At 65.8% G+C, this 48,552-nt stretch carries 36 protein-coding genes and 1 pseudogene; 21 read left to right on the top strand and 16 right to left on the bottom strand.

Annotation, left to right across the window (positions count from 1 at the left end; translation table 11 throughout):
• The coding region (locus tag FV220_RS06625; protein WP_147830297.1) for a cadherin-like domain-containing protein at nt 1–6,291 on the top strand (6,291 nt) is incomplete at its 5' end.
• A 1,094-nt stretch (nt 6,292–7,385) separates the two neighbouring features.
• Here the strand turns inward: FV220_RS06625 and FV220_RS06615 are convergent.
• The 4 genes from FV220_RS06615 to FV220_RS06600 form a co-directional block, all read right to left on the bottom strand.
• The gene (locus tag FV220_RS06615; protein WP_246689392.1) at nt 7,386–9,956 is read right to left on the bottom strand and encodes a TonB-dependent siderophore receptor; all 2,571 of its coding nucleotides are present in this window, start codon (nt 9,954–9,956) and stop codon (nt 7,386–7,388) included.
• 83 nt (nt 9,957–10,039) lie between these two features.
• Nucleotides 10,040–11,047: a DUF4880 domain-containing protein gene (locus FV220_RS06610; protein ID WP_147830295.1), complete on the bottom strand. Its 1,008-nt coding sequence runs from the start codon at nt 11,045–11,047 to the stop codon at nt 10,040–10,042.
• Between the two features lie 207 nt (nt 11,048–11,254).
• Entirely contained in the window at nt 11,255–11,800 is a 546-nt protein-coding gene (locus FV220_RS06605) for an RNA polymerase sigma factor (protein WP_056147142.1), read from the bottom strand.
• Nucleotides 11,801–12,395: 595 nt separating this feature from the next.
• Nucleotides 12,396–13,334, bottom strand: coding sequence for a LysR family transcriptional regulator (locus FV220_RS06600; protein ID WP_147830293.1), 939 nt, complete (start codon nt 13,332–13,334; stop codon nt 12,396–12,398).
• 119 nt (nt 13,335–13,453) lie between these two features.
• On the opposite strand from FV220_RS06600, the gene FV220_RS06595 reads away from it, so the two are divergent.
• The 8 genes and pseudogenes from FV220_RS06595 to FV220_RS06565 form a co-directional block, all read left to right on the top strand.
• On the top strand, nt 13,454–14,065 hold the full coding sequence (locus FV220_RS06595; RefSeq protein ID WP_147830291.1) for a YceI family protein: 612 nt from the start codon (nt 13,454–13,456) through the stop codon (nt 14,063–14,065).
• A 21-nt stretch (nt 14,066–14,086) separates the two neighbouring features.
• Complete coding sequence (locus tag FV220_RS06590) at nt 14,087–14,695, top strand: cytochrome b (protein ID WP_147830289.1); 609 nt, start codon at nt 14,087–14,089, stop codon at nt 14,693–14,695.
• Complete coding sequence (locus FV220_RS06585) at nt 14,692–15,258, top strand: YceI family protein (protein WP_056147133.1); 567 nt, start codon at nt 14,692–14,694, stop codon at nt 15,256–15,258. The genes FV220_RS06590 and FV220_RS06585 overlap by 4 nt, the downstream gene beginning before the upstream one ends.
• A 206-nt stretch (nt 15,259–15,464) precedes the next feature.
• Nucleotides 15,465–16,067 carry a TetR/AcrR family transcriptional regulator gene (locus FV220_RS06580; protein WP_147830287.1) on the top strand — a complete coding sequence of 201 codons (603 nt, stop codon included), beginning with the start codon at nt 15,465–15,467 and terminating at the stop codon, nt 16,065–16,067.
• Nucleotides 16,068–16,253: 186 nt separating this feature from the next.
• Nucleotides 16,254–16,430, top strand: coding sequence for a hypothetical protein (locus FV220_RS25410; RefSeq protein WP_162238968.1), 177 nt, complete (start codon nt 16,254–16,256; stop codon nt 16,428–16,430).
• Between the two features lie 102 nt (nt 16,431–16,532).
• Nucleotides 16,533–17,216, top strand: coding sequence for a type 1 glutamine amidotransferase domain-containing protein (locus FV220_RS06575; protein ID WP_056147127.1), 684 nt, complete (start codon nt 16,533–16,535; stop codon nt 17,214–17,216).
• A gap of 116 nt (nt 17,217–17,332) precedes the next feature.
• Complete coding sequence (locus FV220_RS06570) at nt 17,333–18,739, top strand: amidase (protein ID WP_147830285.1); 1,407 nt, start codon at nt 17,333–17,335, stop codon at nt 18,737–18,739.
• Between the two features lie 180 nt (nt 18,740–18,919).
• Nucleotides 18,920–19,272, top strand: a pseudogene (locus FV220_RS06565) (IS630 family transposase); the annotation flags it as partial.
• A gap of 434 nt (nt 19,273–19,706) precedes the next feature.
• On the opposite strand, the gene xoxF5 reads toward FV220_RS06565, so the two are convergent.
• From xoxF5 to FV220_RS06520, 9 genes are all read right to left on the bottom strand, one after another.
• On the bottom strand, nt 19,707–21,518 hold the full coding sequence (gene xoxF5, locus FV220_RS06560) for a lanthanide-dependent methanol dehydrogenase XoxF5 (RefSeq protein WP_147830283.1): 1,812 nt from the start codon (nt 21,516–21,518) through the stop codon (nt 19,707–19,709).
• 146 nt (nt 21,519–21,664) lie between these two features.
• Nucleotides 21,665–22,369, bottom strand: coding sequence for a response regulator transcription factor (locus FV220_RS06555; protein ID WP_056147119.1), 705 nt, complete (start codon nt 22,367–22,369; stop codon nt 21,665–21,667).
• Nucleotides 22,366–23,667, bottom strand: coding sequence for a histidine kinase (locus FV220_RS06550; RefSeq protein WP_238253673.1), 1,302 nt, complete (start codon nt 23,665–23,667; stop codon nt 22,366–22,368). The genes FV220_RS06555 and FV220_RS06550 overlap by 4 nt, the downstream gene beginning before the upstream one ends.
• Before the next feature lie 596 nt (nt 23,668–24,263).
• Nucleotides 24,264–25,070 (bottom strand): IS5 family transposase, encoded by an 807-nt coding sequence (locus FV220_RS06545; RefSeq protein ID WP_147830281.1) that lies wholly within the window; start codon nt 25,068–25,070, stop codon nt 24,264–24,266.
• A gap of 67 nt (nt 25,071–25,137) precedes the next feature.
• Entirely contained in the window at nt 25,138–26,394 is a 1,257-nt protein-coding gene (locus tag FV220_RS06540; protein ID WP_147830279.1) for an amidase, read from the bottom strand.
• A gap of 34 nt (nt 26,395–26,428) precedes the next feature.
• Nucleotides 26,429–27,733 (bottom strand): amidase, encoded by a 1,305-nt coding sequence (locus tag FV220_RS06535; RefSeq protein WP_147830277.1) that lies wholly within the window; start codon nt 27,731–27,733, stop codon nt 26,429–26,431.
• Between the two features lie 69 nt (nt 27,734–27,802).
• Complete coding sequence (locus FV220_RS06530; RefSeq protein ID WP_056147106.1) at nt 27,803–28,780, bottom strand: ABC transporter substrate-binding protein; 978 nt, start codon at nt 28,778–28,780, stop codon at nt 27,803–27,805.
• 113 nt (nt 28,781–28,893) lie between these two features.
• Complete coding sequence (locus FV220_RS06525; RefSeq protein WP_238253674.1) at nt 28,894–29,628, bottom strand: ABC transporter permease; 735 nt, start codon at nt 29,626–29,628, stop codon at nt 28,894–28,896.
• Between the two features lie 185 nt (nt 29,629–29,813).
• Entirely contained in the window at nt 29,814–30,599 is a 786-nt protein-coding gene (locus tag FV220_RS06520) for an ABC transporter ATP-binding protein (RefSeq protein ID WP_056147103.1), read from the bottom strand.
• Nucleotides 30,600–31,573: 974 nt separating this feature from the next.
• Between FV220_RS06520 and FV220_RS06515 the strand changes: the two genes are divergently transcribed.
• Entirely contained in the window at nt 31,574–32,200 is a 627-nt protein-coding gene (locus tag FV220_RS06515; RefSeq protein WP_147830275.1) for a hypothetical protein, read from the top strand.
• 718 nt (nt 32,201–32,918) lie between these two features.
• Here the strand turns inward: FV220_RS06515 and FV220_RS06505 are convergent.
• A complete protein-coding gene (locus tag FV220_RS06505) occupies nt 32,919–33,893 on the bottom strand; it encodes a GlxA family transcriptional regulator (RefSeq protein ID WP_147830303.1) in 975 nt (324 codons plus the stop codon).
• Nucleotides 33,894–34,012: 119 nt separating this feature from the next.
• Here FV220_RS06505 and FV220_RS06500 point away from each other — a divergent pair, with 119 nt between their 5' ends.
• The 7 genes from FV220_RS06500 to FV220_RS06470 all read left to right on the top strand — a co-directional run bounded on the left by FV220_RS06500 (nt 34,013) and on the right by FV220_RS06470 (nt 42,454).
• A complete protein-coding gene (locus FV220_RS06500) occupies nt 34,013–34,807 on the top strand; it encodes an SDR family oxidoreductase (RefSeq protein WP_056147099.1) in 795 nt (264 codons plus the stop codon).
• A gap of 190 nt (nt 34,808–34,997) precedes the next feature.
• The gene (locus tag FV220_RS06495) at nt 34,998–35,945 is read left to right on the top strand and encodes a helix-turn-helix domain-containing protein (protein WP_308444972.1); all 948 of its coding nucleotides are present in this window, start codon (nt 34,998–35,000) and stop codon (nt 35,943–35,945) included.
• Between the two features lie 104 nt (nt 35,946–36,049).
• Nucleotides 36,050–36,496, top strand: coding sequence for a (2Fe-2S)-binding protein (locus FV220_RS06490; protein ID WP_147830273.1), 447 nt, complete (start codon nt 36,050–36,052; stop codon nt 36,494–36,496).
• A gap of 15 nt (nt 36,497–36,511) precedes the next feature.
• Nucleotides 36,512–38,761, top strand: a complete 2,250-nt coding sequence (locus FV220_RS06485; protein WP_147830270.1) for a xanthine dehydrogenase family protein molybdopterin-binding subunit — start codon at nt 36,512–36,514, stop codon at nt 38,759–38,761.
• Between the two features lie 63 nt (nt 38,762–38,824).
• Complete coding sequence (locus FV220_RS06480) at nt 38,825–39,829, top strand: SLAC1 anion channel family protein (protein WP_147830299.1); 1,005 nt, start codon at nt 38,825–38,827, stop codon at nt 39,827–39,829.
• Between the two features lie 151 nt (nt 39,830–39,980).
• Nucleotides 39,981–41,597 carry an FAD-dependent oxidoreductase gene (locus FV220_RS06475; RefSeq protein WP_147830269.1) on the top strand — a complete coding sequence of 539 codons (1,617 nt, stop codon included), beginning with the start codon at nt 39,981–39,983 and terminating at the stop codon, nt 41,595–41,597.
• A gap of 500 nt (nt 41,598–42,097) precedes the next feature.
• On the top strand, nt 42,098–42,454 hold the full coding sequence (locus tag FV220_RS06470; protein ID WP_147830267.1) for a hypothetical protein: 357 nt from the start codon (nt 42,098–42,100) through the stop codon (nt 42,452–42,454).
• Nucleotides 42,455–42,657: 203 nt separating this feature from the next.
• Here the strand turns inward: FV220_RS06470 and FV220_RS06465 are convergent, their stop codons facing one another.
• Nucleotides 42,658–42,867: a hypothetical protein gene (locus FV220_RS06465; protein WP_018046052.1), complete on the bottom strand. Its 210-nt coding sequence runs from the start codon at nt 42,865–42,867 to the stop codon at nt 42,658–42,660.
• 281 nt (nt 42,868–43,148) lie between these two features.
• Here FV220_RS06465 and FV220_RS06460 point away from each other — a divergent pair, with 281 nt between their 5' ends.
• The 4 genes from FV220_RS06460 to FV220_RS06445 all read left to right on the top strand — a co-directional run bounded on the left by FV220_RS06460 (nt 43,149) and on the right by FV220_RS06445 (nt 47,562).
• The gene (locus tag FV220_RS06460; RefSeq protein WP_147830265.1) at nt 43,149–43,814 is read left to right on the top strand and encodes an HAD family hydrolase; all 666 of its coding nucleotides are present in this window, start codon (nt 43,149–43,151) and stop codon (nt 43,812–43,814) included.
• 142 nt (nt 43,815–43,956) lie between these two features.
• A complete protein-coding gene (locus FV220_RS06455; RefSeq protein WP_147830263.1) occupies nt 43,957–44,409 on the top strand; it encodes an anaerobic typically selenocysteine-containing protein in 453 nt (150 codons plus the stop codon).
• A 280-nt stretch (nt 44,410–44,689) separates the two neighbouring features.
• On the top strand, nt 44,690–46,501 hold the full coding sequence (locus tag FV220_RS06450; RefSeq protein ID WP_147830261.1) for a M10 family metallopeptidase: 1,812 nt from the start codon (nt 44,690–44,692) through the stop codon (nt 46,499–46,501).
• 320 nt (nt 46,502–46,821) lie between these two features.
• The gene (locus FV220_RS06445) at nt 46,822–47,562 is read left to right on the top strand and encodes an SDR family oxidoreductase (protein WP_147830259.1); all 741 of its coding nucleotides are present in this window, start codon (nt 46,822–46,824) and stop codon (nt 47,560–47,562) included.
• Between the two features lie 179 nt (nt 47,563–47,741).
• Here FV220_RS06445 and FV220_RS06440 read toward each other — a convergent pair.
• Nucleotides 47,742–48,552, bottom strand: an 811-nt coding sequence (locus FV220_RS06440; RefSeq protein ID WP_281406076.1) for an SbcC/MukB-like Walker B domain-containing protein, incomplete at its 5' end; no start/stop codon positions are given.

Raw genomic sequence — 48,552 nt, 5'->3', positions numbered from 1 at the left:
GACGTCACCCTCTCCGATGTCGACCTCGACGCGCTGAACGGCGGTCTGGGCGACTATGCCGGCGCCACGCTGACGCTGGCCCGCCAAGGCGGGGCGGACGCGCAGGACGCGTTCGGCTTCGACGCCTCGGGCTTCACGGTCTCGGGCAACAGCCTGCGCGACGCGAACGGGGCGACCTTCGCCACCTTCACCGACACGGCCGGCACGCTCACGATCACCTTCACCGGCACGAACGTCGCCACCTCGGCGCTCGCCGACGCGGTGGCACGCGCCGTCACCTACGCCAACACCTCCGACACGCCTCCGACCTCCGCCACGCTGGTCTGGACGTTCTCGGATGGCAATGCCGGCGCCCAGGGCTCGGGAGGCGTCGGGACTACCACCGGCACCACCACCGTCACGATCACGGCGGTGAACGACGCGCCGATTCTCAGCGGCACCCAGGCGACGCTCCTGGCCGGCACGGAGGACACCGCCTTCACCGTGACGACGGTCGAGCTGCTCAAGGGCTTCGCCGATCCCGAGGGCAGCGCCCTCGTCCTCTCCGGCCTCAGCGTCGACCACGGCACGATCGTGAGCAACGGGGCGGGCGGCTACACCGTCACCCCGACGGCAGACCATAACGGCCCGCTCACGATCAGCTACAGCGTCGGCGACGGCACGGCGTCGACCCCCGCCACCCTGAGCACGACCCTCGAGGCGGTGAACGACGCCCCGCGTCTCACCGGCACCCAGGCGACCCTGGCCGGCACGGAGGACACCGCCTTCACGGTGACGGAGGTCCAACTGCTGCAGGGCTTCGCCGATCCGGAGGGCACTCCCCTCGTCCTCTCCGGCCTCAGCGTCGATCACGGCACGATCGTGAGCAACGGGGCGGGCGGCTACACCGTCACGCCGGCCGCCGACTACAACGGTCCGCTCGTCATCAGCTACGACGTTGGAGACGGCACGACGTCGATCCCCGCCACCCTGAGCACCACCCTCGCGGCGGTGAACGACGCCCCGCGACTCACCGGCACCCAGGCGACCCTGGCAGCCGGCACGGAGGACACCGCCTTCACGGTCACGGCGGCCGAGCTGCTCCAGGGCTTCGCCGATCCCGAGGGCACGGCCCTCGTCCTTTCCGGCCTCAGCGTCGATCACGGCACCATCGTCAGCGACGGGGAGGGCGGCTACACCGTCACGCCGGCCGCCGACTACAACGGCCCGCTCGTCATCAGCTACAGCGTCGGAGACGGCGCGACCTCCATCCCCGCCACCCTCAGCACGACTCTCGAGGCGGTGAACGACGCCCCGCGCCTCACCGGCACCCAGGCGACCCTGGCGGCCGGTACGGAGGACACCGCCTTCACGGTCTCGGCGGCCGAGCTGCTCCAGGGCTTCGCCGATCCCGAGGGCACCGCCCTCGTCCTCTCCGGCCTCAGCGTCGATCACGGCACGATCGTGAGCGACGGGGCGGGCGGCTACACCGTCACCCCGACGGCAGACTACAACGGCCCGCTCGTCATCAGCTACAGCGTCGGTGACGGCGCGCTGACGATCCCCGCCACCCTGACCACGGCGATCACGGCGGTGAACGACGCACCGCGCCTCACCGGCACCCAGGCGACCCTGGCGGCCGGTACGGAGGACACCGCCTTCACGGTCTCGGCGGCCGAGCTGCTGCAGGGCTTCGCCGATCCGGAGGGCACTCCCCTCGTCCTCTCCGGCCTCAGCGTCGATCACGGCACGATCGTGAGCGACGGGGCGGGCGGCTACACCGTCACCCCGGCCGCCGACTACAACGGTCCGCTCGTCATCAGCTACAGTGTCGGCGACGGCACGACGTCGATCCCCGCCACCCTGAGCACCACCCTCACGGCCGTGAACGACGCGCCGTCGTTCTTCGGCGCCGGGACCGGCAAGGTGCTCACCCCGGTCGGCGCCGACGGATCGTCAGACACCGGCCGAAGCGTCACGGTTCAGCCGGACGGCAAGATCCTCGTCGCGGGCTATGGCGACGGGACCGGCGGCACCGACTTCGCGCTGGTGCGCTACAACGCGGACGGTAGCCTCGACACCGGCTTCGGCCCGGACGGGACCGGCAAGATCCTCACCCCCGCCGCCCCCGGCACGGCGTCAGACTATGGCCAGAGCGTCGCGCTCCAGACAGACGGCAAGATCGTCGTCGCGGGGTATGGCGTAGGTGCCGGCAACCGTTACGACTTCGCGCTGGTGCGCTACGACGCGGACGGCAGCCTCGACACCACCTTCGGCACGGGCGGAAAGGTCCTCACCCCGGTCGGCACCGGCCTGTCGAGCGACCAGGGCAACAGCGTCACGGTCCAGGCGGACGGCAAGATCCTCGTCGCGGGTTACGGCGAGGGCAGCGAAGGCCAAGACTTCGCGCTGCTGCGCTACAACGCGGACGGTAGTCTCGACACCGGCTTCGGCCCGGACGGAACCGGCAAGATCCTCACTCCGATCAGCGCGGGCACGGCGTCAGACCAGGGCAACAGCGTCACGCTCCAGGCGGACGGTAAGATCGTCGTCGTGGGTTCCGGCTGGGGCAACGGCCAAGACTTTGCTGCGGTGCGCTACAACACGGATGGCAGCCTCGACACCGGCTTCGGCCCGGACGGCACCGGCAAGATCCTCACCCCGGTCGGCGCCGGCATGTCGAACGACGCCGGCTACAGCGTCACTGTGCAGGCGGACGGCAAGATCGTCGTCGCGGGCTACGGCCAGGGCAGCGGGACCGGCTACGACTTCGCACTGGTGCGCTACAACGCGGACGGTAGCCTCGATACTGGCTTCGGCCCGGACGGGACCGGCAAGATCCTCACCCCGGTCGGCACCGGCACGGCATCGGACTTTGCCTACAGCGTCACGGTCCAGGCGGACGGCAAGATCCTCGTCGCGGGTGAAGGCAATGGCAGCGGCGGCACCGACTTCACGTTGGTGCGCTACAACGCGGACGGTAGCCTCGACACCGGCTTCGGCCCGGACGGGACCGGCAAGATCCTCACCCCGGTCAGCGACCGCACGGCGGAGGACGTTGCCAAAAGCATCACGGTCCAGGCGGACGGAAAGATCGTCGTCGCGGGCTACGGCATCGGGAGCGGCACCGGTTACGACGTCGCTGTGGTACGCTACAACGCGGACGGCAGCCTCGACACCACGTTCAACGCCCCGAACTCGCTCGGCGGCACGGTGGCGTTCACCGAGAACGGCAACAGCGTTCGCCTCGACGCCGACGTCACCCTCTCCGATGTCGACCTCGACGCGCTGAACGGCGGTCTGGGCGACTATGCCGGCGCCACGCTGACGCTGGCCCGCCAAGGCGGGGCGGACGCGCAGGACGCGTTCGGCTTCGACGCCTCGGGCTTCACGGTCTCGGGCAACAGCCTGCGCGACGCGAATGGGGCGACCTTCGCCACCTTCACCGACACGGCCGGCACGCTCACGATCACCTTCACCGGCACGAACGTCGCCACCTCGGCGCTCGCCGACGCGGTGGCACGCGCCGTCACCTACGCCAACACCTCCGACACGCCTCCGACCTCCGCCACGCTGGTCTGGACGTTCTCGGACGGCAATGCCGGCGCCCAGGGCTCGGGTGGCGTCGGGACTACCACCGGCACCACCACCGTCACGATCACGGCGGTGAACGACGCGCCGATTCTCAGCGGCACCCAGGCGACCCTGGCGGCCGGTACGGAGGACACCGCCTTCAAGGTGACGACGGCCGAGCTGCTCCAGGGCTTCGCCGATCCCGAGGGCACGACCCTCGTCCTCTCCGGCCTCAGCGTCGATCACGGCACCATCGTCAGCGACGGGGAGGGCGGCTACACCGTCACCCCGACGGCCGACTATAACGGCCCGATCACGATCAGCTACAGTGTCGGCGACGGCACGGCTTCGACCCCCGCCACCTTGACCACCACCCTTGAGGCGGTGAACGACGCACCGCGCCTCACCGGCACCCGGGCGACTCTGGCGGCCGGTACGGAGGACACCGTCTTCACGGTCTCGGCGGCCGATCTGCTGCAGGGCTTCGCCGATCCGGAGGGCACTCCCCTCGTCCTCTCCGGCCTCAGCGTCGATCACGGCACGATCGTGAGCAACGGGGCGGGCGGCTACACCGTCACCCCGGCCGCCGACTATAACGGCCCGCTCGTCATCAGCTACAACGTCGGAGACGGCACGACGTCCATCCCCGCCACCCTGAGCATGACCCTCGAGGCGGTGAACGACGCCCCGCGACTCACCGGTACCCAGGCGACCCTGGCGGCCGGCAGAGAGGACGCTGCCTATACGGGTCGGCTCTCCGACCTACTGAAGGGCTTCACCGACATCGACAGCGCAACGCTCGCGGTCACGAACCTGAGGGCCGATCATGGCACGGTGACGATCACGGGCGGGACCTTCACGCTTACGCCGGACGCCGACTATAACGGTTTGGTCACGCTCAGCTACGATGTCGGCGACGGCACGGCCGTCACGGCAGCGACCCGGGCGCTGACTCTCGCCTCAGTCAACGACGCCCCCGTCGTGACCGATGACGTGATCGAGGTTGTTCAGCGAAGTTCCGTGGCGAGTGGCGTGCTCGGCAACGACATCGACTCCGATGGCGGCATCCTGACGATCACCGCGATCAGGGCGGTAACCGCCGGTACGGCCAAGACGGCCGTCGACGGTACCACTGTGATCGCCGGCCGCTACGGCACGCTGACCCTGCAGGGGGACGGCAGCTACACGTACGAAGCCAATACCGAGGGCCGGGTCGCGGTGGGAGCAAGCGTCGTCGACGACTTCCTCTACACGCTCTCCGACGGTCAGGGTGCCACCGGTTCCGCGCATTTGCGTGTGACTGTCACTGGCTCCAACCAGGGTGATGCGGGCGACAATATCTTCCTGCTGACCGGCCCGGGGACGAGGGCCTCCGGGTATGACGGCGACGACACCTACATCGTCGACAATGCCGGTGATCGTGTCTTCGAGGCGGCAAGCGGCGGCAGCGATACGGTGATGACGAGCGTGAGCTACACGCTGGCAGCCGGTCAGGAGATCGAGACGCTGAGGACCACGAGTGGCGTCGGCACGACCGCCATCAAGCTCACGGGCAACGAGTTCGCCAACAAACTGGTGGGCAATGACGGCGACAACGTCCTCAACGGCGGCAAGGGAGCCGACCTGCTCTACGGCAAGGCCGGTAACGACACCTACATTGTCGACGATGCCGGTGATCGTGTCTTCGAGGCGGTAAGCGGCGGCAGCGATACGGTGATGACGAGCGTAAGCTACACGCTGGCAGCCGGTCAGGAGATCGAGACGCTGAGGATGACGAGCGATGCCGGCACGGTCGCCATCCAGCTCACCGGCAACGAGTTCGCCAACAAGCTCGTGGGCAATGACGGCGACAACGTCCTCAACGGCGGCAAGGGAGCCGACCAGCTCTACGGCAGCGCTGGCGACGACACTTACATCGTCGACGATACCGGCGACCGTGTGGTCGAGGCCGCTGACGGTGGCACCGACACGGTGAGGACCAGCGTGAGCTACACCCTGTTGGCCGGCCAGGAGATCGAGACGCTGAGGACGACGAGCGACGCCGGTACGACCGCCATCCAGCTTACCGGCAACGAGTTCGCCAACAAGCTCGTGGGTAATGACGGCGACAACGTCCTCAACGGCGGCGGGGGAGCCGACCAACTCTACGGCGGCGCCGGTAACGACACCTACATCGTCGACGATGCCGGTGATCGCGTCCTCGAGGCGGCTGACGGGGGCATCGACACGGTCAAGACCAGCGTGACCTATACGCTGTTGGCCGGCCAGGAGGTCGAGACGCTGAGGACCACGAGCGACACCGGCACGGCCGCCATCGACCTCACCGGCAACGCGTCCGCCAACAAGCTGGTGGGCAATGACGGCGCCAACGTGCTGAACGGTGGCGCCGGTGCCGACGTGCTCAACGGCAGGGACGGCAGCGATACGTTCGTGTTCTCGTCGAACCTCGGCTCCGCCAATGTCGACCGCCTCGCCGACTTCTCGGTGCCGGAGGACACGATCCAACTGGCTCGGGCAGTGTTCAGCGCTCTCGCCACAGGCCAGCTTGCGGAGGCCGCGTTCAAGGATCTCGGCAATGCCGGTGCCGTGGTGGATGCGACCGACCGCATTCTCTACAACCACAAGACCGGCGCGCTTTCCTACGACGCCGACGGCAACGGCACGGCCAGCACCGCCGTCCAGTTTGCCGTCATCGGCACGAAGGAAACACTGACCCACCTCGACTTCCTGGTGGCGTAAGCGGCGCGACACCCCCTGGCCGATCCATTCTGTTCGGCCAGGGCTTTATGGGCTGTCGAGCCTTCGGCTCCATGCAAGGCATACCGGCCTGGCAGGCATCTTGAGACTGTTAAGGACCGTATGTGAACCGCCTCGGGTTTTTCGGAGGCTCCAACTCTTGAGAGGATGGAGCCTCCGAAAAACCCGGGGCGGTTCAATGCCCGAAAAACCTGCGCTCAGCGCGGACCATTTTGCTGGGTCAGGATAACGCTGTCGCGACGGCCCTGCGCATGGTGCCCATGGCCGATAGTGGCGACATTGCCGGCTGCTGGAACGGTATCTTCGGGTTCCGGCCATCCATGGGCAGGGGGCCCGTCGCTGCCGGGTCCGGAGGGCTATATCCAGCAACTTGCCACGGATGGTCCCATGGCGCGGAACGTCACCGATCTCGCGCTCCTCTTATCGGTGATGAGTGGGCCCGATCCCCGTGCACCCCTTATCCCTTTGCTCAGGCCAAGCCCTGGCCCACGGTCATCGCCGGCACGTCCATGGATACGTATCATCGCTGGATCGAAGTGGTGGTACCAGCGACCTTGTCCGGATGCCCCACGATCTGCCTGCCGTTGGCTCCATGGGCACAGGACGGACGATCATCGGGGCTGCAACTCATCGGAAGGCCGAGACAGGGCGCTGCTCTGCATAGCCCGTGCATTCGAGGAAGTGAGTTACGATCACAGCGACTTCCTTCATGAAGAGATGGGCATAAACAGCAGCGCTGTTTGCCGCCTTCAACGTTCTGTACGGCACCTTGCTCGGCCGCGGCACGCAGCATCATCGCCACGGCAAGGTCAAGCGCCTCCTTGACACAATTCAGGGCTTCTTCTCCGGCCTGACCCGTCGGCGCTTGCCGCAACATACCTTCACTGGCGTCGGCGACCCGACGATGTGATCGAGCGCGGCAACGCAGGTTACCGGGAATTGCTAAACTGATAGCGCAAAGCAGATAAGCTTTGCGCTTTTGCCTAAATATTAAAATTCAATCAACAAGCACAATCAATGGGGCCCAAGCGAAGTATCAGTATCGATGCGCTTGGGCCTAATTTCTCTTCAGCGATTCACCAGCGGTAGCGTAGCGTCGCCAGCACGGTTTGACGATTGCCGTAGAAGCAGCCGGTCGCGGCGATGCAGGTCGATACGTAGGTCTTATCGAACAGGTTCGTCGCATTGACCGCGAGATCCACGCCTTTGAGCGCTGGGTAGCGGTAGCCGAAATCATACCGAACGGCCGCGTCGACCAAGGTGACGACCGGGATATGGTAGAGGTTGGCGTTGTCCCCGACCGAGGCACCGATGTAGCGCACGCCCGCCCCGAGACCGAGCCCGGCCCAATCGCCCGTTCGGACCGTGTAGTCGAGCCAGGCCGACGCCTGGTGTTGGGGCACGAAGGGAAGTTCGTTCCCGATGATGCTTGCCCCGGCCGCGTTTGCATTGGCCTTGGTGATCTCGCTGTTCATGGCGGCGTAGGAGGCGATCAGGTCGAGGCTTTCGGTCAGGCTGGCCTTGACCTCCAGTTCCACGCCGCGGACGCGAGCCTCGCCGGTCTGCGTATTGAACCGGAAATCCACCGAGTCCGGTGTCAGAACGTTTTTCTGCGTCAGATCGAACACCGTTCCCGTCATGAGGAGGTTCGTGCCGGGGGGCTGAAACTTGATGCCGCCTTCGATCTGCTCACCCTCCGTCGGTGCGAAGGGCTGGAGGGCTCGGTCCGTGCCGGCCGTGGGCTGGAACGAGGTGGCGTAGCTGATGTAAGGGGCCAAGCCGCCATCCAGCAGATAGCTCAGCCCGACGCGGCCCGTGAAAGCGGCGTCATCCTGTTTTACCTGGGAAAGCACACCGTTCGCGGCATTCGTCGTGCGGGTCACCGCGTCGGCCCAGTCCTGACGCCCGCTGACGGTCAGGCGGAAGCCGCCGAAGCGGATCTCGTCCTGCGCGTAGAGTCCGGTCTGGTTTCGTCCCTGGGTGATCCGCGTGCCGAGCGGGGGACGCGTGACCGTGCCGGCATAGACCGGGGCGAACACGTCGAGGGAGGGCACGGACCGTAGCTGGGACTCGTCGTACCGGGCGTCTTCGCGCAGATAATCCGCACCGAGGAGAAGCGTATGCGCGAAGGGGCCGGTGGAGAAGCGGGCTTCGGCCTGGTTGTCGATGTTGAACAGGTCCGACCGCTCCGGGAAGGCCCAGGCGTAGCGGGAGAGCGTGCTGTTATCGGCGCCGAGGCCGATTGCCTGCACACGCTGGGTATTGGCGTCGACATGCGAGTAACGCAGGTTCTGCCGGACGGTCCAGACGTCGTTGAAGCGATGCTCGAACGCGTATCCGATGAAGCCCTGCTGCAGCTTGAACCGGTCGTAATTCGGCTCTCCGATGAAACGGTTCGTGGGGATGCGCCCCTTAGGGTTCGCGTAGAGCGTGCCCAGGGCGGGCAGGCCCTGCGGCGCTCCCCCGCCGGGCGAGTCGATGTTGAGATACTGCGACAGGATCGTCAGGGACGTATCGGTATCCGGCCGCAGGGTGAGGCTCGGCGCGATGAAGACGCGGTCTTCCTCGAGATAGTCGAGTTGCGTCCCCGTGGTGCGGGCCAGACCGGTCAGTCGATAGAGGATCTTGCCATCCGGATCGATCGGCCCGGACAGGTCGAAAGCGGCCTGCGCACGCCCGAAACTGCCGGTCTGGAGTTGGATTTCACGCAGCGGCGTCGCCGTCGGGCGCTTGCTCACGAGGTTGAGCAGGCCCCCTGGGGAATTCTGACCATACAGTCCCGATGACGGCCCCTTCAGCAATTCGACACGCTCGAGACCATAGGATTCGACACGCGGTTGCGAGTAGCCTCGAGCACCAAAGGGTAGCCGCAATCCATCGAGGTAGCGGCCCGGCACGAAGCCTCGGACGTAGAGCCAATCATAGCGCACATCCGTGCCGTACTGGTTCATCACGCCGGGCGTGTAGAGCAGGGCCTGACTGACGCTCTGGGCCTGACGGTCCTCGATCTCCTTGCGCCCGACCACGTTGATGGCCTGTGAGGTCTCCAGGATCGGCGTTCCGGTCTTGGTCGCGGTGGCGCTGCGGCGGGCGACATAGCCGTGGACGGGACCTATGGCGTTCTCACCCGTCACCTCCAGCACGTCGAGGGCTACGGCCCCGGCCTGATCCGGGGCGACGACATCGGCCTGTGCCACCACGCGCAGGAGGGTGGCGGAGCGCTCGGCGGTGAACTGGGGCGTCAGTCCCGTGCCGGCCAGGAGCCGCCGCAACCCTTCCGCACGGTCGTAGCGTCCGACGACCGCGACCGAGCGCAGATGTCGGGTGGCGCTGCTGTCATAGATCAGCTGGACGCCGCTGGCCGTGCCATAGGCCGCGAGGGCTTCGTCGAGGGGCATGGCAGGAAGGGCGAAGTCGATCTCCGTGTCCTGGGCCGGCATGAGCGCCGATGCCTGGACGAGGTGTGGTCGACCCATCGCTGCAGCCGTGCCGGCATGCTCGATCGCTGCCGAAGCCGGAGCCGGCAGGGCGGCGACCAATGTCGCGAGACCGCTCAATCCAATGGCCATCCGGTACTGGTCCCGTCCCCGGTCTTGTCTGCTACGCCGCACCGTCATCAGCCCCATCGTCTCAAGGCGGCTTGCCACCGCTGCGCGACGGGTCGTGATCGCCCGTCTGACTCTTGAGACGCTGCGGAGCCCGTCACCCCGCAAGAAAAGTCCGTGACGGGTCAGCGCAGGATGACGAGCCGGTCGCTGAGTCTGAATTCGGAGAGTGCGAGGGCGGTGCGGATGTTCGTGAGTGCCTCTTCCGGACGGGACAGGTGGAAGATGCCGGTCACCCGCCGGATTGAAGCCGCCGAACTGCCCAGCACGATCCGACCGGGGCGATAGCGGTTGAGATCGTCGACCACCTGGGACAACGGCGTATCGCGGAAGACGAGAAGGCCGCGCCGCCACGCCGCTGTCGTCGCCGTGTCGATGGAATGAACGCCCCCTGCCCCGCGCGTCGTGTCGACCCCCTGGCCGGCGGCCAGCACCGTCGGCGGCGCGCCCGGTTCCGCGATCACCTCGACGGAGCCCGAGAGGCAGGAAAGCTCGGCGTCCGTCCCGCCGGTCCAACCGGTGAGCCCCTTGGCCGGACGGCAGCGAACGACGAACTCCGTCGCCATCCCGGGACGCGTGGCCACATGCGCCGGACCGACCGTCAGGAAGATCGGACGCGCATCGGCGGGGACCGTGACGGCGACGGCCCCCGCATGCAGGACGAGAGTGCCGGCTTCGGCTGTTCGGGCATCGAGGGCGGTTTCGGCATCGAGCTCGATCCGCACCCCTCCCGGCAGATCGACCGTCCGCACCTCTCCGGTGCCTGTTCGGAAATCCGCGCTCAGTTCGGGCCAGTTCACAAGGAAGGCAGCCCCGCTCGCGGCGATGGAGGCCGAGGCGATGCCCAGACCCGCACCCCGGAGAATCCGGCGGCGGGAGATGCCACGCGGTGCCACCCGGATAAGGGTGGGGGCGACCTGCTTCGGGAGCGCGATGCCGGCCTGGCGCCACAGCTTCGACGCGGCAAGGAAGGCGGCATCGTGCTCGGGCCGCGCGCGCCATGCGGTGAGGGCCTCGGCATCGGCGTGCGTTGCTGTCCCGGACGTCAATCTGACGATCCAGGCACGAGCCTCCCTTTCGACGGCCGCTAGGTCGCCGGACCCATCTTCACGATCGTGATCCCCGGCGGTCATAGCTTTCGCGCCTTCTCCTCGTGGGCACGCCGCAAGAGCATTCCGAGACTGCGGCGTGCAAGGGCCACTTTCCCGCAGCGACGGCGTGGACAGCCGATCCGACCGGATCCTCGGAGCCTTCGCTGGTCATTGGTATGACTCTGCAACACAGCCCCTCGGTTGCGGGCCGTTACGATGGTAGACGCCTCCGCCCGTGCCGCCCCGCAATCAGCGTCCATGGTGATCGATCCGTAAGCGCTCGGCGCAATGGTCCAGTGCCATCCGAACCTCCGATTCGACGGTGCGGAGCGAAACACCGAGATGCGTGGCTATGGCCGCATGGCTCATGCCCTCGATCCGGCTGAGACGGAATGCAGTCGCCCGGCGAGGCGGCAACTCGGACAGCGCCTGCGTCAGACAGCGGAGATCGGCTCGTGCCTTGGCATCCCGGTCAGGTCCCGGTGCGTCATCCGGCACCGAAAGATGGGCGGCAATGTCATCCGCGCTGAGCAGGCATGCCCGACGTGCCTCGGCTCGCCGATGATCTATCGCCAAGTTCGCCGCGACCTTGAATAGGAATGCGCGTTCGTTCTGCAGCGGGGGATCGTCCAGGGCGACATGGGCCACCCGAAGAAACGTCTCGTGCGCGAGATCGGAGGCTTCGTGAACACCCACTTTCCGACCGAGAAACCGCAAAAGTGCCTCGCGATGGGTGCGATAAAGTATGCTGAGCCGGGACTCCTGTTCGGACTGCGTTCGGGAAACGCGGAGCATTTCGAGTGCCGAGTTAAAGCATCCTGGAACAGATGCGCGTAAATGATCGGATTGCAAAAATCCGTTACACACACAAGAGGCAATTCACGCAGAGTCGTGATGCTATCAATATTAGAATTAGTACAATGAAATAATCAATTCAGTTTCGGACGGCGTATGCGCGGCCATGCCTCGGATGCTTTCCTGAATCGTCTCATTGGGAGCTATATTTGTATGTATTATAGACTAACTCATGAATTTTTAACTGTGTATCATATTTTAAAAACTGTTGTGAGTCGCAGAATACCTATGAACTTTTCATTCGGCAATCGGGAGCGGCCGACTTTCTGTACTAAATTCCCATCGAGGCAATCTGTATCGCCGCAAAGCAAGGAATTACTTATTCGTAAGCTTTAGATTTAGGAAGATGCTGCCGATAAAATTTAGTAACGGCTCGTCGCTAGCCGACGTCATTCATCGCCGCATCATCTTACCTTCTACCTTGAATGTTTGAGGCAGATCCTCTGTCCCTGCCCTTCCCCAAAGAGGAGTCGGAGGCTCGTTCACACGCGGGAGCGCCGAGAGTCTCCCGTAGGAAACTCGCCGCCCTAATCCTCTATCGCTGCATGGAATTCACGGAAAACCGCTTCGAGATCTCGGTGCGCACATGCTCGCGGAACAGGCGTACGCGTGCCGGCAACTCCCGTCCCGCCAGGCTCACCGCCCTCAATGCCCCGCCCGTGGTGGCCCAGGGCTCGAGAACCCGAACGAGCAGGCCCGCTTCGAAGCCACGGGCAGCGATCAAGCTCGGGAGGTGCCCGATGCCCGCCCCGGCCAGGGTCAGTCTGAGTGTCGTCGCGAAGTCGCTTGCCCGGATGGCGGGACGGATGCCGACCTGTTCCGTGCGCCCTCTGCCGTCGTTGAGAAGGATGCCCATCACGCCGGGCCGTTCGCGCGCAAGGATCACGTCGTGTTCTGCCAAGGCCGCAGGCGCTGTGGGAGCCGGCTTCGAGGCGAGGTAGGCGGGCGTCGCATATAACGCCATCCAGACGTCCAGGATCCGGGTGGACCGGTAGCCCGTCTCCTCCACGTCCCCCAGTCGCAGGGCGAGGTCGATCCGATTGGCCGCCAGGTCGAGGCGCGTATCGGTGTTCAGCATCTCGACCGTGACCTGCGGGTAGGCCTCTCTGAAGCTGGCGACGATGTCGGGCATCACCTCGATGCCAAAGTCGACGGAGGTGGTGATCCGCAGGTGTCCTGCCGGCACCGTCCGTGCGTCGCGGGCCGTCTCCGCCGCTTCATCGAGGAGAGCCAGGCATTCCTGGACCTTGGCGTGGAAGGCGAGGCCTTCCGCCGTCGGCGATACCGCCCGAGGATGGCGCGCCATCAAAGTAGCACCCAGGGCGGTCTCGAGCCGTGAGAGTCTTCGGCTGACGCTGCCCTTGGTCTCGCGCAGGCTCTCTGCCGCCGCCGTGACGGTGCCGAGATCGACGACGGCGCAGAACGCCCGCAGGTCGTCGAGATTGCCGCCGAAGGTTTCCGTTCTCGCAACCATGTGGTGCGAGATAGCAGGCTCTACGCGGCCTGCCAACGGGACTATTCGGATCGTCGTCAGGTTGCGGTTCCTTCCCGACCTCCCGTTCACAGCAGTTCGATTCCGTCTCGGAGACGACCATGAAACTCCTTCTCGCTTCAAGTCTCGCCCTTGCCACCGTCCTCGGCGGTGGTGCGTCGGCCCAGACGCCGCCGACCCGCGACCCTGCCCAGATCCAGGCCGGCACCTACGCCGTCGATCCCGGCCATACCCAGGTCGGCTGGCGCGTATCCCACATGGGCTTCTCGAACTATGCCGGCGGCTTCTCGGACGTCTCCGGCACCCTCGACCTGCAGCCGAAGACCCCGGCCACCTCGAAGCTCTCGATCAAGATCCCCGTCGCCTCGGTGACGACGACCAGCGACAAGCTCACCGGCGAACTCAAGGGCGACCAGTGGCTCGACGCGGGCAAGTTCCCCGAGATGACCTTCGTCTCGACCAAGGTGACGCCCGAGGGGAAGGACAAGGCCAAGGTCGCGGGCAACCTCACCCTGCATGGCGTGACCAAGCCGGTGACGCTGGACGTGACCCTGGTCGGTGCGGGCGTGAACCCGCTCAACAAGAAGGTCACGGTCGGCTTCGAGGCGACCGGGACGCTCAAGCGTTCTGAGTTCGGCGTGAAGACCTACGTCCCGCTGATCGGCGACGACCTGCACCTCACCATCGCGGGCGCCTTCGAGCGTCAGGACTGACACCAAGCGAGGAGAGCGGCCATGGTGTCCGGCCTGTCCGCGCGGCGCTACACCGTCGTGGCCATCCTTCTGCACTGGACGAGCGCGCTCTGCGTGCTCGCCCTCATCGGCATGGGCCTGGTCATGACACATGCAGGGCTGGCGCCGATGCGCCAGTTCCAGCTCTACCAGTGGCACAAGTCGGTCGGGATCACCGTCCTGGTCCTGACGGCCCTGCGCCTCGCCTGGCGCGTCGTGCATCGGCCGCCCCCGCATCCGGCCGGGATGCCGGCCCATGAGCGTCGGGCGGCCGGCGCGGCGCACGGCCTGCTCTACCTTCTGCTCATCGGCCTGCCCCTCACCGGGTGGGCGGTCGTCTCGCTGTCGCCCTTCAACATCCCCACGGTGCTGTACGGCCTCGTGCCGTGGCCCCACCTGCCCCTGGCCCCGCTCCTTCCGGATGCGGCCGCGGTCGAGAGAGTCCTCAAGCTCGTCCACGCCTACGGGGCGTGGTTCCTGACCGCGCTCCTCGTGCTGCACGTGGCGGCCGCGCTGCGCCACCACCTCATCCTCCGCGACGACGTCCTGCGCCGCATGCTGCCCGGACGCGGACCCGCGACATCGTCCGAACCCATGGAAGCGATCCGATGAACCCGCGAGCCTTATGCCTCCTGATCGCCCTGCAAGCGGTCGCCTCGCCGGTCGCAGCTGCGGAATGGGCGGTCGATCCGGCCAAGAGCGCGATCCGGTTCTCGGGCGTGCAGGTCGGCGCCCCGTTCTCCGGGCGCTTCGAGCGCTTCGAGGCGAAGGTGGATTTCGACCCCGCCAAGCCGGAGGCCGGGCATGCCACGGTGCTAATCGACATGGCGAGCGCCCGCACCGGGGACGTCCAGCGCGACGAGGCGCTGCCGCAGAAGGACTGGTTCGACGTGAAGTCGGCCAGCCAGGCCCGCTTCGAGGCTACGCGGTTCATCGACAAGGGCCATGGCGACTACGAGGCGGTGGGCACCCTGACGATCAGGGGCACGAGCCGACCGCTCACGCTCCCGTTCCACTTCTCGCTTGGCGAGGGCCAGGCCCGCGCAACCGGACATGTCGGCCTCGTCCGCACGGAGTTCGGCGTCGGACAGGGTGCCTGGGCTTCCGGGCAGTGGGTGGCGCTCGAGGTCGGGGTCGACGTGGACCTCGTCGCTATGTCCAAGCCCGGGACCTGATCCCGGGGCGGCGAGGAAGGACAGTGTCCTTGCGCTTCCTGCTCGTAGCTGCGGTGTAGTTCCCCACTATGGGATCCTGCCCCGCCCAAGAGAATCGCGGCGGGATCGTTTCGCTGGCCCGACGGCACGCACCACAAAAAGTCCTTCCAGCAAAAAATGTAGCGCGCCTTCTAGACGACCGGTCTAATTTCAATTAATTGAGGGCTATGGCACGCGTCACTGCACACACCGACACACGACAGGGCATCCTCGATACCGCCTACGGCCTCGTGGGCGCGAAAGGGTTCTCCGGGGTCGGACTCAACGAGATCCTGACCTCGGCGGGTGTCCCCAAGGGGTCATTCTACCACTACTTCGGCTCCAAGGAGGCTTTTGGGGAGGCTCTCCTGGCGGACTACTTCGAAACCTATCTCGCCGGCCTCGACGCGACGCTTGCAGAGCCGGGGCTGAGTCATGCCGAACGCTTGATGAACTACTGGCGAAAATGGCAGGCCACGCAGGGGAGCGTCGACTACCAGCGCAAATGTCTCGCGGTGAAACTCGCGGCGGAAGTCTCGGACCTGTCCGAGGCGATGCGCATCGCCCTCAAGGGCGGCACCGCCGCGATTATCGAAAGGCTCTCGCGGTCCATCGCGGCAGGCGTGGCAGAGGGTTCGCTCGGGATCGAGAGCGAGCCGTCGACGACCGCAGAGGACCTGTACCACGTCTGGCTCGGTGCGAGCCTGATGGCCAAGATCGTCCGGACCGACGCACCGTTCGAGGCGGCCATGGGAACGACCCGGCGCATCCTCGGCCTCGCGTCACCCTGATCCATGCCGTTCTGACGGCACGGAGTGCCGTCTTCTATACGTCTGAATTCAAGACGACTGGTCTACTTCCGTCTGGACGAGCCATCGTCCCCGGCCCGGCGGGTGAACCGACCACTCAGAGGGAGAAAACCGATGCCCCACCGCACGACAACACTTACCGCCTCGACCTTCGCCACCGCCGGACTGATGGCAGTCCTGACTCTGCGGGAAGCTGCGGCGCAGGAGCGGATAACGCTGGAGACCATTGGCGCGGTCCGCATGGCCCGGTTCGAGGAGGTCCGCGCGGCGAACCCCGAGCTCCGCCCCGCGCGGGCGGCCCCGGCGCGCGAACCCGTCGCGGAACGCACCGCGACGACACGGTAGCTCCGGCCCACCATCCCCGGGCCGGTGCCGTTCGCAGAACCGGCGGACGGCCCGACACACAAGACTTTTCTCGCACCCAAGCGAAAGACACGGAGAACGACAATGAAGATCCTCATGGTGCTGACCTCGCACGACCGCCTCGGCGACACCGGCCGCAAGACCGGCTTCTGGCTGGAGGAACTCGCGGCCCCCTACTACGTGTTCAAGGATGCCGGGGCGGAGGTGGTCCTGGTGTCGCCCGAGGGCGGCCGCCCACCCCTCGATCCGAAGAGCGCCGAGGCGAGCTTCCAGACCGACACGACACGCCGCTTCGAAGCCGACGCGGCGGCCATGGCGGTGCTCGCCGAGACGGGTAGGCTCGATGCCGTCGGCCACGAGGGCTTCGACGCGGTCTTCTATCCCGGCGGTCACGGGCCCCTCTGGGACCTCGCAGAGGATCCGGCCTCGATCAGGCTCATCGAGACGACGCTCGGAGCCGGCAAGCCCGTAGCCCTGGTCTGTCACGCCCCCGGCGTCCTGCGCCATGTCAAGGCAGCCGGCGGGAAGCCCCTCGTCGAAGGCCGGAAGGTCACCGGCTTCACGAACACCGAGGAGGAGGCCGTCGGCCTCACCCAGGTGGTGCCGTTCCTGGTCGAGGACGAGCTCAAGCGGAACGGGGGCCTCTACACCAAGGGAGCCGACTGGGGACCCTTCGTCGTGACCGACGGCCTGCTCATCACCGGCCAGAACCCGGCCTCGTCCGGCCCGGCCGCCGAGCGTCTCTTTGCCCACCTCGCGCGGAGCTGAGGAGGCGGGCGCCCTCGCCGGCGCCCGCGCCCGACCGATCCCGCCCCACCCATGATCGTCGCCCGGCCAGGCCAGGGCGATCCGCCTGCATCTGCGCCCTCGAAGGACCCCAGCCCATGTCAGCCGACATCGTCTTCTCGGACGCGACCCGTCTCGCCGAATTGATCCGCACGCGCCAGGTCTCGCCAGTCGAGGTCGTGCAGGCACATCTCGACCGCATCGCGGCGGTTGACCCCAAGGTCAACGCCATCGTCACCATCGCAGAGGGGGCGCTTTCCGCCGCGAAGGAGGCCGAGGCGGCGATCATGGCCGGCAGGGAACTCGGCCCCTTGCACGGCGTGCCGTTCACCGCGAAGGACTCCATCGACACGGCCGGCGTGATGACCCAGCGCGGCTCGCCCATCTTCAAGGGCCGCGTCCCCGACACCGACGCGACCAGCGTCGCGCGCATGAAGAAGGCCGGCGGCATCCTGCTCGCCAAGACCAACCTTCCCGAGTTCTCCTATTGGATCGAGAGCGACAACCTGCTCTCCGGCCGCTCGAACAATCCCTGGGACCTCGACCGCACGCCCGGTGGCTCAAGCGGCGGCGAGTCGGCTGCCATCGCGGCGGGCATGTCACCCCTCGGTCTCGGCACCGATCTCGCCATCTCGATCCGGGGTCCCGCCGCTCAGACCGGCATCGTCTCGCTGAAGGCGACGCACGGACGTGTGCCGATGACTGGCATCTGGCCGCGGGCGCCCCGCCGCTTCTGGCACGTCGGCCCGATGGCGCGCAGCATTCGTGATCTCGCGCTCGCCTTCTCGCAGCTGGCAGGCCCCGACGGACTGGACGCCTTCGCGACCAGCGCCGTTCCGTTCGATGCCGGCGTTGGTACCGTGCCGGATCGCAAGCTCAAGGTTGGCTGGATGGTCGGGCCGGGCTTCGGTCCCATCGACACGGAGGTGGCGGCGACCGTCAAGGCGGCGGCCGAGGCGCTCAAGGACGAGGGTCACCACGTAGAGGAGGTCCATATCCCGGCGCTGGAGCGGGATTTCGCCCTCGACGTGTTCAACAAGCTCCACGTCATGGAGATGAAGCCGGCTTTCCGGGAGGCGACCGCCGGGCACGAGGACCAGATGTACACGATGGCCAAGACCATGCTGTCGCTGCCCGACACCTCGATGGAGGATTACATCGCGGCCGAACAGGCGGCGGAGCGTCTCCGGGACGGCTATGCGACCTACTTCCGAGATTACGACGTCCTTCTCACCCCGGTGCTGCCGGTGCCGGCGCACAAACACGGCATCACCGAACTCGTCGTCAACGGCGAGACCGTCGACCTGACCTACCTGCAAGGCGCGACCGTGCCCCTCAACGTGACCGGCCTGCCGGGCCTGTCTATGCGCTTCGGGACCAGCCGGGAGGGTATGCCCATCAACGTGCAGTTGGTGGGGCGCTGGCAGGCAGAGACAACGATTCTGCATGCCGCCGCGGTACTGGAGGGCGTCAGCACAGTCCGCGGCCGGCACCCAAGCATCTGACAGGCGGGAGCCTGCCAGTGAGCGCTTCGGGGTCCCCGGCCATGACCGGAGTCGAATGGCGCAAATGTGGGTCGCGGCCAAACCCCGCTTCCCGAGCGAACGTCTGCTTCCTGTGATTTGCTATCCGAGACCGGACAGGAAGGAGATTACCCCCGCCCGGTATTTGGGCCAGATACAAAGCACAGGACCGAGACCTTCAAGCTCTCGACCGATCCCGCCTTCGTCGACAAGGTCCGGGACGTCGTCGGCCTCTATATGGCTTCGCCGCATCGGGCCGTGGTTCTGTGCGTCGACGAGAAGTCGCAGATCCAAGAACTGACCGGCACCGCGCCCGTACTGCCGATGCGACCTGGCCAGCCGGAGCGTCGAACCCATGACTATCGCCGCCAGGGCACGACCGACCTGTTCGCCGCCCTCGACATCCAAGCCGGGACTTTGATCAGCCGCTGCACACGCCGACATCCGCTTGGTGGCTCAACCTCGTCGAGGGCTGGTTCGCCCTCCTGACCCGACAGCGTCTGCAACGCGGCGTCTTCGAACAAACAAATGATCTTGAAGCTACGATCCACGCCTACTACTAGGTGAACATCCCTGGTTTGGCAGATCTGCGGGCCATCAACCCGGAAAGAACCCTCATTTAGGTTTCGCTTCAACCGGCGTGTCTTAAAAAGAAACGGCGAGCTCCGTCGAGGAGCTCGCCGGTCCGGTCTGTCTGGCGGTGGAGGGGCGGAGGTTTTTTGCAAGACAGAAGACGATTCCGGACGAGTCCGTCGCAAATATCCCCTCGCGTTTCAAAGATCTCTTTCGAGACCCAGTGGGATCCGGTGTTGAGACGAAACCCTGGACTTGGAGATACCGGCCTAGTCATGCCGATATCAAGGACACCATTCCTTGGGGAATGGATCTCGCAGCGCCTCGTGAAACGCCCGCCAGCCGCTCCGGTCGGCGGGAGCTTGGTGTGAGACACTCAGTTCGGCAGCGCGAACACGGTCAGCTGGCCACCGAGATTGGTATACTGGGACAGGGCGGTGTAGCCACCCACCGCGCCGAGACCGGCATTCGGGTCGGTCAGACCGGCCGCGAGGCCGATGCCGGCCCAGCCACCGACACCCGACAGGATGCCGATGAATTGCTTGCCCTTGTGCTGGTAGGTCATCACGTTGCCGACGATGCCCGACGGGGTCTTGAACTTGTAGAGCTCCTTACCGGTCTTCGAGTCGACAGCCTTCAGGTAGCCTTCGAGCGTGCCGTAGAACACCACGTCACCGGCAGTGGCGAGAGCGCCCGACCACACCGAGAATTGCTCGGGGTTGGACCAGACGATCTTCCCCTTGATGTTGTCCCAGGCGATGAAGTTGCCCATGCCGCCGTGACCGTTGGGAGCCGGGTACATGGCCAGCGTCGCGCCGACATAGGGCTGGCCCGCCGTGTAGGAGACCCGGAACGGCTCGTAGTCCATGCAGACGTGGTTGGTGGGCACGTAGAACAGGCTGGTCTTCGGCGAGAACGCAGTAGGCTGCTGGTCCTTGGTGCCCAACGAAGCGGGGCAGATGCCCTTGGAGTTTGTGTCCTCGCCGTTCTGCTCCGTCGAATACCGATCGACGACCAGCGGCCGGCCGTAGGTCTTGGAGCCCTTATCCATGTCGACCTTGGAGGCCCAGTTCACCACCGGATCGAATTTTTCCGCCACCAGCAATTCACCCGTGCTTCGGTCCATCGTGTAGGCGAAGCCGTTGCGATCGAAGTGGGTGAGGAGCGGCCGCTCTTTGCCGCCGATGGTCTGATCCGTGAGGATCATCTCGTTGATGCCGTCGTAGTCCCACTCGTCGTGCGGGGTCATCTGGTAGACCCACTTGGCCATGCCGGTGTCGGGGTTGCGTGCCCAGATGGTCATGGACCACTTGTTGTCGCCCGGACGCTGGACGGGGTTCCAGGTCGAGGGGTTGCCGGACCCGTAATACATCAGGTCGAGCTTGGGATCGTAGGAGAACCAGCCCCAGGTGCAACCGCCGCCCGTCTTCCACTGATCGCCTTCCCAGGTCTTCAGCGAGGAATCCTTGCCGATGGGTTTGCCGAGCGACGTGGTCTTCTCAGGATCGACGATGAGATCGCTGTCCGGCCCCATAGAATAGCCGCGCCATACCTTCTTGCCCGTCCTGGAATCGTAGGCGGTGATGTGGCAGCGCACACCGTACTCGCCGCCCGCGATGCCGACGATGATCTTGTCCTTGACCGGCAGAACTGTCGCGGTGTTGGTCTCGCCCTTCCTGGGGTCGCCGTTGACGACGGACCAGTTCACCTTGCCGGACTTGGCATCGAGCGAGACGACGGTGGTGTCGGCCTGGTGCAGGATGATCGCGCCGTCGGCATAGGCGAGACCACGGTTGACCGTGTCACAGCACATCACCGGGATGACCGCCGGATCCTGCTTGGGCTCGTACTTCCAGACGATGACGCCGTCCTTGTCGAGGTCGAGGGCGTAGACGATGTTCGGGAAGGGGGTGTGGACGTACATCATGTTGCCGACGACGAGCGGCGAGCCCTCGTGGCCGCGCAGGACGCCCGTCGAGAACGTCCAGGCCACCTGCAGTTGCTTCACGTTGCCGGCGTTGATCTGGTCGAGCTTCGAATAGCGCGTGTTGGCATAGTCGACCGTCTGCAGAACCTGCTCGGCCGGATCGGCTGTGCGCTTCAGGACGTCTTCGTTGGCCACGGCCAGCGACGCGCCGGACAGAGCCAGGGCGCTCAGAACGGAGCCATGCAACCAAACCGACTTCATCGATTCTCTCTACAATGATCAAGGGCTTCGAGCGGCGCTACTCGCCGGCTCGATTGAAGGCCGCCTCGGACACGCTCATTAAGCTCTTAAGAGACGCGGTTTGCGTAGGGAGGCCGTCCCGATCGGAGCTGGGATATTTTCCCGATCTATCCGCGCGTGCGCTCGTTCGCCTCGGAGGCCTCGCTCGAAGCTGCCTCGGCTTCGAGCGGTTGGCGGGTCTTCAGCAGCCCCGCACCGATGGCGAACCAGACGAGTTCGGCATCGGTCTGGAGACCGAGCTTCGCCTTGATGCCCGAATTGTAGTTCTGGATCGTCTTCTGGCTGAGGGAGAGCGCATTCGCGACGGCCTCCGTGGTGAGGCCCGAGGCGACGAGGCCCAGAACCTCGATTTCGCGCGGCCCGAGATCCTTGAGCGGCGAGGTCCGGCCCGACAGGCGCTCGGCGGCGATCTCCCGGGCGATATCGACGCTCACCGCCTGCTCGCCCTTGGCCACCGCCTCCATGACGGTGATCAGCTCCATGGGGGGACTGCTCTTCGTCACGTAGCCCATGGCGCCGGCCTCGAAGGCCTTGAGGGCGAAGGGAGCGCCCTGGTGCATGGTGAAGACGAGGATGCGGGCCGTCCGGTCGAACCCGCGAATGAGCCGGATCGCCTCGAAGCCGCTGGCCCCCGGCAGGCTGATGTCCATGACCACCACGTCGGGGCCCTTGGTCCGATAGAGACGGTAGGCGTCCATGGCGTTCTCGGCCTCCGCCGTCACGCTGTAGCTGCCCTGGCGCTCGAGGAACTTGCGGTAGCCGGCGCGCACCACGGGATGATCGTCGACGAGCATGATCGAGAGGCCGCTCACGCCGGGTGATCCAGATGGGATGCGACAGAGCCGGCCGCGCAGGGAATCGTGGCTTCGATCCGGATCCCCATTGGCGCCGCCCCGATGGAAAGGACGCCGCCGAGGGCCACCACCCGCTCCCGGATGCCAAGGATCCCATGACCGCCGCCCACGGTCAGGTCGGCCGGATCCCCGCCGCCATCATCCTCGACGATGAGCGACACGGCCCGCGCCGGCTCCGATGCGCAAACGATCCTCACCTTGACCTCGCTCGGCCGCCCATGCCGGACAGCGTTGGTAAGGCACTCCTGCGCGATGCGATAGAGCGCCAGGGCCACGGGTTCGGGCACGATTCCGGGATCACCCACGATGTCGAGGCGGAAGACCGGACGGGCGCTCCCGCTCGACGGTGCGGTGGAGGCGGCCTGGGGGGAGAAACTGCGCGCGTTCCAGGTGGCGACGAGATGATCGAGGCAACGCACCAACCCCATTTCGGTGAGTTCGGGAGGCCTCAGGCGAGCGAGCGCGTTGCGGAGCGTCTGCATCATGCGCTCGGTCAGGACGCCGATCTCCCCGGCATCCTCGGCAATGTCCGGACGGTCGCCGCGGGTCCCGGCGGCGATGGCCCCCGCGAGAGCGGAGGTCGCGGTGAGGCATTGACCGAACTCATCGTGCAAGTCCCGGCCCAGCGAACGGCGCTCTTCTTCCTGCACGATGAAGAGTCGCTTGGTCAGCGTCGCGCGCTGCTGCGTCGTGAGGGCCAGGCGTCCCGTCAGGTCATTGAAGGCCCGCGCGATATGCTGGAACTCGCGTGTCCGGAACGCCGGCAAACGCACGGTGAGGTCGCCGGTCTCGAGCCGTCGCAATCCGCCGGTGATGATCTCCGCGGGCATCAGGGCGTGTCCGACCACCAGTACGACGAGGAGGCAGATACCGCCCGACATCGTGGCCGCGATCAGGAACTCGACGCTCACCTGACGCCAGGCCTTGCGCAGAACGGCGGCATGATCCGCGACCGCCGAGACGGTCCCGACGCTGCGCCGATTGACGAGAAGATGCCGCTCGACGGGTCGGCTTTCGCCGAAGATCATGGTGTAGAGCCGGACGAAGATTTCCGGCGGCTCGGGGCTCACTTCCGTTTCGTTCCCGCACAGGCGCCGCGGCGTCTCGTCGAGCCATGTAATCGTGACGCAATAACCCGGACTGATGACGCGCAGAACATCGGAGCTGCGCCAGTCCGGAAACGCGTATTTGGCGTTGCGCCCCGCGCTTCCGCGCCACGTCAGCTCGCGCCAGCCAAACTCTTGCACCTCGCGCACGACCCGATCGGCCGAGGAAGTCGCATCGGCTTCGATGGTCCGGTTTACGTCGAGAACGACCCACACGACCGCACAGGCTAGACAGAGGAGCGCGATGGCAATCACTTGCAGGACAACGCTCGTGACGATCCGCATAACCTATTGTTCCTGCGCGCAGCGACACTACGCAGCTGCGTGCACGCTGGCGAAGGGGGGCTTTGCCAAGCGAGGCGCACTCTAATCAAGTCTTTTGTCGAATGATCGCAGGCGTTCCGGCCGTGTGGCAAGGCGGAATGACGCCGGCGTTGCTACTCGACGGTACGCCCCAGATGTCGATCAGCCCCCACAATGCCCAGGTTCATTTCCGTTTGGCATGGGCCGCTTCGCCGAGGCGCGCCACCGGTCGCTCGCTCGTCGCGATGCCCGAAGCGTCGAGCTAGCACTACTTTGGCATTCTTGCCTGAAGAGCCATGATGGAACTTCGTGGAGGTTCAAACCGCGTCAAAATCCTCTGGTTCGAGGCACCTGAGATTGCAGAATGCTCAGGCTATTTTTCTGCCTGTGGCGCAAATATAGGTCAAAATACTTTTTTTCCAAAGTAGTGCTGAAGGTTGTCATCAACCGCTTGTCAGTCGAGCGACCTGTTTGAGCATGAGGCAGACGAAGGCGACCATGTGGAGATCGGCGAGTGTGCTGGGATAGCGCTCGTAATCCTTGACGAGGCGGCGGAAGCGCGTCGCCCGGGCGAAGGAACGCTCCACGACCCAGCGGCGCGGCAGCAGCACGAACCTACGCTTGGCCTCAGGGAATTTGACGACCTCCAGTTCGATGCCGTGTTCTCGGGCGGCCTTGGCTGGCTTTTCTCCTGTACAGCCCTGGTCGACATAGCCGAGATCGACGCTGTCCCCGGTGGTGGCCTGCACGGCTTGCGCCAGATGCCCGACCTGGACCCGGTCGTCGGCATCGGCGGGGGTGACGTGAAGGGCCAGAAGATTGCCCAATGTGTCGACGGCCAGATGGACCTTCGAGCCCTTCTTGCGCTTGGCCCCATCGTAGCCGGCCCGCTCGCCGCTTTCGGGCGTCGAGCGCAAGGTTCGGCTGTCGAGGATGGCCGCGCTCGGCTCAGGAGAACGCCCGGAGGCCAGGCGCAGGAGCGCACGCAGATCGTCGGCGAGTTGCTCGAAGCAGCCTGCCGTCAGCCAGCGCTGGGCCTGCTGGTAGACGGCTTCCCAGGGCGGGAGGTCGTGGGGCATCCATCGCCAGGGTGCCCCCGTCTTCACCACGTAGCGCAATCCGTTGAACGCCTCGCGAAGCGAAGACTCACGCTGCCCCGCATCCTCGCGCAGCAGCGTCAGGTACGGTGCGCCGCGCACCCATTCATCATCGGAAACATCGGACGGGTAGGCTTGGCGCGAAGAGGTCATGCCTCCTCATCTGTATTCCAGACCGCTCAGGTCCACGACAGCCTCTAGCTTGCCGCGATAGCTCGCATCAGTGATTCTGCTCACGCATCAACGTCTGAACGAAGTGTGCGGCCTTGAGGGCTCGGGCATCGTCGCCATGGCGGGCGATCACCTGCACACCGAGCGGCAACCCGGTCGGGGTGCTTCCCACCGGCACGGTTACGCAAGGAACACCCATCAGCGTCCAGAGCCGGTTGAAGCGGGAATCGCCCGTGCTGGCATATCCTTCCGGCGCCGGGCCGGGCGCTGAGAGCGTCAGGATCACGTCCAGGTCATGCTCGGCGAACTGATCGGGCAATTGCCGCCGGGCGCGATTCGCCACCTTCAAGGACGCATCGTATGCCTTCGGCGACACGCCCTGCGCCTCATCGAGATGGGCTCTTAGAAGGGGGCCGAGGTTCGCGCGATGCGTGGCGTATTCCCAATTGAGCGCTTGGGCCGCTTCGAAATCCTGGATCGTACCATGAAACCCGAAGGCTTCGGCGAACACCGCCGGCAGGACCACGTCACACACGCGGGATCCTATGGCCTCGGCGGCGGCACGCACGCGTTCGAGGGCATCCAGCGCTTCGGGCTCCGCATCAGCACAGAAATCTTGCAGGACGACACCAATCCGCGGTGTACCCGGATTGGTTGTGGGAAGGTCGATGCCGGGACGCCCTGTCATCTGCGCGAGGGCGAGGGCGGCATCCGCGACGCCCGCCGTGAACAGGCCCAGCGTGTCGAGCGTCCAGGAAAAGCACTTCATGCCCACCGTGGGTAGGAGCCCGAAGGACGGTTTCATCCCCACCACGCCGCAATAGGCAGCCGGCCTGATGACGGAGCCTCCGGTCTGCGTACCGAGGGCCAGCGGCAGCATCCCCGCCGACACGGCGGCGGCCGAACCCGCCGATGAACCGCCCGGCGTATGGCCGGGATGGCGCGGATTGCGGGTTTGGGTCGGGTCAAGGAAGGCGAAGGCCGTCGTGGTGGTCTTGGCCAAAGGCACAGCGCCGAGCCGCCTCAGGCGCGCCACCGCGGCTGCATCGGCGCGCGGGCGCCAGCCTTCATAGATCGGCGATCCCATCTGCGTCGGCAGGTCGGCCGTGTCGAGGATGTCCTTCACTCCCACCGCAATGCCCGCGAGGGGCCCCTGCTCCGCCACGAACGGAACGGGATTACGGCTCACCAGCGCCTGGATCTCAGGCTCGTGCTCGGCGATCGCAGCTGTGGAGAGGGCGATGGCCTCACGTGGTGTGAGCGAGCCGGCATCGATCTGCTTGCGCAGCGACAGTAGGGAAAGCATGGGGCAGCGTCCCGATGATGGCGGCGTGCGGCTTTCAGGAGGCAGGAAAGGTGATCGGACGTGCGAGAACCGTCTCGCACCAGCGCGCCGTGCGGAGCAACGCCAGATCGTTGCGGTATGTGCCGACGAGCTGGATCCCGAGCGGAAGCCCTCGGCTCTCCCCAGCCGGAAGAGCGACCGCCGGCACGCCGAGGCAGGTCCAGGGGACGCAGAAGGCGGGGTCACCGGTCGAGGCCAGCCCTTCCGGGGCGGGACCGGCGGCGGGCAGGGTCAGGACTGCATCGTAGCCTGCCAGCACCCTATCGAGGTCCGCCCGCAGATCGGCCTGCCGCCGACGCGCTTCCACGTAGGCCACGGCCGGGATCCGCGCCCCCTCCGCCACGAGATCCTTGAGCGGCTGGCTCGTCCGGTCTGGAAAGCGCTCCACCAGCGATCCGAAGCAGACGCTCGCCTCGACGGCGAGGAGAGTGCGCGCGCAGTCCCACAGGACTTCGAACGCGGCGGGGAGCACGAGGTTGGACACATGGGCTCCGGCCGTTCGGAAAGCTGTCGTCGCGGAGTCGAGCAGCGCGCGCTGCTCCGGTTCGGCCCTGTCCCAGATCGTGGTCTGAACCAGCGCCAGGCGCGGCGCCTCGCGGGGGGGCAATCCCGTGTCGAGGTCGATGGAAAAGCCCGGCAATGGGCGGCCGTGCAGGTCCGCCTCGTCTCGGCCGATCAGACGCGCCAGGGCGAAGGCGGCATCCGTGACCGAGCGGGTGAACAGGCCGACATGGTCGAGGGAGGAGGCCAGCGGGTGAACGCCGACCCTCGGAATTGCGCCGTAGCTCGGCTTGAGGCCGACGACCCCGCAATAGGCGGCCGGCCGGATCACCGATCCGAAGGTCTGGGTACCGAGCGCCAGGGGAACGATCCCGGCCGCTACGGCAGCGGCCGAGCCGCTCGACGAGCCGCCCGGCGTGTGCCCGCGCCTCCATGGATTGTGCGTCGGCCCCGGGTGACGCCAAGCGAATTCTGTCGAGACCGTCTTGCCCAGTACGGAGGCCCCGAGGGACTTCAGGCGAGCGACGATCCAGGCATCCGCGGCGGGCACGTGGTCGGCATAGACGGGCGAGCCGTTCGTGGTTGGCATGTCGGCGGTGGCGATGATGTCCTTCACCCCGACGGGGATGCCCTCCCAGGCACCGTCTCCCGGCGCGGGATCCGCCGCGAGGACGGTGAAGGCGGAAAGATCCGAGCGCGCCCGGGCTGCATCATGGCAGGCCACGAGGTAATCGCCGGGGGACACGTGTCCATCGCGAAACGCCCGCAGGGCGTCGACGAGACCGAGGTGGTTGAGCATCAACGAGTCCGTTGTCTTGCGGAACCGAACGCCGCGCCGATGCGGCGTAGCGTTCGGACGTTTCCGGCCTCAGTTCGCCGCGAGGCTCTTCTCGATGAAGTCGCGGCGCACGAAGGTGGCGTAGTCGGGCAGGGCCGAGAGGTTGCCCAGTGCCACCTGGGTCTCCATGCCGGTTTTCAGGGCCTCGGCGGAGATGTCGACGCTGTCGGGATAGACCTTCTCCCGCATCATGCGTTTGACCGCGGCTTCGACGACGGCGGGGTCGAGGTTGGGGAACTGCTTCTTGGCGATGGCGATGGTCTTCTCGGGCTCGGCATGCATGAAGCGGATCGCCTTCTGCATCCCGGTGACGACTTTCTGGGTGATGGCCGGATCGACGTCCTTGCGGGCGCTCACGGAGGAGAAGGCGTAGGGACCGTAGCGCTCTGGAAAGCCCAGCACGACCTTCATGCCCTTGGCCACCACCTGGTCGAGGCCGGGCTCGTACATGACCGCGATCTTGGCTTGGCCGGCGAGGAGCGGCCCCGGCTCGGAGCCGAGCTGGACCTGGGTCATCTCGACGTCCTCGGGTTTCAGTCCGTTCTCCTTCAGGAGCTTCAGGAACAGCGATGTGCTGGTGGTCGGCATCAGCCCGGTGACGATCTTCTGACCCTTCAGGTCCTTCACATCGTTGAAGGTCACGTCGGGAGCGGTCGCGATCCAGACTGCGGCTCCGTTGACCACGTTCGCCACCACGTTGACCGGCGCGCCCTTCGAGGCGGCGATGGCGGTCCATTCGGGGCCGTGGATCGAGTACTGCGCGCTCTTTGAGATCACGGCCGAGAGCGCCACGGCAGGCGCCCCCGCCGTCTCCTTCGTTACTTCGACGCCTTCGCCCGCGAAGAAGCCGCCATCCATGGCGACGTAGAAGGGCAGGTAGAGCATCGACTGGAAGGCTTGCGAGATCGTGACCTTGTCCGCCGCACGGGCAGGCAATGACACGAGACTGGCAAACCCCAGGGTCGCTGCCAGGGAGGCCGAGAAACGCAGATGCTTGGAACGGATCATCCGTGGGAGCCCTCTTCGGGAATGTCTAGGTATGGGTGAGTTTGGAGAGCCTTAGCCCCAGGGTGCGCCGACAGTTACACCTGATGCCGGCGCCCCTATCGACGGGGGGAAGATCAAACCTGAACCTGGCCGGCGGTGTTGATCTGCCGCCAAGGCAGGATGCGACGCTCGGCGAAATCGATGACGTGGTAGAGGAGGAAGCCCACGAACATCAGCACGAACAATCCGACCCAGACAGTATTGAGGTCGTAGAGGCTCGATGCCGAATAGATCAGGTGCCCGAGGCCGCGCTGTGACGAGATGAACTCGCCGACCACCGCCCCTACGAGAGCAAAGCCGATGTTGATGCGGAACATCCCGATGATGGCCGGCAGGGTCGAGGGCACGATCACGCTCTTGAAAATGCGGTTCTTCGAGGCGCCCATCGAGGCGAGCAGGGCCTGCAGGTCGGGGTCGGCGTCCCGCGCGGCCTGATAGGCGGCGATGAGGGCGACGAGAGCGGTCAGAGAAACCGCGAGCGCCACCTTCGAGACGAAGCCGGTGCCGAACCACAGGATGACGATCGGGGCCAACGCGATCTTCGGCACCGAGTTGATCGCCACGATAAAGGGCTCGACGAGCCGCGCCACGAAGGCCGAGTACCACAGGCCGAGGCCGGCCAGCGACCCCAGAAGCGTTCCGATGAGGAACCCGATGATCGCTTCGATCACGGTGTACCAGGTGTCGACCGGCAGCGATCCGTCCAGCATGGAGGCGAGAAAGACCCGCCAGATGCCTGATGGCGCGCCCACCAGGAATTCCGTGAGCCAGCCGGCTCGGACCGCGATCTCCCACGCAAGAAAGAACACGGCGACCGCCAGCAGTTGGATGACGCCTCGGCCGAGTGTCGTATCGGCTGCCCGGGCAAAGGCGCCCGGCTTGGCGCGGCGCCGGGCAACAGGTTTCTTGGCGGGTCGGACTGAGGCTGCGGAGGAAGACTTCGGATTTTGGGAGGTCTGCAAGACTTCCGACGTTTTTAATGTCTGCGTCGCCATCAGGCTGCCCTTTGTCGGGTCTGGATCTCGAGTTCGCCACACAGGGTTTGGAAATAGTCGGAGAAGCGCGGATCGCTGCGCGCGCCGATCGGCGAACGGGCATCGAGCCCGATCTCGTGAACGGACTTCACCTTGGTAGGGCGATTGCCAAGGACGACGACGCGCTTCGACAGAGCGACGGCCTCGTCGATGTCGTGCGTCACCAGGACGACGGTCTTGTGGAAGGTCTCCACGGCGTCGAGGAGAACGCCTTCGAGGTAGAGCCGCGTCTGGTAGTCGAGAGCGGAGAAGGGCTCATCCAAGAGCAGGATGTCGGGATCCATGATCAGGGTCCGGATCAGGGCGGTCCGCTGCCGCATGCCTCCGGACAACATCTTGGGGTAGGCATTCTCGAACCCCGACAGGCCGAAGGTCGAGAGGTACTCGCGGGCCGTATCGAGGGCCTGGGCGCGGTCGACGCCCTTCATCTCCAGGCCGAGCATCACGTTCTGCAAGACCGTCCGCCAGGGAAACAGGAGGTCTTTCTGCATCATGTAGCCGACCCGGCCCTGCAGCCCCGGCACCACCTCGCCGCGAAACGTCATTGTGCCGCTATCGGGCTCGAGAAGTCCGGCGATGACGTTGAACACTGTCGTCTTGCCACAGCCGCTCGGGCCGATGATGCTGACGAAGTCGCGCTCGTAAATATCGAAGCTGAGCCCATCAAGCACCGGCACTGGCCCGCCCTTGCCGGGAAAGGATTTGCGGATACCGTCCAGGCGGAGTTGAACCCCAGGAGCCGTCATGAACCCTCCGTGTGTGCAGGGCGACCCCAGCAAACTTCAGGCCAGCATAATTATGGATACAGATGACTGACTGGGTCACCGCCTATGGAGAGATCAGCAAGGCGCCGCCAAATTGACGCTCCTCCGCCGCGACGTGGGCCTCCACGACGTTGGCCAGCTTGAAGCGGCCTCCGATGTCGAGGCTGACTTCCCCTTGGCGATGGCCTCGAACAAGTCGGCCGCATTGGCACGGAAGGTTGCCGGGTCGGCATGTGGGGAAAGACGGAGGGGCGCGTCAGGAGGAGGCATCCCTCCTTGTTGAGTCGCTCCGGGTCGACCGCCGGGGCCTTCCAGGCTGTCTTCGGGCTGGTCCGCCGATCCCTCGTGAAGCCCCGTCGCAGCCGTCGGAGGCTGCGGTGGAGCATTTCCCTGTCCAGAGGGAGGCAGAGGGCTGGCGAATCATCGTCACGAAGGAGGCTCGCACGAGATCCGAATGCCCGTTCCAGGTCCCCACCTGTCCCGACCATCCGGCGGCGTCGTTCCCGTCCAGGGCACCGGCGCTGCTGGTGCGTGTCGAGGCTCGTGCCGACGATAGAAGGACGTGTATGCCCGGGCATGACCGCAATAATAGAATGATAAATTTTTATTCGAAGATCGTTTTTTTCTTGTAATTACTGATGATATCGGATGTTCGTTGAAATATGTCGCCACATATCACCTGATATAGTGTGACTATGGCGCGCTATAAATGCCGGCGATGAGCGCGCTTGGGGGCGATGCGACGCCGGGGCAGGGTTGCCGGTTGGCCGACAGCAGGCAACCGGAGAGCCATGGAAGCCTCGACGCGTTAGTACCTCGCCCGACGAACGGATGTGCCGAGAAGTGCATTGCCATCGTGCGCATGCTGATGAGCGCTACCATCCGGGAATGCCAACCCATGGACAAGCTTGGCTGATCGGGCCAGTTTCCGCGCCTTCGAAGCAGAAAGGAACCTCATGATTCGTCTTCTAACCGCAATGGCCTCCCTTGCGCTTGTCGCGCAGCCCGCCCTCGCCCAACCGGCGAATCTGCAACCAACGCGCGACGTCACGGTCACCTACCGCATGAACGCCCCGGGCATGGCCGGCGTACCAGGGACGGCAGCACCGCCGCAGGGGATGCAGATGGCGTTCTCGGCCAGCGACGGCAAGCAGCGGATCGACCCGCCCGGCGGGATGGGATGGATGCTGGTAGACCGGAAGGCGAACACAGCCGTGATGGTGATGGACGCACAGCGGGCAACGATGGCGATGCCACCGGCGACGGTGGCGGCTATGACGCAAGGCGTGCCACCGGGGGCGACTTTCACGCGCAAAGGGACGGCCACGGTAGCCGGCACAGCGTGCACGGAGTGGGAGGTGGCCGCCGGGCCGGGGCGGGGGACGTCTTGCATCACGGAGGATGGGGTTCTGCTGCGGACGACGACCACGCCACCGGGCGGTACACCGACAACGGTCATGGAAGCGACACAGGTAGCCTACGGCCCGGTAGAGGCGGCGCGGCTGAAGGTTCCTTCGGGCTACACCGCCATGGCGACACCGGGCGGAGCCCCCGGAGCACCTGGTACGGCGCCGGGTCGCTGAGGTCTTAGGCTACTAGCGTCTAACAGAATGGGCATGAAGCGCGTCGGCCGGGATGGCTGGCCAAGCGAACCCGCCGTCTCACGCATCGCTGCCGCCTATTCTGCCGGTGAGCCAAGTTGCGTACCGGCTCACACGTGAAATGGACGACCCACCCCGCCGGCCTCGTGATCAGATTGGGGCGGCGGGGCTAAGCTCGCCTTCCCACTTCACAATCGGCCTAGACCGCGAACAGTGCCGTCCAGGGCTCACTCAGGCAGCGACAGCCTTGCGCGAACGACCAGCGCGCTTCTTTTCGGGACCGGGGGCCTCGGACCGCTCATTCGTGAAGCGTTTGCGAGGCATGGTATCCCCCCTCCTTCAGGGTTCAGGATACCCGAAAAACTGGCGCTCAGAGTGGACCAGTTTGCGGCTCTTTGCCGAGTTTGGTCAATTAGGCTGCGAGGAGGAACCGTCGTCGTAGGAGATCGAGATTGGCGCGGCCGTACATTGCGCGCTTCAAGAGCTTGAGACGCGTAATCTGGCCTTCGGCTTGCCCAATGCTCCATGGCAGTGTCAAGCCACGGCAACGCAGCGAAGTGGGAGGGCTATTGGCACACTCCCAGCCCGAGCAAAGCCTTTTTGTGGTTCCTCTCGCCGTTTCAAATTCGACCACCATCCGAGCCTGAGACTGCAGTCGAATGATCGAAGCCAAATTCAAAACAAGACACCACTTGGCCGCTCATTCCGTTATCTTGGTTGCCTGTAAGTTTGTATAGGACGGCTCTATGACGCGCGTGCCGCGACGCAAGCTCTGCGGTGTTTGACCGAACATGCGCAGGAAAGCCCGCCGCATCCGATTGCGATCGGCAAAGCCTGTGTCGCGGGCAACGACATCCATCGCATGGCGTCCGTCTTCGAGCATGCGTTGCGCAGCCTCCAGGCGGAGACGCTCTACGGCCTTGGCCGGGGACTGTCCGGTCTCCTCGCGAAAGATCCTGCTGAATTGTCGGGGACTTAAGCTCGCGGCGTCAGCGAGCTCCTCGACGGTCAGCGGATTGGCCAGATGCTCTCGGGCGTAAACGAGCGCGCGGCGGACGCGGCCGGAGCGGGGCTCCAATTCGAGGAGCGCCGAGAACTGGGACTGGCCGCCCGGGCGGCGGTGGTAGACGACGAGCTTGCGCGCCACCATCCGCGACAGGTCCGCGCCGTGATCGTCTTCGATCAGGGCGAGTGTCAGGTCGATGGCCGCGCTCATCCCGGCGGATGTCCAGATGGGTCCGTCGGAGACGAAGATGCGGTCTTCGTCGACGCGGACGCGGGGAAACCGGGCCTGTAAGTCCCTGGCATGGGCCCAATGCGTGGTCGCGGAACGGCCGTCGAGCAATCCCGCCTCGGCCAACGCGAATGCTCCTGTGCACAGTCCCGCGACGCGTCGGGACGTCTGACCCGCCTCGGCGATGTAGCTGCGCAGGGAAGGCGTGATGGGGCGGGGAAGCAGCTCGCCGACGACCATCAAGGTGTCCGGTGCGACGGTGAGAGGAACCGTCTCGACTCGGATGCCCAGCGACGACCGGATCGTTCCACCACACTCGGACATCACTGTCAGGCGGTAGGCCTCGTATCCGAGTTCCACGTTGGTGAACTCGAAGGCCGATAGCGCGGCCAGTCCCATGACTTGGAACCCGTCCTCAAGAATGAAGCCGACCTCTGGCAACGAAACCACCACCGTTCATGTCCTGAATTGACGCTTTTACGTCATTTCAGACATCGCCGTCCAGTCGTAGTGTTGTGCCGTCGCAAACAGCCAGCGGCGTATTACGAAGGACTAGGACCATGAGTAACCAGCCCGGAACCGTGCTCATCACCGGAGCCTCCTCGGGCATCGGTGCGGTCTACGCCGACCGCTTCGCTGCGCGCGGCCACGATCTCATCCTAGTCGCACGCAACAGGGCGAGGCTCGATGCGGTCGCGGACACACTGTCGGGTCGCCATGGAATCACGGTCCGAGTCGTCGCGGCCGACTTGGCGGGCGCGGAGGGACGCCGAGAAGTCGAAGCGATCCTGAAGACAGATGCGAGCATCACTCATCTGGTCAACAATGCCGGCTTCGGCAGCGCCGCGCCCCTGGCGTCCGCCTCAGTGGACGAGATGGAGCAGATGATTGCGATCAACGTCACGGCCCCGATGCGTCTGACCTACGCGGCCGTGCCACGTTTCACAGCGCGCGGCAGCGGCACGATCATCAATATCGCCTCGATCGTCGCCATTGGCCCGGAGGTCCTCAACGGCGTTTATGGCGGCACGAAATCCTTCGTCCTCGCCTTCAGTCAGTCACTGCTCAAGGAACTCGCCGGCACTGGGGTGGCCGTGCAGGTCGTCCTTCCGGGGGCGACCGGCACGGAGTTCTGGGACATCGCCGGGCTGCCGTCCAGCAACCTTCCCGAGGGGTGGGTCATGTCTGCGGCCGATCTCGTGGACGCGGCGCTAGTCGGCCTCGACCGGGGCGAGTTCGCCACTGTTCCATCGCTGATGGAGGGGGCCGAATGGGAGACCTGGGAGGCCGCTCGCCAAGCGATGCTGCCACACCTGTCGAGCGCCGTGGTGGCCGACCGTTATCGGGCCAGTTGAGCCGCCTTACGCCGAATGGCCGACCTGGACTTCGCGGCCCCGAGCGCAGCAGGTTCAAGTCGGCCCGCCAACGCGGGGCAGCCGAGATCTTTGTCGCGAAGCTGGTCTCTGTCCCGAATCGAAGACTGCCTCTACGAAATCTGTTAATCTCACTGAATACTTCTGTGAAACTCGACGCAGGGAGAAGGCCGTGCTGACCATCGGCGTTCTAGCGATCCCAGAGCTGAAGCTGATGTCGCTCTCGGCCATGGCGGTGTTCCAGGTCGCGAACAACGTTGCCGGCGAACCCGTCTACGACCTGCATCTCATCTCTGAAGCGGGCGGTCCGGTTCAGACGAATGCGGGCTTTGCCGTGATGACCGAAACGCCCGGTGAGGCGGCGTTTGACACCTTCATCGTCGGAGCCTCCACGGGCGCGGGGGCGGGTTCAGCGATCCTCCTCGGGTTCGTGTGCCGGGTAGCCGGGCAGGCGCGGCGTGTCGCATCCTTCTGCCGTGGCAGCTTCGTGCTGGCGGAGGCGGGCCTTCTTGCGGGCCGTCGGGTGACGGCCCATTGGCGCGACAATGCGGAACTGGCGTTGCGCTTTCCCCACCTACGGGTGGAGACCGACCAGCTCTACGTTCGGGATGGGGCGATTTGGACCTCGGCCGGCATGACGGCCTCCATCGACATGGCCCTAGCTTTGGTCGAAGACGACCTCGGGCCGGTGGCGGCCCGCGAGGTCGCCCGCCGGATGCTCCTCGATCGCCGGCGCTCCGGCGGTCAGCCACAGGCTTCCAATCTCCTAGACTTGGAGCCCAAATCCGATCGGATTCAGCGGGCCTTTTTGTTCGCGCGCGGCCATCTGCGAGAACCGCTAAGCGTGGCCCGCTTCGCCGATGCCGCCCGCCTCTCGCCCCGGCAGTTCAACCGAGCGGTCCAGGCGGAGTTCGGCCTGTCGCCGGCCAAGGTCATCGAGCGCCTGCGTGCCGATGCCGCTCGGGTTCTGCTGGTGCGGAGCCGGCACTCCCTCGATGTGGTCGCCGCGGAATCCGGTTTTGCCGACAGGGAGCGGATGCGCCGTGCCTTCCTGCGGGTCTACGGGCAGACCCCGCAGGAGATTCGGCAGAGTCTGCTGCGAGACAAGCACGCCGCGTGAAGCCGCTGCATGTCCGAAAACGCTGCGTTTATGACGTTTGCGACGGTGCTAGTCAGATTTATACATGATGCAGTGTCGAGCGAACCTTTCGGAGTGAAGCGGCCATGGTGAAGCTAACGGTCAATGGCCGCCCACATGCTGTCGAAGCCGAGCCCGAGACGCCGTTGCTTTTCGTCCTGCGCGACACCCTCGGATTAAGCGGCACCAAGTACGGCTGCGGCATCGGTCAGTGCGGAGCCTGTACGGTCCTCCTCGACGGACAAACGACGCGCTCCTGTCAGATCCCGCTGGAAAGCGTCGGGACGCAGAGCATCACCACCATCGAGGCGATCGAGCAGGATCCCGTGGGCGCCAAGGTCGTCGCGGCCTGGATCGGCATCGAGGTGCCGCAATGCGGCTACTGCCAGTCGGGCCAGGTCATGGCGGCGACCGGCCTCCTAAAGGGGACACCGAAACCGACCGAGGACGATATCGCTTCGGCGATGACCAATCTCTGCCGCTGCGGCACCTATAATGCCATTGCCGCCGCTGTGCGGCAGGCCGCGGCCTAAGTGGGGGATGGCACCATGAACCATCTCACGCCCTCGTGGCCGACCGCTGGCCGCCGCGAGCCTATCCGCAACCTGTCGCGGCGAAACTTTCTCAGTGCCGCCACCGGTGCACTCGTGCTCGGCGTCGACCTTGGTCCCGACCCCGTGGGGGCCGGGGAGCGGCCCGAGGGTGCGGCCGCCATCGCGCCCAAGCCCGGCACGCGGGTCGCGGCCTTTCTGGAGATGCGGCCTGACGGTACGGTGCGCCTGTTGAGCCCCTTCGTGGAGGGCGGCCAAGGCATCAATACCGGCCTGGCTCAGACCATCGGCGAGGAGTTCGACCTCGACCCGGCGCGCTTTGCCGTCGAATGCGCGCCACCCGGCCCCGATTACGCCGTCGTCAACGGTTTGCGCATGACGGGGGGAAGCTTTTCGACCCGTTCCAGCTACGCGGCCATGCGGCGCCTGGGCGCCACGGCCCGCGAGATGATGCTGCGTTCCGCGGCGGCCAAGCTCGGCGTCCCGCAGGGTCAACTCGCCACCGATGACGGCCGGGTGATCCACGCCGCCTCCGGTCGGTCGCTCGGCTACGGCGAACTCGCCTCCGCCGCGCTCGCCCTCCAGCCACGGGACGACGTAGCGCTTAAGGACCCCGAGAGCTTCCGATGGATCGGCAAGCCGGTCGCGCGGCTCGATATGCGGGACAAATCCACCGGCCGGGCGGTCTACGCGATCGACATCCGCCTCGACGGGATGCTCCACGCGGCGATCCAGCACGCTCCGCATCTCGGTACGGAGCCCGAGACCATCGCCAACGAGGGCGACATCCGTGCGATGCCCGGCATCGACTCGGTTCATCGCCTGCCCGGCGCGGTGGCAGTCGTGGCGGACTCCTGGTGGCGGGCACGCAAGGGCGCGGAGGCGTTGCAGGTGACCTGGACGAGCCCCGCTCGGGACGGGATTGCCACGGTCTCTCAATCCTTCTCGTCGGCTGCAATGCTCGCAGCCCTGAAATCCACGACAGAGCCCGGCATCGCCGCCGAGCAGGACGGCGATGTGACGGGCGCCTTCGCTTCGGCAGCGAAGGTCATCGAGGCGGAATATGATGCGCCCTACCTCGCGCATGCCCAGCTTGAGCCCCCCTCGGCCATCGCCCGGTTCGAGGCGGATGGCAGCCTCGACCTATGGCTGCCCAACCAGATGCCGGAACTCTTCCAACAGGTCGCGGCCGGAACGGCGGGAGTTCAGCCGGCGCAGGTGCGCATCCACTCGCCGATGCTCGGCGGTTTCTTCGGGCGCCATTTCTACTACGGGCCCGCAAATCCGTTTCCACAGGCGATCCTACTGGCCAAGGCGACCGGGTGCCCGGTTCGGGTGCTGTGGTCGCGAGAGGAGGAGTTCGGCATGGATGCGGTGCGTCCCTTGAGCTTCGCCCGATTCCGCGCGGCTCTCGGCAGCGACGGGATGCCTGTAGCTCTGCAAACGACGGCGGTGGGCGAAGGGCCTATCGGACGCTGGTTCGGTTCCCTGTTCAAGTCGCCGGTGGATTCGTCTGTCGTGGAAGGTCTGGACAAGAAACCATACGCCATTCCCAACCGGCGCCTCGATTATGTAAAGGTGCCGCACCCGGTCACGATCGCCTTCTGGCGCTCGGTCGGTCATTCAATGAACGACTTTTTCTACGAAAGCTTCCTCGACGAGATTGCGGCTGCCGGAGCCAAAGACCCGTTCGCGCTCCGCATGGCGCTTCTGAAGGACAGTCCACGCCACCGGACCCTTCTTCGGGCCGTCGCCGATCTGGCCGGTGGCTGGAAGGGCGGGACGTTCCAGGCGGCGGACGGGACGCGTCGGGCGCGCGGTGTCTCCATGGCATCGCCCTTTGGTTCCGAGACGGCGACCATTGCCGAAGTCTCGCTGAAGGACGGTGAAGCGCGGGTGCATGACCTCTGGATCGCCATTGATCCCGGCAGCGTGGTCAACCCCGCCATCGTTAAGCGGCAGGTGGAGGGCGCGGCCGCCCTCGGGCTTTCCTCGACGCTCCTGGAGCAGGTCGTCTACGAGGACGGGCAGCGTCAGGCGCGCAACTTCGATGCCTATCCCATCCTCGACCGCGAGCGCATGCCGCGCGTCCATGTCGCCATCGTCGAAAGCGGGGCGCCGATGGGTGGGGTCGGCGAACCGGGGCTGCCCGGCGTACCCCCGGCCGTGGTCAACGCCGTCGCGATGCTGACGGGGCAGCGCATCCGCAGCCTGCCACTCGCGAAATCCCGGTTGTCCGGTGCCTGATCCCGATCGCTTCACGTCGGATGTCACCCCGGGGGCCTGCATGGAGAAAGCGCGGCGATGACAATGCCTGTTGCCGCAGACGACCTGCGGCTTGCCTCCGCGGCGCGCAAACCTCCGTTCGATTACCTGCCGGTGAGCTTGTTCGGTTCCGTGATGGGACTGACGGGGCTCAGCATCGGATGGCGGCTGGCAAGCGCCCGGTATGGTCTGCCCCGGGTCATCGGCGATGGGATCGGCTGGAGCGCGCTCGCCGTATTCGGCCTCCTGGCAGTGGCTTACGGCGCCAAGGCGGTGACCGCGTGGACGAGCGTCCAGAGCGAGTTCCGGCACCCGATCGCCGGGAACCTCTTCGGGACGGTGCTGATCAGCCTGCTCCTGCTACCCCTCGTGCTCCAGCCACTCAGCCCGTTCCTGGCGGCGGCGGCCTGGATACTCGGCGCCGGCGGGATGATCCTGTTCGCCTTCCTAATCGTCAGCCGCTGGATGGGCAGCCGGCACCAGCTCGCTCACGCGACGCCGGCCTGGATCGTGCCGGTGGTCGGCCTTCTCGACGTGCCACTGGCGGGGCCGGCGCTCGGACTGCCGCATACCCAGACCCTGATGATGTTCTCATTGAGCATCGGGTTGTTCTTTGCTGTCCCCCTCTTCACCCTGGTTTTTGCGCGACTGGTGTTCGAGGAGCCCCTGGTCCCGGCCCAGCGGCCCACTCTGATGATCCTCGTGGCCCCCTTCGCGGTCGGTTTCTCTAGCTATGTCGCGACGTTCGGCCGGGTCGACGCTTTCGCGGAGGCACTTTTCCTCATCGCCCTGTTCGTCTTTGCCGTACTTGTGGGCCGACTGCGCGATCTGCCGCGGTGCTGCCCGTTCCGGATCTCGTGGTGGGCTGTGAGCTTCCCGATCGCCGCCATGGCGGTAGCAGCGTTACGTTATGCGGGGCATGCTCAGGCAATCGCCGCGGATGCGCTGGCGCTGCTGCTGCTCGGCCTTGCCACGGTGATCGTCGCCGGTCTCGCGATGCGCACACTCGTCGGCATTGCCCGGGGCGAACTCCGTCAACTCGCCGGTTGATGTACGTACTCCGTCGGCCGGCAAACGCGGAGGAGACTGTTCGAGGGCCGATGCGCAGGCGGACCGGTGTGGTACCCGTCGCAAGATCGCACGTCTTGCCGGACGAAGATGCGCGATCGATTCTGCTTCCGATCGTACGATGGGGGAAGACATGGAAACCATCGGCCGCGACCTTCGCGAGATGCAGCGCGTACCCCTGGCCGCCGCGCATGTCGCCGCGCTCCGGACCCTCGGCGCCGAGCGGCTCTACCTAACCGGGACGTTCCTCGCCCGCGCCGGCGAGCCGGCCGACCGCTTCGTCTACGTCATCGAGGGCGAGATCGAAGTGGTGAACCCCTTCACCGATGAGCGCCATCTTCCCTCGACCCTCGGGCCGACGCAGTTCATGGGAGAAATCTCGATCCTGAACGGCGGCAACTGGTCGATGCCCATGCGGGCGGTCATCGACACACGCGTCATCGAGGTGCCGCGGGCCGACATGCTGCGACTGATGTCCGAAATCCCCGAAATGTCGGACATCGTCATCACGGTGCTGGCGGCTCGGCGGCGGCGGCAGCTCGATTCGCGCGACGGTACGCTGGTCCTGATCGGCGAGGACGACGACAGGGCCGTCCGGCGGATCGCGGAATTCGCAAGCCGTAACCGCTTCCCTTACCGATCCTACGCGCTTGGCACCCCGGAAGCGGGAGCCATCGCGGAAAGCTGTGCGATTTCCTCCGGTCGGCCGGCCGTTATCTTCGGCCGGGACGTCGTCGTGACGGATCCGACCCCCGACAAGATCGCGCAGCTGCTCGGCCTGAACTACAACCTCGTCGACGACGAGGCCTTCGACGTGCTCATCGTCGGCGGCGGCCCCGCCGGCGTGGCGGCCGGCGTCTATGCCGGGGCGGAGGGGCTCCGAGCTCTGGTTATCGAGGACCTGGCAGTCGGCGGCCAAGCCGGCACGTCAAGCCGCATCGAGAACTATATGGGCTTCCCGACCGGCATCTCCGGCGCCGACCTGGTCTGGCGCGGCGAGGTCCAGGCGATGAAGTTCGGGACGCGGTTCGCGATGCCGCGTCGGGTGGTGAAGCTGGAGCGGCTCGAAGACGATGCCTTCTGCGCGACATTCGACAACGACCAGCGGGTTCGCGGGCGCGCGGTCATCGCCGCGACGGGCGTGCAGTACCGGCGTTTGCCCATCGACCGCCTCGAAGCCTTCGAGGGCGCGGGCATCTATTACGCCGCGACGGAAATCGAGGCGCGCTACTGCGGGAACACCGAGACGATCGTCATCGGCGGCGGCAACTCGGCCGGGCAGGCGGCAATGTTCCTCAGCCGCTCGGCGGGCCATGTGCGCCTCCTGGTGCGCGGACAATCCCTCGCCACCTCAATGTCCAGCTACCTGTCCAACCGCCTGGAGGCGGATCCCGCAATCACGATCGAGTACGGGGCGGAGGTGACCGCCCTGCAGGGTGCGGATCATCTCGAAGCGGTGACGGTCCGGACTGTCGCCGACGGCACCCTGCGCAGGGTCTCGACCTGTGCACTGTTCGTGATGGTTGGCGCCGCGCCAAATACTGGCTGGCTTTCCGGCCTGGCCAAGCTCGATGCCAACGGGTTCGTGCTGACCGGGGAGGCGATCGGCGAAACCTCGCCTTACGCGACGTCGCAGCCCGGCATCTTTGCGGTGGGCGATGTGCGCGCCAATTCGGTCAAACGCGTCGCATCCTCGGTGGGCGAGGGGTCGGTCGTGATCGCCAAGGTTTGGGACTATGTCCACGCGTGATCGCCTTGAAGCCACACATGAATGCACGTCAGCTTCTATGATCTCTCGTCCGAAAGCGGACAGGCAGGAACCCACCCATCCTGGTCCTCGTCCCGTTTTGAGGACAGCCCTGAAGCGGACCTTCCCAGCTTCCGCAAAGGGTCACTATCCAACGCCCAGCCTAGCCCGAGTTTTAGGTCTGCTATCGAGTGGCGTATGCGACGGCTTACGCTCTCGAACTCGGTCAATATCAGGCACTCAGAAACATCATCTTCGCTTATACGCTATCGCACCGGCATCCACCACGGCGGGCGAAATAACCCCTATCACAACGGGCGGCCTGAGAAACGAGGGTGGCGCGGTTCGGGCCGCGGCCCCGGCCGCGCAGGCCGATGCCCAAAATAATGGAGCTTCGAGGCCGCCGGCACGGTGGTTCGTCCGCCGGGACAACGAAGCGTCTGGCGCATGTAGGGGGATGGCGGTTAATGGGGTAAGCACTTGGTGGGGGAGGAACATTTGTCATGACCGAGAGCCCGGAGCCGTCCTCCGCCGCCGCGGACCCCGCCGGGCGGCTGTCCGAGGTGTCACGCCTCGCGAGCCTTCTGGCGGACCGCGTCCTCAGCGCGCAGATCGCCAGCCAACCCATTCCAAAAGCTCACATTCACGCCTTGCTGGACGCGGCCATCATTCTCGAAAAGTACGAGGTCAGGCTGCCGCCGCTGCTCGAACAGATGGTCGAGACGCTGGAAGACGAGGATGCCGGGAAGCTGGCCGGGGCCGGGGCCGAAGAGGCGCCGACCGAGCCTGCCGAGGGCGAAGAGGCCGATGCCAAGCGCCTCGCCTGGTTGTTTCGTCCCTTCCAGGGGACGAAGAGCTGAGCCGGTCCGCATCGGCGAGCCGACGCTCGAACTCACTCAAGACTTTGAAACGTAACAGGTTTTGGCGCTCGGCGCCGGCTGGGTGAAGCCCGCCCCTTGAGCGGCGCAGGAGGTGGTGGCGCTCTGGAGGCGATGCGCGACAGAACGTGAGGACGGCGCCGAGGGCAAGGCAGCGTCGTCGAAGGTCTTGCGGCGATCGTTGGTCACGCTGCCGACCGCGCTCCGTAGTGGAACTCGGCGATCTCTTGGATCAGGTCGCGCCTCTGCTCGTCGATCAGGTCCGGAAGGATGTCGTCACCTTCGCCGTCGATGGCCGAGAGGAGATGGACGTCCGGGAATACCCCCTCGAACGTGACCAACACCTCCGCCTGTGCGTAGGAATCGTGGGGGTCGAGACAGCGGTGGCTCATCATCGGGCAAACGGCGCTCCGTGAGATAAAGCAAAAAAGTGCCATACACCTGGCCTGAGCGAGGAAAAATATAGCATGATAATGCTTATTGGTGTCTCGAGGCGGCACGCCGCCACACCCTGAGCGGGGTCCGGACAGCAACGGCGATCCGCCCGGTACCGCCACGCACCCCCCGTTTCGACCGCCACGCGACCCCCTCTTCGACCGCCATCCCTCGGTCCGTGGCATCCGCATCGCGGAACGGCGCATTCCCCAAGATGGTTGTCGGCGCGGGAGGGCCTCACATGCGCGCAGTGATCTTCGACATCGACGGCACGCTGCTCGACAGCGTGGATCTCCATGCCCAGGCCTGGGTCGAGGCCTTCGCCCATTTCGGGGTAGAGGCCGATTTCGTCGCGGTCCGGCGCCAGATCGGCAAGGGCGGCGATGAACTCATGCCGGTGTTCCTGCCGCCGGAGCGCGTGGAGCGCGAGGGCAAGACCATCGAGGCCTACCGCTCCGACCTGTTCAAGCGCGACTACCTCGACCGGGTGCGGCCGTTCCCCGGGGTGCGCGCCCTGTTCGAGCGGATCGGGGCGGCGGACATGCGGATCGCCCTGGGGTCGTCGGGCAAGAAGGACGAAGTCGAGCATTACCAGGAGATCCTGGGCATCGCCGATCTCGTCGACGTGGTGACCACATCGGACGACGCGGAACGCTCCAAACCCCATCCCGACATCTTCGAGGCGGCTTTGAAGAAACTCGCGCCCCTGAAGGCAAGCTCCATCCTCGTGGTCGGCGATACCCCCTACGATGCGGAGGCCGCCGCCAAGGCCGGCCTGTCGACCATCGGCGTCCTGTGCGGCGGCGTCTCGGCGGCGGACCTTTCGAGGGCCGGCTGCATCGCCCTCTACCGCGACCCGCAGGATCTCCTCGACGGTTTCGATCGCTCGCCCCTCGCCGCCGGCTGACATGCGCTCATCGGGCCGAGGCCCGGTGGGAGCGCCGGGGAGGGGGCTCGCTTCGTCGCAGCCCGGAACAGGGACGGGTGGTCGTTCTTGTCAGAGCGACACCGCGCACCGCCGGGATGCGAAGCAATCGGAGCCGACAACGATGATGACGATTCGTCGAAGCCTTGCCGTCATGGTGGCTGCACTCATCGCAGGCCCTGCTTATTCTCAAAGCAAGCCTCTGGCGCCACCGGCGAGCGATGCGATGCCGCCGGTCGAGCTGACCGTGACGCTCGAAAACGGAAAGCCCGTCTGCGCACCGGCCGAGCTGAGATTGCCCGCCGATACGAATGTGGAGCTCCATATCGTGAGCACGGCGAACGCCCCGGTGACGATCACCGCCGATGGCCAGTTCGAGAACGCCAAGGTGCTGCACGCGGATGGCGACCTCGTCCATGTCATGAGCGAGAAGGGCTACACCGTGAAGCAGAACGGCAAGGGCGTCCTGCGGCTGCGGACGATGAAGGCGGGCGAGACGGCCTATGGCTGCACCAGCACCCGCAATGCCGACGCCCCCTTCGTCGGCAAGCTGGTCCTCACTCCGCCCGCCGGCTGACCAGGCGACGGGCCTGTCGAAAGCCGGGCGACAGGGCCGTTCGAGGCAGGACGCCGTGGGTTTTTCGCGCTGGCGTCCCGTTTTCGCGCCAATGCCAGGCGACCCGCCGGGTATCGGCCCGCATGGTCCGTCGGGCCGGCCCCGATCGTCGCAGTTTTTAACCCACTCTTTAAGCGGTCAGGCCCTATGACCTTCGTCCTGAGCGCCGTCGATACGAATCATCCCCCTGGCTGACCATCACGGCGCGGACAATCATACTCGATTGTGAAGGCGCGAGACGATGGCCGTACCGAGTTCAGCACAAGCCAGCCGCAGCGACGGAAAGACGGCCCTGCTGCTTCAGTCTAAGGACCGCGACGGGACGTATCATTTCGCCGGCGACGATCATATCGATGGTGTTCTGATCGGCTCGAAATGGACGATCGGCACGCTGACCTACAGCTTTCCGGCGAGCGGGAGCTTCTACGAAGGGTCCGGCTACGAGAGTGATCCGTACCAGAGTGGCGACCCCGTCTATCACCAGCCCTTCAATCCGCAGCAGCAGGAGGCGACGCGCTACACCCTCGACCTCGTCTCTTCCTATACCAACCTGACCTTCCAGGAGATCACCGAGACCGGCACGGTTCATGCCGAGCTGCGTTTCAGCCAGACCTCCTGGATTGACGAAGGATCGGCCCATGCCAATTTTCCGTCGAGCAATCTCCAGGCCGGGGATGTCTGGTTCGGCACCTATACCGACCAGCCGTTCTACAGCGTTCCGGTGATCGGAAACTGGGGGCAGGCGACGAACATGCACGAGATCGGGCATGCGCTCGGCCTGAAGCATGGCCATCAGGATTATACGGACGCCCCTCTGAATGCCGAGCTCGGCCTCGCCGGCAGCCCGCCCCGCTACGGCACGGCGGCGCTTCCCCTGGAGAAGGACGGGCAGGATTGGTCGCTGATGACCTACCGGTCCGACCCGACCAATCTCGGCGTTTCGTTCGAAGGCGAGGGGTTCAACCAGCCTCAGACCTACATGCAGGACGACATCGCGGCCCTGCAGTTTCTCTACGGCGCCAATTTCCAGACCCAGAGTGGCGACACGACCTATCGCTGGGACACCAAGACCGGCGAGCTGTCCATCGACGGCATCGGCCAGGGCGCTCCCACCTCCAACAAGATCTCGATGACGGTCTGGGACGGCGACGGCCGGGACACCTACGATCTCTCCAATTATGCGACAGCCCTGGACGTGGACCTGCGCCCGGGAGCCTTCTCGACCTTCTCCACCGCGCAACTCGTCAACCACCAGGCCTATAGCGGCGGCGACGCGATCGCGCTCGGCAACGTCGCCAACGCGCTCCTGCACCAGGGCGATCTCCGCTCCCTGATCGAGAACGCCATCGGCGGCCGGGGGCATGACCGGATCGTCGGCAACACGGCCGATAACCGCCTCGACGGCGGTCTCTCCTCGGACAAGATGTTCGGCCTTGCCGGAAACGACACCTACCTCGTCGATAACGGGCGCGACATGGTGGTGGAGAGGGCCGGTCAGGGCACCGACTATGTCCGCAGCACCGTCTCCTACGCCCTCGGCGAGAATGTCGAGCACCTGATCCTCATGGGCGACGCCGCCAGGGCCACCGGCAACGATCTGGCGAATGCCCTGCGGGGCAATGCGGGCGGCAACGTGCTGAACGGCGGTGCCGCAAACGACCGGCTCTATGGCAATGGCGGCGCGGACACGCTCCTCGGCGGCCAGGGCAACGACCGGCTTGATGGCGGCGCGGGCAACGACACGCTCCATGGTGGATGGGGCGACGACGTTCTCATCGGCGGCCGGGGCAGCAACGTTCTGACCGGGGGACGCGGCGACGATGTGTTGTTCCTCGGCGCGGGCGCCGACCGAGCCGTGTTCGGCCTCCATTCGGGCGACGACAGGCTGTTCGATTTCAGCGCCTCGAGCGGAGACCGGATCGACCTTTCCGGCCAGACCTACTCCCTCGGCCAGTCCTCCGACGGCTATGCCCTGCTCGCCCTGTCGGGCGGGGGAACGGTCGAACTGGACCACATCCGCGTCTCGCAGGTCGATTCGGGGTTCTTCGTTTGAGGCTCCTGCCCGCCCTGCCTCGGGACGAGGATCAGGGCGGCCGGCACGGAAGAAGGGCGTCGCCGCACGGCGACTGCCAGCGGCGATTCAGCCTGCTAAGAGCCTGCTTGATCTGATTTTCCCAGCGTATGATTCTATCAAATCAGATCGTCCAAATAAGACCTCCTCATCCTGAAGTGACCTTTACTTGAGCAAAGGGCCTCGAAGAAGCTCTCCAGAAACCAAAGCGATCTCTGGAGGGCTCCTTCGAGGCCGCTACGCGGCACCTCAGGATGAGGTAGAGACTTGGACAAGCAACTCAGGCAGGCTCTATTTTATCAATGGCGAGATTCAACGACAAGCGCGTCCTGATAACGGGCGGAACGAGCGGCATGGGGCTGGCAGGTGCCAGGCGCATCGTCTCAGAAGGTGGCGAGGTCATCGTCACCGGGTTGAACGAGGCTCGGATCCGCGAGGCGCGCCGTCTTCTTGGCGCCAAGGGGCAAGCGATCGCGAATGATGCTGCCATCGCCACTGCGGCCGTTGCGCTGGCGGAGATCGCGCAGGTCGCAGGCGGGCTGGATGGTCTGTGGCTGAACGCCGGCCATGCCGCCCTCGGGGCTCCGGAGGAGGTGGATGCCCATGCGTTCGATCGCATGATGGCGGCGAATGTCCGGGGGCCGGTACTTCAACTCGCGGCTCTCTCTCCGCATTTGAACGCGGGGGCGTCGGTCGTCGTCACGTCGTCGTCGTCCACCTACGAGGGAGCCGCCGCGACCGGCCTCTACGCAGCGACCAAAGGCGCTCTCGTCGCGATGGCACGATCATGGGCCACCGCGCTCGCGCCGCGCGGCATCCGCGTCAACGTCGTCGTGCCGGGGCCTATCGACACCAATTTCCGCCACTTCCTACCGGATGAGGCGAAACGAGGTTTCGAGCAGTTCGTGATCGGACAAGTCCCCCTCGGACGTGCCGGCACACCCGACGAAGCCGCAGCCGTTGCCCTGTTCCTTTTGTCCGACGATGCGTCCTACGTGACCGGTAGCCAGTACGCAGTCGATGGTGGATTGGTGATGCAGTAGCGGTGCTTTCCCACTTCTGCATCGATTGCGGGAAAGGCGAGGAATCCTTGCCGATGGTGCATTCACCATCGCCCCGCCTGAAAGCCGACCGGTCGTTTCGCTCTCCGACGTTGAGTATGGGTACCCAAGCTGATCTCGATCACGGCGGCGCTCGTACCGGCCAGAGGCGGTCAGCAGCCTCACCCCGCCCCAGCCTCCACGACACTCACCACGCTGCGGCCGTTGCCGCGCTTCTCCACGCGGACCTGCACGGCGATGCGCTCGATCATCGCCGCCACATGGGTGATGACGCCGACCTTGCGGCCCCGGCCCTGGAGCGTCTCCAGGGCGTCCACCGCGAGGTCGAGGGTCTCGGCGTCGAGGGAGCCGAAGCCCTCGTCGATGAAGAGCGTGTCGACGAAGGAATCGCGGCCCTCCAGGCCGGACAAAGCGAGGGCGAGGGCCAGGGAAACGAGGAAGCGCTCGCCGCCCGAGAGGCTGCGGGTGGCACGCACCTCCTCGCCCATGTCGCGGTCGACCACGTGGAGGGAGAGGTTGGCCGGGTCGCCGCGCACCAGCCGGTAGCGCGGGCTCAAGGCCAGCAGGTGCTCGTTGGCGAGCCGGACCAGATGTTCCAGCGTCACCCCTTGGGCGAAGAGGCGGAACTTGACGCCGCTGGCGGAGCCCACCGCCTCGTTCACCGCCTCCCAGACGGCGTAATCGGCCCGCGCCCCGGCGATCGTCGCCTCCAACCCGGCCGCCCGCTCCCGCGCCGCGTCGTCCCGCTGGAGATCGGCCGTGATGGCGCCGAGCCCCTGTTGATGGGCGGTGATCGTCTCGGCGAGGCCGGAGGCCGCCGCTTGCGTGGCGGGAGCGTCGATCTCCGGCGCATCGAGGAGGAGGGCGAGGTCGGCCCGCCGCGTGGCGAGGGCGGTCTCCGCCTCGCGCGCTTCCGCCATGCGCGCATCGACGGCCTGGCGCAGGGAGGCGCGGATCTCCGGGGGCAGGGCC

Source organism: Methylobacterium sp. WL19 (assembly GCF_008040005.1).
GTDB classification, from domain to species: Bacteria; Pseudomonadota; Alphaproteobacteria; order Rhizobiales; family Beijerinckiaceae; genus Methylobacterium; species Methylobacterium bullatum.
This window is presented reverse-complemented; position numbering and strand designations above follow the sequence as displayed.

Coding starts and splice junctions, on each gene's coding strand:
- FV220_RS06610 (WP_147830295.1), bottom strand. CDS start 11,047: ATGACCGCCGGGGATCACGATCGTGAAGATGGGTCCGGCGACCTAGCG.
- FV220_RS06605 (WP_056147142.1), bottom strand. CDS start 11,800: ATGCTCCGCGTTTCCCGAACGCAGTCCGAACAGGAGTCCCGGCTCAGC.
- FV220_RS06600 (WP_147830293.1), bottom strand. CDS start 13,334: ATGGTTGCGAGAACGGAAACCTTCGGCGGCAATCTCGACGACCTGCGG.
- FV220_RS06595 (WP_147830291.1), top strand. CDS start 13,454: ATGAAACTCCTTCTCGCTTCAAGTCTCGCCCTTGCCACCGTCCTCGGC.
- FV220_RS06590 (WP_147830289.1), top strand. CDS start 14,087: ATGGTGTCCGGCCTGTCCGCGCGGCGCTACACCGTCGTGGCCATCCTT.
- FV220_RS06585 (WP_056147133.1), top strand. CDS start 14,692: ATGAACCCGCGAGCCTTATGCCTCCTGATCGCCCTGCAAGCGGTCGCC.
- FV220_RS06580 (WP_147830287.1), top strand. CDS start 15,465: ATGGCACGCGTCACTGCACACACCGACACACGACAGGGCATCCTCGAT.
- FV220_RS25410 (WP_162238968.1), top strand. CDS start 16,254: ATGGCAGTCCTGACTCTGCGGGAAGCTGCGGCGCAGGAGCGGATAACG.
- FV220_RS06575 (WP_056147127.1), top strand. CDS start 16,533: ATGAAGATCCTCATGGTGCTGACCTCGCACGACCGCCTCGGCGACACC.
- FV220_RS06570 (WP_147830285.1), top strand. CDS start 17,333: ATGTCAGCCGACATCGTCTTCTCGGACGCGACCCGTCTCGCCGAATTG.
- xoxF5 (WP_147830283.1), bottom strand. CDS start 21,518: ATGAAGTCGGTTTGGTTGCATGGCTCCGTTCTGAGCGCCCTGGCTCTG.
- FV220_RS06545 (WP_147830281.1), bottom strand. CDS start 25,070: ATGACCTCTTCGCGCCAAGCCTACCCGTCCGATGTTTCCGATGATGAA.
- FV220_RS06540 (WP_147830279.1), bottom strand. CDS start 26,394: ATGCTTTCCCTACTGTCGCTGCGCAAGCAGATCGATGCCGGCTCGCTC.
- FV220_RS06535 (WP_147830277.1), bottom strand. CDS start 27,733: ATGCTCAACCACCTCGGTCTCGTCGACGCCCTGCGGGCGTTTCGCGAT.
- FV220_RS06530 (WP_056147106.1), bottom strand. CDS start 28,780: ATGATCCGTTCCAAGCATCTGCGTTTCTCGGCCTCCCTGGCAGCGACC.
- FV220_RS06520 (WP_056147103.1), bottom strand. CDS start 30,599: ATGACGGCTCCTGGGGTTCAACTCCGCCTGGACGGTATCCGCAAATCC.
- FV220_RS06515 (WP_147830275.1), top strand. CDS start 31,574: ATGATTCGTCTTCTAACCGCAATGGCCTCCCTTGCGCTTGTCGCGCAG.
- FV220_RS06500 (WP_056147099.1), top strand. CDS start 34,013: ATGAGTAACCAGCCCGGAACCGTGCTCATCACCGGAGCCTCCTCGGGC.
- FV220_RS06490 (WP_147830273.1), top strand. CDS start 36,050: ATGGTGAAGCTAACGGTCAATGGCCGCCCACATGCTGTCGAAGCCGAG.
- FV220_RS06485 (WP_147830270.1), top strand. CDS start 36,512: ATGAACCATCTCACGCCCTCGTGGCCGACCGCTGGCCGCCGCGAGCCT.
- FV220_RS06480 (WP_147830299.1), top strand. CDS start 38,825: ATGCCTGTTGCCGCAGACGACCTGCGGCTTGCCTCCGCGGCGCGCAAA.
- FV220_RS06475 (WP_147830269.1), top strand. CDS start 39,981: ATGGAAACCATCGGCCGCGACCTTCGCGAGATGCAGCGCGTACCCCTG.
- FV220_RS06470 (WP_147830267.1), top strand. CDS start 42,098: ATGACCGAGAGCCCGGAGCCGTCCTCCGCCGCCGCGGACCCCGCCGGG.
- FV220_RS06465 (WP_018046052.1), bottom strand. CDS start 42,867: ATGATGAGCCACCGCTGTCTCGACCCCCACGATTCCTACGCACAGGCG.
- FV220_RS06460 (WP_147830265.1), top strand. CDS start 43,149: ATGCGCGCAGTGATCTTCGACATCGACGGCACGCTGCTCGACAGCGTG.
- FV220_RS06455 (WP_147830263.1), top strand. CDS start 43,957: ATGATGACGATTCGTCGAAGCCTTGCCGTCATGGTGGCTGCACTCATC.
- FV220_RS06450 (WP_147830261.1), top strand. CDS start 44,690: ATGGCCGTACCGAGTTCAGCACAAGCCAGCCGCAGCGACGGAAAGACG.
- FV220_RS06445 (WP_147830259.1), top strand. CDS start 46,822: ATGGCGAGATTCAACGACAAGCGCGTCCTGATAACGGGCGGAACGAGC.